The organism is Kocuria sp. CPCC 205297, assembly GCF_040981035.1.
In the GTDB taxonomy this organism is placed as follows: domain Bacteria; phylum Actinomycetota; class Actinomycetes; order Actinomycetales; family Micrococcaceae; genus Kocuria; species Kocuria marina.
This window is the reverse complement of the sequence record NZ_JAVKPY010000004.1, coordinates 113,913-170,776: the sequence shown is the minus strand read 5'-3', so window position 1 is coordinate 170,776 and position 56,864 is coordinate 113,913. Positions and strand designations below refer to the sequence as shown.

The 56,864-nt window shown below is 69.2% G+C and carries 54 protein-coding genes (2 of these 54 cut by a window edge); 29 read left to right on the top strand and 25 right to left on the bottom strand.

What is annotated here, in order from left to right:
* On the top strand, window positions 1-379 hold the end of the coding sequence (locus tag RF650_RS05100) for a thiazole synthase (protein WP_368814256.1). 563 nt of this gene lie to the left of the window's left edge; 379 of the gene's 942 nt are visible here — the last part of the coding sequence; its start codon lies beyond the left edge, outside the window; the stop codon is at window positions 377-379.
* Window positions 376-1,566, top strand: a complete 1,191-nt coding sequence (gene moeB, locus RF650_RS05095; protein WP_144997301.1) for a molybdopterin-synthase adenylyltransferase MoeB — start codon at window positions 376-378, stop codon at window positions 1,564-1,566. Before RF650_RS05100 ends, moeB begins: the two co-directional genes overlap by 4 nt.
* A 232-nt stretch (window positions 1,567-1,798) precedes the next feature.
* On the opposite strand, the gene RF650_RS05090 is transcribed toward moeB, so the two are convergent.
* From RF650_RS05090 to RF650_RS05080, 3 genes are read right to left on the bottom strand one after another with little or no spacing between them, the layout of a single operon-like run.
* The gene (locus tag RF650_RS05090; RefSeq protein ID WP_368814255.1) at window positions 1,799-2,443 is read right to left on the bottom strand and encodes a lactate utilization protein C; all 645 of its coding nucleotides are present in this window, start codon (window positions 2,441-2,443) and stop codon (window positions 1,799-1,801) included.
* The gene (locus tag RF650_RS05085; RefSeq protein ID WP_368814254.1) at window positions 2,440-4,428 is read right to left on the bottom strand and encodes a LutB/LldF family L-lactate oxidation iron-sulfur protein; all 1,989 of its coding nucleotides are present in this window, start codon (window positions 4,426-4,428) and stop codon (window positions 2,440-2,442) included. The genes RF650_RS05090 and RF650_RS05085 overlap by 4 nt, the downstream gene beginning before the upstream one ends.
* On the bottom strand, window positions 4,425-5,267 hold the full coding sequence (locus RF650_RS05080; protein ID WP_239319266.1) for a (Fe-S)-binding protein: 843 nt from the start codon (window positions 5,265-5,267) through the stop codon (window positions 4,425-4,427). The genes RF650_RS05085 and RF650_RS05080 overlap by 4 nt, the downstream gene beginning before the upstream one ends.
* Window positions 5,268-5,575: 308 nt before the next feature.
* On the opposite strand from RF650_RS05080, the gene RF650_RS05075 reads away from it, so the two are divergent.
* Both RF650_RS05075 and RF650_RS05070 read left to right on the top strand, forming a co-directional pair.
* Window positions 5,576-7,246 (top strand): L-lactate permease, encoded by a 1,671-nt coding sequence (locus RF650_RS05075; RefSeq protein ID WP_368814252.1) that lies wholly within the window; start codon window positions 5,576-5,578, stop codon window positions 7,244-7,246.
* A 174-nt stretch (window positions 7,247-7,420) separates the two neighbouring features.
* Window positions 7,421-8,209, top strand: a complete 789-nt coding sequence (locus tag RF650_RS05070; protein ID WP_368814251.1) for a FadR/GntR family transcriptional regulator — start codon at window positions 7,421-7,423, stop codon at window positions 8,207-8,209.
* A gap of 483 nt (window positions 8,210-8,692) precedes the next feature.
* Here RF650_RS05070 and RF650_RS05065 read toward each other — a convergent pair whose 3' ends face one another.
* Window positions 8,693-9,439, bottom strand: a complete 747-nt coding sequence (locus tag RF650_RS05065; RefSeq protein WP_035964139.1) for a response regulator transcription factor — start codon at window positions 9,437-9,439, stop codon at window positions 8,693-8,695.
* A gap of 22 nt (window positions 9,440-9,461) precedes the next feature.
* On the opposite strand from RF650_RS05065, the gene RF650_RS05060 reads away from it, so the two are divergent.
* From RF650_RS05060 to RF650_RS05050, 3 genes are read left to right on the top strand one after another with little or no spacing between them, the layout of a single operon-like run.
* Entirely contained in the window at window positions 9,462-9,656 is a 195-nt protein-coding gene (locus tag RF650_RS05060; RefSeq protein ID WP_064846363.1) for a hypothetical protein, read from the top strand.
* A gap of 50 nt (window positions 9,657-9,706) precedes the next feature.
* Window positions 9,707-10,837: a sensor histidine kinase gene (locus RF650_RS05055; RefSeq protein WP_368814250.1), complete on the top strand. Its 1,131-nt coding sequence runs from the start codon at window positions 9,707-9,709 to the stop codon at window positions 10,835-10,837.
* Window positions 10,834-11,172 (top strand): MGMT family protein, encoded by a 339-nt coding sequence (locus tag RF650_RS05050; protein ID WP_368814248.1) that lies wholly within the window; start codon window positions 10,834-10,836, stop codon window positions 11,170-11,172. The genes RF650_RS05055 and RF650_RS05050 overlap by 4 nt, the downstream gene beginning before the upstream one ends.
* A gap of 96 nt (window positions 11,173-11,268) precedes the next feature.
* Here the strand turns inward: RF650_RS05050 and RF650_RS05045 are convergent, their stop codons facing one another.
* Together RF650_RS05045 and purD are read right to left on the bottom strand one after the other, a co-directional pair.
* Window positions 11,269-12,240, bottom strand: a complete 972-nt coding sequence (locus RF650_RS05045) for a phosphoribosylaminoimidazolesuccinocarboxamide synthase (RefSeq protein ID WP_085106185.1) — start codon at window positions 12,238-12,240, stop codon at window positions 11,269-11,271.
* Window positions 12,237-13,604 (bottom strand): phosphoribosylamine--glycine ligase, encoded by a 1,368-nt coding sequence (purD, locus tag RF650_RS05040; protein ID WP_368814247.1) that lies wholly within the window; start codon window positions 13,602-13,604, stop codon window positions 12,237-12,239. Before purD ends, RF650_RS05045 begins: the two co-directional genes overlap by 4 nt.
* Before the next feature lie 71 nt (window positions 13,605-13,675).
* On the opposite strand from purD, the gene RF650_RS05035 reads away from it, so the two are divergent.
* From RF650_RS05035 to purM, 5 genes are all read left to right on the top strand, one after another.
* Entirely contained in the window at window positions 13,676-14,677 is a 1,002-nt protein-coding gene (locus RF650_RS05035) for an asparaginase (protein ID WP_368814246.1), read from the top strand.
* A 48-nt stretch (window positions 14,678-14,725) separates the two neighbouring features.
* Entirely contained in the window at window positions 14,726-15,091 is a 366-nt protein-coding gene (locus tag RF650_RS05030) for a sterol carrier family protein (RefSeq protein WP_064846357.1), read from the top strand.
* A gap of 71 nt (window positions 15,092-15,162) precedes the next feature.
* Window positions 15,163-15,504, top strand: coding sequence for a hypothetical protein (locus RF650_RS05025; RefSeq protein ID WP_318541161.1), 342 nt, complete (start codon window positions 15,163-15,165; stop codon window positions 15,502-15,504).
* Between the two features lie 12 nt (window positions 15,505-15,516).
* Window positions 15,517-17,058, top strand: coding sequence for an amidophosphoribosyltransferase (purF, locus tag RF650_RS05020; protein ID WP_239319289.1), 1,542 nt, complete (start codon window positions 15,517-15,519; stop codon window positions 17,056-17,058).
* Window positions 17,055-18,215: a phosphoribosylformylglycinamidine cyclo-ligase gene (gene purM / locus RF650_RS05015; RefSeq protein ID WP_368814245.1), complete on the top strand. Its 1,161-nt coding sequence runs from the start codon at window positions 17,055-17,057 to the stop codon at window positions 18,213-18,215. The genes purF and purM overlap by 4 nt, the downstream gene beginning before the upstream one ends.
* Window positions 18,216-18,335: 120 nt before the next feature.
* On the opposite strand, the gene RF650_RS05010 is transcribed toward purM, so the two are convergent.
* On the bottom strand, window positions 18,336-18,536 hold the full coding sequence (locus tag RF650_RS05010) for a DUF3073 domain-containing protein (protein WP_064846353.1): 201 nt from the start codon (window positions 18,534-18,536) through the stop codon (window positions 18,336-18,338).
* A 267-nt stretch (window positions 18,537-18,803) separates the two neighbouring features.
* Here RF650_RS05010 and RF650_RS05005 point away from each other — a divergent pair, with 267 nt between their 5' ends.
* Window positions 18,804-20,708, top strand: coding sequence for a BCCT family transporter (locus RF650_RS05005; protein WP_368814244.1), 1,905 nt, complete (start codon window positions 18,804-18,806; stop codon window positions 20,706-20,708).
* 50 nt (window positions 20,709-20,758) lie between these two features.
* Here RF650_RS05005 and clpB read toward each other — a convergent pair whose 3' ends face one another.
* Complete coding sequence (clpB, locus tag RF650_RS05000) at window positions 20,759-23,449, bottom strand: ATP-dependent chaperone ClpB (protein ID WP_368814243.1); 2,691 nt, start codon at window positions 23,447-23,449, stop codon at window positions 20,759-20,761.
* A gap of 236 nt (window positions 23,450-23,685) precedes the next feature.
* Between clpB and RF650_RS04995 the strand changes: the two genes are divergently transcribed.
* From RF650_RS04995 to RF650_RS04980, 4 genes are all read left to right on the top strand, one after another.
* Window positions 23,686-24,480, top strand: coding sequence for a hypothetical protein (locus RF650_RS04995; RefSeq protein ID WP_064846350.1), 795 nt, complete (start codon window positions 23,686-23,688; stop codon window positions 24,478-24,480).
* Entirely contained in the window at window positions 24,477-24,947 is a 471-nt protein-coding gene (locus RF650_RS04990; RefSeq protein WP_085106178.1) for a phage holin family protein, read from the top strand. The genes RF650_RS04995 and RF650_RS04990 overlap by 4 nt, the downstream gene beginning before the upstream one ends.
* Window positions 24,944-25,567, top strand: coding sequence for a DUF3618 domain-containing protein (locus tag RF650_RS04985; protein ID WP_131332329.1), 624 nt, complete (start codon window positions 24,944-24,946; stop codon window positions 25,565-25,567). Before RF650_RS04990 ends, RF650_RS04985 begins: the two co-directional genes overlap by 4 nt.
* Window positions 25,568-25,717: 150 nt before the next feature.
* On the top strand, window positions 25,718-25,951 hold the full coding sequence (locus RF650_RS04980; RefSeq protein ID WP_131332328.1) for a hypothetical protein: 234 nt from the start codon (window positions 25,718-25,720) through the stop codon (window positions 25,949-25,951).
* An 18-nt stretch (window positions 25,952-25,969) separates the two neighbouring features.
* Here RF650_RS04980 and RF650_RS04975 read toward each other — a convergent pair whose 3' ends face one another.
* Genes RF650_RS04975 through RF650_RS04965 form a run of 3 tightly spaced genes read right to left on the bottom strand, consistent with a single transcriptional unit; the run spans window position 25,970 to window position 27,737 of the window.
* Window positions 25,970-26,566, bottom strand: a complete 597-nt coding sequence (locus tag RF650_RS04975) for a DNA-3-methyladenine glycosylase I (protein ID WP_368814242.1) — start codon at window positions 26,564-26,566, stop codon at window positions 25,970-25,972.
* Complete coding sequence (locus RF650_RS04970) at window positions 26,563-27,114, bottom strand: GNAT family N-acetyltransferase (protein ID WP_276401452.1); 552 nt, start codon at window positions 27,112-27,114, stop codon at window positions 26,563-26,565. Before RF650_RS04970 ends, RF650_RS04975 begins: the two co-directional genes overlap by 4 nt.
* Complete coding sequence (locus RF650_RS04965) at window positions 27,111-27,737, bottom strand: hypothetical protein (RefSeq protein WP_312918312.1); 627 nt, start codon at window positions 27,735-27,737, stop codon at window positions 27,111-27,113. The genes RF650_RS04970 and RF650_RS04965 overlap by 4 nt, the downstream gene beginning before the upstream one ends.
* Window positions 27,738-27,789: 52 nt before the next feature.
* Between RF650_RS04965 and RF650_RS04960 the strand changes: the two genes are divergently transcribed.
* Window positions 27,790-28,461, top strand: a complete 672-nt coding sequence (locus tag RF650_RS04960; protein ID WP_368814240.1) for an HAD family hydrolase — start codon at window positions 27,790-27,792, stop codon at window positions 28,459-28,461.
* A gap of 94 nt (window positions 28,462-28,555) precedes the next feature.
* A complete protein-coding gene (locus RF650_RS04955; RefSeq protein WP_064846343.1) occupies window positions 28,556-29,206 on the top strand; it encodes an HAD family phosphatase in 651 nt (216 codons plus the stop codon).
* 169 nt (window positions 29,207-29,375) lie between these two features.
* Here the strand turns inward: RF650_RS04955 and RF650_RS04950 are convergent, their stop codons facing one another.
* From RF650_RS04950 to RF650_RS04940, 3 genes are all read right to left on the bottom strand, one after another.
* Window positions 29,376-30,962, bottom strand: coding sequence for a DEAD/DEAH box helicase (locus RF650_RS04950; RefSeq protein ID WP_368814239.1), 1,587 nt, complete (start codon window positions 30,960-30,962; stop codon window positions 29,376-29,378).
* A 171-nt stretch (window positions 30,963-31,133) separates the two neighbouring features.
* The gene (locus tag RF650_RS04945) at window positions 31,134-31,886 is read right to left on the bottom strand and encodes an SDR family NAD(P)-dependent oxidoreductase (RefSeq protein WP_368814238.1); all 753 of its coding nucleotides are present in this window, start codon (window positions 31,884-31,886) and stop codon (window positions 31,134-31,136) included.
* A gap of 94 nt (window positions 31,887-31,980) precedes the next feature.
* Window positions 31,981-32,757: a type 1 glutamine amidotransferase domain-containing protein gene (locus RF650_RS04940; protein WP_144997267.1), complete on the bottom strand. Its 777-nt coding sequence runs from the start codon at window positions 32,755-32,757 to the stop codon at window positions 31,981-31,983.
* 206 nt (window positions 32,758-32,963) lie between these two features.
* Between RF650_RS04940 and RF650_RS04935 the strand changes: the two genes are divergently transcribed.
* Together RF650_RS04935 and RF650_RS04930 are read left to right on the top strand one after the other, a co-directional pair.
* A complete protein-coding gene (locus tag RF650_RS04935) occupies window positions 32,964-33,359 on the top strand; it encodes a hypothetical protein (protein WP_085106171.1) in 396 nt (131 codons plus the stop codon).
* A 151-nt stretch (window positions 33,360-33,510) separates the two neighbouring features.
* Entirely contained in the window at window positions 33,511-35,085 is a 1,575-nt protein-coding gene (locus RF650_RS04930; RefSeq protein WP_312918318.1) for a sodium:alanine symporter family protein, read from the top strand.
* Window positions 35,086-35,249: 164 nt separating this feature from the next.
* Here RF650_RS04930 and RF650_RS04925 read toward each other — a convergent pair whose 3' ends face one another.
* The 4 genes from RF650_RS04925 to RF650_RS04910 form a co-directional block, all read right to left on the bottom strand.
* Entirely contained in the window at window positions 35,250-36,125 is an 876-nt protein-coding gene (locus RF650_RS04925; protein WP_368814237.1) for a D-hexose-6-phosphate mutarotase, read from the bottom strand.
* A 49-nt stretch (window positions 36,126-36,174) separates the two neighbouring features.
* On the bottom strand, window positions 36,175-37,635 hold the full coding sequence (locus RF650_RS04920; RefSeq protein ID WP_131332318.1) for an amino acid permease: 1,461 nt from the start codon (window positions 37,633-37,635) through the stop codon (window positions 36,175-36,177).
* Window positions 37,636-37,817: 182 nt separating this feature from the next.
* Window positions 37,818-39,293, bottom strand: coding sequence for a sodium:alanine symporter family protein (locus tag RF650_RS04915; RefSeq protein ID WP_131332317.1), 1,476 nt, complete (start codon window positions 39,291-39,293; stop codon window positions 37,818-37,820).
* Window positions 39,294-39,457: 164 nt separating this feature from the next.
* Complete coding sequence (locus RF650_RS04910) at window positions 39,458-40,705, bottom strand: multidrug effflux MFS transporter (RefSeq protein ID WP_368814236.1); 1,248 nt, start codon at window positions 40,703-40,705, stop codon at window positions 39,458-39,460.
* A 116-nt stretch (window positions 40,706-40,821) separates the two neighbouring features.
* Between RF650_RS04910 and trmB the strand changes: the two genes are divergently transcribed.
* From trmB to catC, 3 genes are all read left to right on the top strand, one after another.
* On the top strand, window positions 40,822-41,814 hold the full coding sequence (trmB, locus tag RF650_RS04905; protein ID WP_368814235.1) for a tRNA (guanosine(46)-N7)-methyltransferase TrmB: 993 nt from the start codon (window positions 40,822-40,824) through the stop codon (window positions 41,812-41,814).
* Window positions 41,815-42,004: 190 nt separating this feature from the next.
* Window positions 42,005-43,897, top strand: a complete 1,893-nt coding sequence (locus RF650_RS04900) for a BCCT family transporter (RefSeq protein WP_368814310.1) — start codon at window positions 42,005-42,007, stop codon at window positions 43,895-43,897.
* Window positions 43,898-43,903: 6 nt separating this feature from the next.
* Window positions 43,904-44,215, top strand: coding sequence for a muconolactone Delta-isomerase (gene catC / locus RF650_RS04895; protein WP_368814233.1), 312 nt, complete (start codon window positions 43,904-43,906; stop codon window positions 44,213-44,215).
* Window positions 44,216-44,297: 82 nt separating this feature from the next.
* Here the strand turns inward: catC and RF650_RS04890 are convergent, their stop codons facing one another.
* From RF650_RS04890 to dnaK, 4 genes are all read right to left on the bottom strand, one after another.
* On the bottom strand, window positions 44,298-44,852 hold the full coding sequence (locus tag RF650_RS04890; RefSeq protein WP_368814232.1) for a helix-turn-helix transcriptional regulator: 555 nt from the start codon (window positions 44,850-44,852) through the stop codon (window positions 44,298-44,300).
* Window position 44,853: 1 nt separating this feature from the next.
* Window positions 44,854-45,894, bottom strand: a complete 1,041-nt coding sequence (locus RF650_RS04885; RefSeq protein ID WP_368814231.1) for a DnaJ C-terminal domain-containing protein — start codon at window positions 45,892-45,894, stop codon at window positions 44,854-44,856.
* Between the two features lie 82 nt (window positions 45,895-45,976).
* Complete coding sequence (locus tag RF650_RS04880; RefSeq protein ID WP_312918326.1) at window positions 45,977-46,627, bottom strand: nucleotide exchange factor GrpE; 651 nt, start codon at window positions 46,625-46,627, stop codon at window positions 45,977-45,979.
* Window positions 46,624-48,501 carry a molecular chaperone DnaK gene (gene dnaK, locus RF650_RS04875; RefSeq protein ID WP_085106162.1) on the bottom strand — a complete coding sequence of 626 codons (1,878 nt, stop codon included), beginning with the start codon at window positions 48,499-48,501 and terminating at the stop codon, window positions 46,624-46,626. Before dnaK ends, RF650_RS04880 begins: the two co-directional genes overlap by 4 nt.
* A gap of 342 nt (window positions 48,502-48,843) precedes the next feature.
* Between dnaK and RF650_RS04870 the strand changes: the two genes are divergently transcribed.
* Genes RF650_RS04870 through RF650_RS04850 form a run of 5 tightly spaced genes read left to right on the top strand, consistent with a single transcriptional unit; the run spans window position 48,844 to window position 53,960 of the window.
* Window positions 48,844-50,832, top strand: coding sequence for a BCCT family transporter (locus RF650_RS04870; protein WP_368814230.1), 1,989 nt, complete (start codon window positions 48,844-48,846; stop codon window positions 50,830-50,832).
* Between the two features lie 51 nt (window positions 50,833-50,883).
* Window positions 50,884-51,855, top strand: a complete 972-nt coding sequence (locus tag RF650_RS04865; protein WP_368814228.1) for a TetR/AcrR family transcriptional regulator — start codon at window positions 50,884-50,886, stop codon at window positions 51,853-51,855.
* Window positions 51,856-51,895: 40 nt separating this feature from the next.
* Window positions 51,896-52,387 (top strand): low molecular weight protein-tyrosine-phosphatase, encoded by a 492-nt coding sequence (locus RF650_RS04860; protein WP_368814227.1) that lies wholly within the window; start codon window positions 51,896-51,898, stop codon window positions 52,385-52,387.
* Window positions 52,384-53,010 carry a hypothetical protein gene (locus RF650_RS04855; RefSeq protein ID WP_368814226.1) on the top strand — a complete coding sequence of 209 codons (627 nt, stop codon included), beginning with the start codon at window positions 52,384-52,386 and terminating at the stop codon, window positions 53,008-53,010. The genes RF650_RS04860 and RF650_RS04855 overlap by 4 nt, the downstream gene beginning before the upstream one ends.
* Window positions 53,007-53,960, top strand: a complete 954-nt coding sequence (locus tag RF650_RS04850; RefSeq protein WP_368814225.1) for an aminotransferase class IV — start codon at window positions 53,007-53,009, stop codon at window positions 53,958-53,960. Before RF650_RS04855 ends, RF650_RS04850 begins: the two co-directional genes overlap by 4 nt.
* Before the next feature lie 84 nt (window positions 53,961-54,044).
* Here RF650_RS04850 and RF650_RS04845 read toward each other — a convergent pair whose 3' ends face one another.
* The 3 genes in view from RF650_RS04845 to RF650_RS04835 are tightly spaced (each overlapping or abutting the next) and all read right to left on the bottom strand, a layout consistent with a single transcriptional unit that may run on beyond the window.
* Window positions 54,045-54,848: an energy-coupling factor transporter transmembrane protein EcfT gene (locus RF650_RS04845; protein ID WP_368814224.1), complete on the bottom strand. Its 804-nt coding sequence runs from the start codon at window positions 54,846-54,848 to the stop codon at window positions 54,045-54,047.
* Entirely contained in the window at window positions 54,845-56,611 is a 1,767-nt protein-coding gene (locus RF650_RS04840; protein ID WP_368814223.1) for an ABC transporter ATP-binding protein, read from the bottom strand. Before RF650_RS04840 ends, RF650_RS04845 begins: the two co-directional genes overlap by 4 nt.
* Window positions 56,608-56,864: the 3' end of an ECF transporter S component gene (locus tag RF650_RS04835; protein WP_098053699.1), read on the bottom strand. It continues 367 nt past the right edge of the window; the window shows 257 of its 624 coding nt (coding positions 368-624); its start codon lies beyond the right edge, outside the window; its stop codon occupies window positions 56,608-56,610. The genes RF650_RS04840 and RF650_RS04835 overlap by 4 nt, the downstream gene beginning before the upstream one ends.

The following is a 56,864-nucleotide window of genomic DNA, read 5'->3' as shown; positions in this document are numbered from 1 at the left end:
TGCTCCCATCGGCACGGGTCTGGGGATCCTCAACCCGCACAACATCGAACTCATCGCGTCCCGCGCGTCCGTGCCCGTGGTGCTGGATGCCGGGATCGGCACGGCGTCCGAGGCGGCCCTGGCCATGGAACTCGGGTGCGACGCCGTCCTGCTCGCGTCCGCCGTGACCCGCGCGCAGGATCCCGTGGCCATGGCGAGTGCCATGAAGCACGCCGTGCTCGCGGGGCACCTGGCCCGCGGCGCGGGGCGGATCGCGCGGCGCACGCACGCCGTGGCGTCCTCGCCCATGGCCGGGCGCATCGACACCGCCGACGCGCCCCGCGGGGACTGGCCCGCGCCTTCATCCACCACCCCACAGCTGGAATCGCAGGTTTCATGAGCACCCCGCTACCACCCCTCGTGGCCCCCGCCTCCGATCTGAGTCGCGAGGAACTCGAACGCTATTCACGCCACCTCACGTTGCCGCAACTGGGCGAGGAGGGGCAGCGTCGGCTCAAGAACGCACGCGTCCTGGTGATCGGCGCGGGCGGGCTCGGCGCTCCCGCGCTGCAGTACCTCGCGGCCGCCGGGGTGGGGACCATCGGCGTGGTCGACGACGACGTCGTATCCGTGTCCAACCTGCAACGCCAGGTGGTCCATGGGATGGCCGACATCGGCCGGCCCAAGGTCGATTCCGCCGCGGATGCCGTGGCCCGGCTCAACCCCCTGGTCACCGTGCACCGCCATCCCGAGCGGCTGAGCACCGACAACGCCCTGGAGATCTTCTCCGGCTACGACCTGATCATGGACGGCGCGGACAACTTCGGCACACGCTTCCTGGTCTCGGACGCCGCCGAACTCACCGGCATCCCCGTGGTGTGGGGCTCCATCCTGCGTTTCGACGGCCAGGTCTCCGTGTTCTGGTCCGGTCACGGCCCCGTGTACCGCGACCTGTTCCCGGAAGCGCCCGCGCCGGGCCAGGTCCCCTCGTGCGCCGAGGGCGGTGTGCTGGGCATGCTCCCGGCCACGATCGGCTCGGTCATGGTCACCGAGGCGCTCAAACTCATCACGGGCATCGGCCGTCCCCTGCTCGGCAGGGTCCTCATCCACGACGCCCTGGCCCAGACGTGGCGCGAGCTCACGGTCCTGCCGGACCCGCACCGCCCACCCGTCACGGATCTCTCGCGGGTGGCGCTCGCGTGCGGTCTGCCCTCCGACGACGACGCCGCTCCCGCCCCCCACGAGACCGTCACCGCCCCGGAGCTGGCCGAGCTACTGACCGCCCGGTCCCTCGGGGAGACGTCCTTCACGCTCGTGGACGTGCGCGAGGACTGGGAGCGCAAACTCGTGGCCATCCCCGGATCCGTGCACGTGCCGCTGCAGGACGTCCTGGACCGGGGTGTCACGGCTCTTCCGGATGAGGCGGAGGGCACCGTGATCCTGCACTGCAAGGCCGGTGCCCGTTCCGCCCAGGCCCTCGCGGCACTGCGCAGGGACTACGCCCTGCGGGAGGACACCGTGAAGCACCTGGACGGCGGGGTGCTCGCGTGGATCGACCGGGTGGACCCGGCGCTGCCGCGCTACTGACTCGTTCGATCACAGCTCCTCCTCAAGGAGCGGTTTCCGCGCGTGTGTCACCATGAGGTCCAGCGGTTCGTGGTGGATAGCCGTTGGACTGACTGATCGCTTGTAGCGCGCGGCAGCTCCTCGTGAGCGATCGCTGCTGGTGAGCAACGTGTGAACGCGAAGGTCCCCGTCACCGCGGTAACGCGGGCGACGGGGACCTTTCTCGAAGTATGCGGGACAGGGCCGCGCGGCCTCAACCCAGCAGGATCACGTCCAGCGTGCGCGGACCGTGGACACCCTCCACGCGTTCGAGCTCGATGTCCGAGGTGGCCGAGGGCCCCGAGATCATGGTGGTGGGCGCAGTGGGCTCCACGCGGGCCATGGCCTCCGGGATGAGCTCCACCACGGAGTCCAGCGGCACGATGCAGATGTGGTGGTCCGGCACCAGGGTGATGGCGCGCCGACCCTCGTCCGGGCGCCCGGACAGGAAGATGGTGCCCGTCTGCGCGCACGAGACCGTGGAGGAGGTCACCACGGCGTCCACCTGGTTGAGGTCCCGCACGGTCAGCGCGGAGGCCTTGCGACCGTCATTGGGGTCCACGATGGCCCGGCGCGCGGCGGTCTCCTCAGGCAACCACGAGGTGTCGAGGCCCTCGGGGATCACGTAGCGCGCGGAGGTCCCAAGCTGGGTGGCGACGCGCTGCGCCACGGTCTGCGCGGTCTCCCTGTAGACGTTGGCCTTGTAATCCAGCAACCGGTCCTCGAGCATGTCGATGATCTCGTCCCGCCCGAGGCCCGAGGTGTGCCGGTAGTCGCGGGGCACGTGGGGTGCCCGCGGGTGGTCCGCGAGCGCACCGTTGAGCCGCTCGAGGATTTCGGTCTTGGCGTCGGCGCTCATGCCGGCTCTCCGTCCTGGTTCCCGCGGCCTGCGTGGCCGTTGCGGGGTGCGATGTTGTCCTCGTGGGGGTCGCCCGTGGCAGCACTGTACGCCCCGGCCACGGCATCCGCGCCGGCACCCGGGGTGGCGGCGTCCTGGCCGGTGCCGGCCGCGGTCTCCTCGGTCCGGGCTGCCTTGGACTCGCCGTGCGGGCCCTGGGGGGTTGCCACCTCGACGGACGACGCCGGGTGGTCCTCCGCGAGCCCCGCACCGGTGCGCTCGGTTCCCGGCGCTGCAGTGACGCCGTCGCGCTCGAGTCGTTCCCCGGTCTCCCCCTCGTGCTTCTTCCACCAGTTGCGGAAGGACTCCTTGGGGGGCTCGGGGATGTCGCGCTCGGCGGTCCAGCCGCCCACCATGCCGGGCAGCCAACCGATGGCGCGATCGCGGCCGGCGATTACACGGCCCATGGGTAGCCCGCGCTCCGCCAAGGACATCCGCTGACCAGAGGACATCACGAAGGAAGCGCCCTTCATCATGGCGTCCATCTGCGTGGGCACACCGCGGGAAGGCACGGCTCCTCGGATGCGGCGTCCTGCGCGACGCGCCCGAGAACCGAGCTCCTGGAGGGTGCCCTTCTGGGGGGCAGTGTCCTGCCCACCCCGGCCCTCGTCCGCGGTCAGGGACTTCTCCTCGCGCCAGTTGTCGTCCCCGCCCACCGCGGGGTCCTTGGAGACCGGTGCAGGGTGGGCGTGGTCCGGGCGTTTCCCGTGCTGGGCGCGGATGTCCTCGTCCCGCAGATGCACGAGGATCTCGGGGATGTTGATCTTCACGGGACACACCTGGTAGCACGCCCCGCACAGGGAGGACGCGTACGGCAGGGAGGCATTCTTCTCGGACGTGATGCCCGTGAGCTGCGGCGAGAGGATCGCCCCGATGGGACCGGGGTAGGTGGAGCCGTAGGAGTGCCCGCCCGCGTGCTCATACACGGGGCACACGTTCAGGCACGCGGAACACCGGATGCAGTGCAGTGCGGAGCGACCCTGCGGGTCCGCGAGCACCGCGGAGCGCCCGTTGTCCAGGAGCACCACGTGGAAGTTCTTGGGGCCGTCCCCGGGCGTCACGCCGGTCCACAGGGAGGTGTACGGGTTCATGCGTTCGCCAGTGGAGGAGCGCGGCAAGAGCTGGAAGAACACCTCGAGGTCCTGGTAGGTGGGCAACAGTTTCTCGATGCCCATCACGGTGATCAGGGTCTCGGGCAGGGTCAGGCACATGCGCCCGTTGCCCTCGGACTCCACCACGGACAGGGTGCCAGTCTCCGCGATGCCGAAGTTCGCGCCGCTGATGGCCACCTTGGAGGTGAGGAACTTCTCCCGCAGGTGCTGCCGCGCGGCCTCCGCGAGCACTCGGGGCTCGCTCGTGAGCTCCTCGGTGACGCCGGGCATCTCGCGGCTGAAGATCTCGCGGATCTCCTCGCGGTTCTTGTGGATCGCGGGCACCAGGATGTGGGAGGGCTTGTCCCGCCCCAGCTGCACGATGAGCTCGGCGAGGTCCGTCTCCGTGGCGGTGATCCCGTGCTCGGAGAGGTGCTCGTCCAGCCCGATCTCCTGGGTGGCCATGGACTTCACCTTGATCACGTCCGTGGTGTCCTGCTCCTGGACCAGACGGGTCACGATGGCGTTCGCCTCGTCCGCGTCCCGGGCCCAGTGGACGACGCCGCCGCGCGCCGTCACGTTCGCCTCGAACAGCTCGAGCAGCTCGGGCAGCTCCGCCATCACGGTCTCCTTGATGGCGGAGCCGGCGTCGCGCAGCTCGCTCCAGTCCGGGACTTCCCCCACCACGCCGGCGCGCTTGGCGCGGATGGTGTGGGTGGCGTGCCGGATGTTGGCGCGCATCTGCTTGTTCTGCAGCTCCTTCTTGGCGGCCTTGGGGAAGGCGACCTGCGCGTGCAGGTTGCCCTGCCCGTGCACGGGACGCACGGCGGGCATGCCGAGGGACGTGACGCTCATCGAGTTGCTCCTGCAGTGGTGGCCGGGCTCGCCGTGCGACGGCCGGGTTGGGAGATGGACAGTTCAACGGGGCCCTCTACCTGCAGCGGGTTGGCCCGGGTTGAGGCGAGGATTTCCGCGAAGTGGACGGTCTGGACGTCCACGTTCCGCTTGGACGCGGCTCCGCCCAGGTGCAGCAGGCACGAGGCATCCCCGCCGGTGCACAGCGAGGCGCCCGAGCTGCGGATGTTGTTGAGCTTGGCGTCCGCCATGGCACCGGAGACGTCCGGATTCTTGAAGGAGAACGTGCCGCCGAAGCCGCAGCACTCCTCGGCGTCGGGTAGCTCATGGAACTCGATGTCCGCTACGGAGCGCACGAGGTCCTTCTGGCGATCCCCGAGTCCCAGCAGGCGCATGCCGTGGCACGAGGGGTGGTAGGTCACCGGGTGCGGAAACCAGGAGCCGAGCTGCTCGGCGGCGTCCGTCACACCCAGCACGTCCACGAGCAGCTCGGAGAGCTCGTAGGTGTTCTTGGCCACCATGGCGGCATCCTCGGCCAGGGCGTCCTCGCCGCACTGGCGCGCAACCATCGGCTGCTGGTGCCCCAGGGAGGCCACACAGGAGCCGGAGGGGGCCACGGCGACGTCGTAGTCCACGCTGGTGAACGCGCGCACGTGGTTGCGGATCACCGGCACAGCGTCCTGGAAGTACCCGCTGTTGACGTGCATCTGGGAACAGCAGCCCTGCCCCTGGGGAAACACGACCTCGTGTCCCAGCCGCTCGAGGATCCGCACGGTGGCCAGCGCCACCTTGGGATACATGGCATCCACAATGCATGTGGCGAAGAGCGCGATTTTCATGTGTGTGGTCTCCTAACCGTCTGCCCTGGTCCATACTCTGCGGTCATACCAGGCTACGCCCGTGAGCCCGGTCACAACAACGTACGGCGTGGCATGGGACAGGCATGAAAGGCCGCGCGCGGGCTCCCCACGGCGGGGCGCGAGGTGTTCACCATGTGACCTGCATCATGTACGCTGTGCGGTAGGACCAATGTGGTCTGACCACTCATCGTACGACTTGCCCGGACGTGGTGCACACCGCCCCGCCGAGACCACACTCTCGATCCGGGAACCACGGTTCCGATCCGGCCCCACCCCTTGGAGAACGCGTGAATACCTTTACCGCCGCGACCGACGCCGTGGGAGGCAGCGTCGGGCTGTCCGCCCTGGTCGGCTGCCTGCCCCTGCTGACCTTCTTCGTGATGCTGCTGGCCTTCAAGGCCAGCGCCTACGTAGCGGGTCTCACGTCCCTCGCCGTGGCCCTGCTGGTGGCCACCCTGGGCTTCGGCATGCCAGCGCACCTCGCCGCACTGACCGCCACCCAGGGCGCCGTCTACGGACTGTTCCCGATCGTGTGGATCGTGGTCATGGCCCTGTGGTTCTACCAGGTGACCGTGCTCTCCGGGCGTTTCGAGGACCTGCGCACCATCTTCGACACCATCGGGGGCGGTGACCTGCGCATCCAGGCCATGCTCATCGCGTTCTGCTTCGGCGGTCTGCTCGAGGCTCTCGCAGGCTTCGGCGCCCCCGTGGCGATCACCGCCACGATGATCCTGGCCCTTGGGCTCAAGCCTCTCAAGACGGCCACGCTGGTGCTGATCGCCAACACCGCCCCCGTGGCTTTCGGCGCGATCGCGATCCCCATCACCACCGCGGGCACACTCACGGACCTCGACCCGGCCCACATCGGTGCCGTGGTGGGTCACCAGGCCCCGTTCTTCGCGTTCGTGGTCCCCTTCTTCCTGCTGCTGATCGTCGACGGCGCCCGCGGTCTCAAGCAGGCCTGGCCCGCCGCCCTCGTGGTGGGCGGCAGCTTCGCGATCGCCCAGTGGTGGTGCGCCACGCACTTCTCGTACGAGCTCACCGACGTGGTGGCGTCCCTCGCCGGGCTCGCCGGTGTGGTGATCCTCATGCGCTTCTGGCGTCCCAAGGGCGCCGAGGCCGTGCGCGCGGACCTGGGCGTCTCCCGCCCGGAGGATGCTGCGGTGCTCACGGCCGGGCGCGTGTGGATGGCAGTGCTGCCCTACCTGCTGGTGGTGGCCGTCTTCGGCGTCGCCAAGCTCTGGACCGCCGGGGTCAATGTGCCCAAGGCGCTGGCGTCCACGGACGTCAAGATCCCGTGGCCCGGCCTGAACGGGCACCTGCTCAATGCCAAGGGCGAAGCCATCTCGGGCACGGTCTACTCTTTCCAGTGGCTCTCCAGCCCCGGCACGCTGCTGCTCATCACCGGCCTGCTGGTGGCCGTGATCTACGCCCTGTTCAACCACCACGGGATGTTCCGACTCTCGATCGCGGATGCCCTTGCCGAAATCGGACGCAGCTTCTGGAAGATGCGTTTCTCCGCCCTGACCATCATGTCCGTGCTGGCACTGGCCTACGTGATGAACTTCTCCGGCCAGACCCTGGCGATCGGCACGTTCGTGGCCGGTCTTGGCGCGGCGTTCGCGTTCTTCTCCCCCGTGCTGGGCTGGGTGGGCACCGCGGTCACCGGTTCGGACACGTCCGCCAACGCACTGTTCGCCAACCTGCAGAAGACCGCGGCCCTGGGGTCTGGGCTGGACCCGTACCTGATGACCGCCGCGAACACGTCCGGCGGTGTGGTGGGCAAGATGATCTCGCCGCAGTCACTGGCCATCGCCTCCTCAGCGGTGGGCATGCAGGGCAAGGAGTCTCAGATCTTCCGCTCCGTGGTCCCGTGGTCCCTGGGCATGCTGCTGGTGCTGTGCTTCCTGGTGTTCCTGCAGTCCAACGTGCTCGCATGGATGCTGCCCGCCGCCTGAGCACTCCTGAGATACCAGACCGTCCGGGCGCCGCGGAGCTGCGGGCACCCCGGGGACGCCGAGCACCATGGGGCTCAGCACGCCATGGCACCCGCAACCCTGTGGGCACAGTGAGGAGCCCGGTCCGGCGGCACCTCGCCGCAACGGACCACGGACCCGCCCCGAGAGGAATCAATGAGCACCACCCCCGCCTACACCTTCGTGCTGGACTGGCTCGAACACCAGTTGCGCACGGGCGGGCTGCACGTGGGCGACAAGCTCCCCGCCGAACGCGCGCTCGCCGAGGACTTCGGCATCTCCCGGGCGTCGGTACGGGAGGCCGTGCGGATCCTCGCGGCCATGGGGCTCGTACGGACGGCCACGGGCTCGGGCCCGCAGTCCGGGGCCTCCGTTATCTCGGACCCCTCCGCGGCGCTCGGCTGGGCCCTGCGGATGCACATTGCCACCCGTTCCTTGCCGGTCGCGGACGTGGTGGGCACACGCGTGCTGCTGGAGAGCCACGCGAGTCTTGAGGCGGCGTCGTCGACCGATCCGCACCGGGACGAGATCCTTGCGCAGGCCGGCGAACTGCTCGACCGCATGGACGACCCCGAGGTGAGCGACGCCGAGTTCCACGCGCTGGACGCGCAGTTCCACGTGCGCCTCGCATCCCTGAGCGGGAATGTGGTGCTCGAGACGATCATGGCGTCCCTGCGCGAGGCCACGATCGGGTACGTCCAGGAGACGGTCGCGAAGGTCACGGGCTGGCCGGAGATCCGCGCGCACCTGCAGCAACAGCACCGCGCGATCCTGAGCGCGACCACCGAACGCGACGGCGCCCTGACCGCGCGCCTGCTGCGCGAGCACATCATGTGGTTCTACGGCTTCGTGCCGGACGCGACCGGCACGGCCGACCAGGACCGAGCCAACCACGACCGCGCCGCGCACGACCTCGCCGAACAGGACCGGGCCCGGCAGGACTGAGCTGAGCGGGACTGAGCCGGGTAGAAACCGAGCCGAACGGGGCTGAACGGCCCGGCAGCGAACGGTCCCGAGACCGGCCACGTCCGGCCCGGGCGTCGGATCGATGAAGGGGCGCCGTTGACCCGCCCGTCGGAAACTCCCCGGCACTCCCCTGACAAAGGAAAAACCCCGGCGCCTCCTGGCCTGGAGGCGCCGGGGTCAGGCTTGCATCCGCCCTGGCCCGCTGACGCGACGGAGGACCTCGGAACTGCACGCGAGGTGATCCAGGCCTCGCGGAGCTCTGTCACAAGGGGGAACGAGGACCCCCGTCGCGAGTTCAGCGGTCCGCTCCTACTCGGGGCCGTACGCCGTACACTCGCTCGACCCCCGTGGAGCGGTGGACATCTCCTCCGATGTCCACCACTAACTGTGCCGTACCGGGGACCCGCGCCACCATGGCCATTCGGCCAGTCTTCGAGCGTGAACCTGAAGGTAACCTGGGAATCAGGTCAGGCGGGGGTACCGCTCGTCGTCCAGCTCGGGATGCACGAGGCCCCACTGGATGCCCGAGATCAGCACCTGGACCCGATCCCGCACCGCGAGTTTCTCGCACAGATGGGACACGTAGGCCTTCACACTGCCGTGCGAGACGGACATGCGCTCGGCGATCTCATTGTTGTTGAGCCCCTTGGCGATCCACTCGAGCGTTTCGAGTTCGCGCGGCGAGAGCTTGGGCGCGTCCGGGTGGGGTCCCCGGGGTGCGGGTTCGACGGCGCCGGCCGCCGCAGCGCGCAGGTGACCGCGGCGCACGGAGGGCACCGGGACGTCCCCCAACACGTTGTTGGCCAGCGAGCTGGCCACGGACGGGGACAGCGCGAGTTCGTCCTCGCGGATCAGGCTTACGGCGGAGACGATCTCGTCGTGCCGGGCGTCCTTGACGAGGTACCCGGAGGCCCCCGCGCGCAGAGCGGGGACCACGTACTCGAGGGTCGAGAACGTGGTCAGCGCGAGCACCTTGGTCTCCGGGCAGCGCTGCACGATCTCCCCGGTGGCCTCGATCCCGTCCATCCCCGGCATACGGATGTCCATGAGCACCACGTCAGGGCGCAGTTCCAGGCACGTGGCCACGGCCTCCGCGCCGTCCGAGGCCTCCCCCGCGACCTCGAAACCCGGCTCCGCGCGGAACAGGTTTGCGAGGGCGTCACGCATGAGCGGATGATCGTCCACCAAGAGAAGCCTGCACAAATCCATGGCCTGATCATAAACTGAGCGCATGACTGAGCACTCGTCCCCCGTGACCACCACCACTTCGACCCGCACACGCTGGGTGCGCACCGCCACCGCGGCCCTGCTGAGCGGAGCCCTCATCCTCAGCGCGGCGCCGGCGCACGCCGCGTCCCCCACGGTCCCGCGCGGCCCCACGAACGTGATCTGCCACTACTGGCCCGTTCTCTGCCCCAACCGGTGATCCCGGGGGGTACTGCTATCGGGGTGGACCCCGCCCCTCGATCCGGCGGTATGCCGAGCTGGCTGCGTGTCGTCGTGGTGCTCTTCGCCGCGGTGGCACTGCTCGACGACCTGCGGTCCATGCCGTGGTCGTTCATGCCCCCGGCACCCGCCGTGCTCTCGAGCAGTTTCCTGGTCCTGAGCTACGGGGCCGTGGCGCTGCTCGCATGGTCGCCCCTCGCGAGCGCCGTGGCCATCACGCTGTCGTACGTGTTGGCCACGGTCTTGCACGACTACGCCCTGGCCCTGTTGTGCGGGTGCGTCGTGATGGTCGCGGTGCTCGCGATGCTCTCCCGCGGGACTGCGGTGGCCCACCTGGCGGTCACCGCCACGTGGATGGTCGTGTCCGCGGGGGTGCTGCGCAATTCCGATTTCGTGTGGACCGTGGGTATCCCCCTGGGTGTGTCCGCGCTGATCGGTGCGGCCGTGCGGTTCTTCATGACCCAGTACCGGCTCAACACCCGCCGCCTCGCGGTTCTAGAGGTCACCCACCAGCGGCTGCGGGAGCAGGAACGGCTCGCCCTGGCCCGGGACCTGCACGACGTGGTCGCGCACGAACTGACCCTCGTGACCATGCAGGCTGCGGGGTCCCACCGGCAGCAGGACCCCGGGGAACTGCACCGCACGATCGACATGATGGACTCCGCCGCCCGCTCCGGGCTGCATGAGCTGCGCACGCTGCTGCATATCCTGCGGGACTCCCCCAGCGCCCCGGACGAGCGGGACAGCAGTTCCGGGCTCACCACGGGGTCCCTGTACGGCGTGGCCCGGGCACTCGCGGCGAGCCTCGAACGCGCCGCACTCGTGCCGGAGCTCGAACTGGGTGACGGCCTGGACGAGATCCCCACGTCCATCCGCGGCACCGCGGCCCGGGTGCTGCAGGAGGCCTCGACCAACATGATCAAGTACGCGCCCACGGGTTCCCGGTGCGCCCTGCGGGTGTTCGTCCGGGACGGCGCCGTGCACGTCCACGCCGAGAACCAGATCCGCCGGGGTGCCAGCACCGACTCCGGGCGCAGGGAACTGACCTCCGCGTTCGGGCTGCGCGGCATCCAGGAACGGGTCGCCCTGCTCAACGGTCAGGTGCAGTACGGTCCGCGCAATGCCGTGTGGCACCTGGACGTGCGGATCCCGGTCGCGTGAGTGACACCCCGGACGCCCCGAGGACCGGGACGGACGCGGTCGAGGCCGTGCGCAGCGTCGTCGTCGCGATCCCACCGGGCGCGGTGCTCAGCTACGGGGACGTGGCGGAACTCGCGTGGTTGAGCACCCCGCGGCTCGCGGCGCGGATCATGGCCATGGGCCTGGCCGGGACGGACGTCCCGTGGTGGCGTGTGGTGCGCGCGGACGGCACGCTGCCCGACCACCTGCAGATCACTGCGCGGGAACACTACGAACGCGAAGGCACGCCCCTGCGCGAGACCGACGCCCATTGGGTCCGCGTGGATATGCGCACCGGGCGCTGGGACGGCCGGTGAGCACCGGCGCGTGAGCGCGCCGAGGCATCAGTCTCGACGAAGTAGGACCCGCGCTGCCGCCGGCCTAGCGCCGGGCAGGATCCGTACTGGGCCGGATCAGTACTCGGGCGGGCCGGCGACCTCGAAGAACGGGCCGCGGGCGTCGAACACCCGGCCGGTGAGCCGCTCGTACGCCTCCACGTAGCGCTCGCGCGTCTTGGCCACGACCTCCTCGGGCAGCTCGGGCACGGGGCCCTGGCCGTCCCACCCGGAGGCGTCCGAGCGCAACCAGTCCCGCACGTACTGTTTGTCGAAGGACGGTTGCGGGCGGCCCGGCTTGTAGGTCTCCAGGTCCCAGAACCGTGAGGAATCAGGGGTGAGCACCTCGTCCCCCAGGGTGATGGCCCCGCGGTAGGAGTCCAGGCCGAACTCCACCTTGGTGTCCGCCACGATGATCCCCCGCTCCCGGGCGATCCGCTCGGCGCTCGAGTAGATCTTCAGGGACAGCTCCCGCAACCGGTCCGCCACGGAATTGCCCACCACGTTCGCCATTTCCTGATAGGTGATGGGCTCGTCGTGCTCCCCCAGTTCGGCCTTGCCCGTGGGTGTGAAGATGGGCTGCTCCAGCCGGTCGCCGTCCTCGAGGCCCTCCGGCAGCTCGATCCCGCACACCGACCCGGTGGCGCGGTAGTCCTTGAGCCCGGAGCCGGTGAGATACCCGCGCACGATGTTCTCCACGGGAAACATGGACAGGTTCTTGCACACGACCGCGCGCCCGCGCACGGACTCGTGAACGTCCGTGGTCAGGATGTGGTTCGCGATCCCGTCCAACTGCTGGAACCACCACAGGGACAACTGGGTGAGGATGACGCCCTTGTCCGGGATGGTGGTGGGCAGCACCTGGTCGAACGCGGAGATCCGGTCGCTCGCGACCACGAGCACGGCACCGGCGCGGTACTCGGCGTCGTCGTGGATCGCCACACCCGTGGCGCTGAGGCGGGACTCGTCCGGGACGTAGAGTTCCCGGACCTTGCCGGAGTAGACGTGCTTCCAGCCCGGGATCTCGAGGGGTGTGCCGTGCTCGCTCATGCCTGCTCCTCTGCTGTGGTCGCGGTGGGCGCCCCGGTGCGACCCGGCGTCCCGCCCGGGGCGTCCGTGGTGCCGGGACCCGGTTGGCCCCCGGGGACCGTGATCCGTCCCTCGGACGCGACCAGCGCGATGTCGGTGCGGTAGTGCGATCCGGGAAGGGTGATGCGCTCCATCCCACGATAGCCACGCTCGCGTGCTTCCCGCAGGTCCGCCCCGCGGGAGACGACGGCGAGCACGCGCCCGCCCGCCGAGACGATCTCCCCGGCGCCGTTGCGGTCTGTGCCGGCGTGGATGACCCACGTGTCCGGGTCCTGGGCGGCCTCGGCCAGCCCCGTGATCACGTCCCCCTTGCGCGGGGTGCCCGGGTAGTTGTGAGCCGCGAGCACGATGGTCACGGACGCGCCGGGGGCCCACTGGAGCTCCCCGCGCTCGGACAACCGGCCCTGCGCGGCGTCGAGCAGCAGTTCGCCCAGCGGGGTTTCGAGCACCGCCAGGACGGACTGGGTCTCGGGATCGCCGAAGCGCGCGTTGAACTCGATGACCTGGATGCCGCGCTCGGTCACGGCGAGACCGCAGTAGAGCACCCCCACGAAGGGGGTGCCGCGGCGTCGCAGTTCGTCGATCACGGGGCGGGCCACGCGGCGCACGACCTCGTCCGTGAACCCCTCGGGCAGCCACTCGAGCGGCGTGTAGGCGCCCATGCCACCCGTGTTGGGGCCCTGGTCACCGTCGCGAACGCGCTTGAAGTCCTGGGCCGGTTGCAGTGGGACCACGTTCTCGCCGTCGCTGAGCACGAACAGGGACACTTCCGGGCCGTCCAGGAACTCCTCGACGACCACGGCACCCCCCGCGTCCAGGCATTCGCGCGCGTGGGCCTCGGCACGGTCCCGGTCCGGCGTGACCACCACGCCCTTGCCCGCAGCCAACCCGTCATCCTTAACCACGTAGGGCGCACCAAAACGCTCGAAGGCCGCCCGCACGTCCGCGAGATCCGTCGTGGCCACCGATCGCGCAGTGGGGACACCCGCCGCCGCCATGATCTCCTTGGCGAACGCCTTGGAGCCCTCGATCCGCGCGGCCTGTGCGGACGGACCGAACACGGGGATGCCCGCACGAGTGAGGGCGTCTGCGACACCGGCGACGAGCGGTGCCTCCGGTCCCACGACCACGAGGTCCGCGCCCAACTCCCGAGCCAGCGCGACCACGGCCTCCGGGTCCTGCGCGTTGAGGGGATGCACCGGGACGTCCTGGGCGATCCCCTGGTTACCAGGTGCGCTGTGCACCTCGCTGACGTGCGGGTCCCGTAACAGGGACGTAATCATCGCGTGTTCGCGGCCCCCTGGGCCCACCACCAAAACCTTCACGCGCTCAGCGTATCGGCCACAGCCCCCGCCCGGGCAACGATTGCGCGGGCCACGCTGCCATACTGGAAGGTATGCAGACCTTCAGCTCGGACCAGGCCGTGGAACTCGCCGTGGTGCAACGCAGCGGCTTCGTGGAGTCCCGGCACAGCGGATCCGCCGTGGTGCTGGCACCTGACGGATCCGTGGCGTTCTCCGTGGGCGCTCCGGACGAGGCGATCTTCCCGCGCTCGGCCCTCAAGCCGTTCCAGGCGATCGCCGCGATGAAGGCCGGGGCCCCGCTGCGCGGCGAGCAGGTGGCGATCGCGGCGGCGTCGCACACCGCCACGTTCGACCACCTGGACGCGGTCAACTCGATCCTCAAGGCGGCCGAGCTGGACCCCGAGGCGCTGCAGTGCCCGCCGGACTGGCCCCAGGACGAGGACACGCGCGCGTGGTTGATCCGCACCGAACGCGGCCGCAACCGCATGTGCATGAACTGTTCGGGCAAGCACGCGGCGTTCCTGCTCGCGTGCGTGACCAACGGGTGGCCCATCGACTCCTACCTGAATCCCGAGCACCCGCTGCAGCAGCTCGTGATCGAGACCATCGAGGAGTTCTCCGGCGAGCGCGCCCAGCACGTGGGCGTGGACGGCTGCGGTGCACCGCTCACGGCGATCACCCTCACCGGCCTCGCCCGCATGTACTCCACGCTGGGGCGCGCCGCACGCAACGTGGAGGCTGACGCCCGCGCCGCGACCGTGGCCACGTCCATGCTCGACTACCCCGAGTACGTCCAGGGCCCGGGGCGTTCGAACACCGTGATCATGGAGGAGCTGGACGTGATCACCAAGCTCGGCGCGGAGGGCGTGCTGGGGCTGGGCACCCGTTCCGGGTGGTCCGTGGCCATCAAGATGCTGGACGGTTCCTCGCGCGCCAACTCACTCGTGGGCCTCACGCTGCTCGCGCACGCGGGTGCCGTTTCCCGGGCCGACGCCGATCGCGTCCTCGAACGTGTCACGCACCCGATCACCGGGGCTGGGCGGCCCGTGGGTGCCATCGAGCTCGCCGAGCCGCTGCGGGAACTCCTGGGCTGACCGGCCCCCCGATCCTCAATCCGAGATCCACGATCCCAGAGGTGGGCCATGACGATCCGACGCAAGGTCGACCCGGCGGACGGCAGCCTCGCGCTCGCGCGCTGGCGCCGATCCCCTGACGAGGCCGACCGCCGCACCACGGCCACCGCGGTGCGCTACTGCCTCGAGGAACTCGCGAGTCGCGCGGAGGGCAATTCCGTGGAGGTGCGCGTGCCGCCCTTCGGCGTGACCCAGTGCGTCCCCGGTCCGCGCCACACGCGCGGCACCCCACCCAACGTGGTGGAGACCGACGCCACCACGTGGCTCGCGCTCGCGACCGGACGCGCACGGTGGACCGACAGCGTCCGCGAGGGCAGCGTCGCGGCGTCCGGGACGCGCACCGACCTCAGCGCGTGGCTCCCGCTGTTCGGCTGAGGCACCACCCACGCCCCACCGACGACATCGCGTGGCCCGCGCACGCCCGGATGCGCGATAACCTGGAAACCATGAGTTCCGCCGATCCCGAGACGCCCGCGCCCGCCCCGCAGCCCGGTTCCGCCACCGAACGGATGACGGTGCGCCGCGCCCCCAACATGATCGCGTTCCTCATCACGGGCGCGGCCGTCGGGGCCATCGCGGGACTGCTCGTGGGTGCGCTGGGCCCCGGATCGCTCGCCTACACCCGCGGGGCCATCATCGGGTTCTTCCTCATGACGTTCCTGATCGTGGGTGCGACCGTAGGCGCCGTGGTGGCACTCGTCCTGGACCGGATCTCCCTCAAACGCTCCCGGCACGTGACCGCGGAGGTCCAGAATCTTCACGGGGCGGACGAGCGCCCCGGCACATGAGACACTGTCTGCGTGGTTCGAGCTGACGGAAAACTCTCTCACGACCTCTTGCCCGGAGAAAAAGGCCCCCAGGACGCGTGCGGCGTGTTCGGCGTGTGGGCCCCGGGCGAGGACGTCGCCAAATTGACGTACTACGGCCTGTACGCGCTGCAGCACCGCGGGCAGGAGTCCGCGGGCATCGCGACGTCCGACGGGGAACGGATCTCGGTCTACAAGGACATGGGGCTCGTGTCCCAGGTCTTCGACGAGACCACGCTCAACACTCTCAAGGGGTACCTGGCCGTGGGACATGCGCGCTACTCCACCACGGGTGCGTCCCACTGGGCCAATGCCCAGCCCACCCTGGGTGCCACCCCGCACGGCACGCTCGCGCTCGCGCACAACGGCAACCTGACCAATTCCGCCGAGCTCTACGACCTGCTGCTCGACAAGTCCGGGTTCCCGTCCCGCGGTGAGATCGCCCGGGGCAACACCACGGACACCGCGTTGATCACCGCGCTGCTCGCGGAGCACCCCCTGAACTCGCTCGAGGAGGCGGCCATGATGCTGCTGCCCCGGCTGGTGGGGTCCTTCTGTCTCACGTTCATGGACGAGGCCACACTCTACGCCGCGCGCGATCCCCTGGGCGTGCGTCCCCTCGTGCTGGGCCGACTGGAACGCGGCTGGGTCGTGGCCTCCGAGACCGCTGCGCTGGACATCGTAGGCGCCTCCTTCGTGCGCGAGGTGGAACCCGGTGAGTTCATCGCGATCGACGAGAACGGCCTGCGTTCGCGCCGTTTCGCGGAGGCGAAGCCCGCGGGGTGCGTGTTCGAGTACGTGTACCTGGCCCGCCCCGACACCACGATCGCCGGGCGCTCCGTGTACGAGTCCCGCGTGGAGATGGGCCGACAACTCGCGCGCGAGCACGCCGTGAACGCGGACCTCGTGATGCCCACCCCCGAGTCCGGGACCCCCGCCGCGATCGGATACGCGGAGGCCTCGGGCATCCCGTTCGGACACGGGCTCGTGAAGAACTCCTACGTGGGCCGCACGTTCATCGAGCCCTCGGACACCATCCGTCAGCTCGGGATCCGGCTCAAGCTCAACCCCCTGCGTTCGATCGTGGCGGGCAAGCGCCTGGTGGTCGTGGACGACTCGATCGTGCGCGGCAACACCCAGCGGGCCCTCGTGCGCATGCTGCGTGAAGCGGGGGCGGCGGAGATCCACGTGCGGATCTCCTCCCCGCCCATCAAGTGGCCGTGCTTCTACGGCATCGACTTCGCGTCCCCCGCGGAGCTGATCGCCAACGGGCTCGCCGTGGAGGACGTCCGCGCCTCCCTGGGCGCCGATTCCCTGGGGTACATCTCCGAGGAGGGGATGATCGAGGCCACCGCCCGCCCCCGTCCCACCCTGTGCACCGCGTGCTTCTCGGGTGATTACCCCACGGCCCTGCCCAAGGCGGACCGGCTCGGCAAGTCCGTGCTGGAATCCCCCGGGGCCCACGCGGAACCCTCCGAGGACCTCGTGGACCCAGCACCGCGCACCGACACCGCCCACGAGGAGACCACCGCATGAGCCAGTCCCGAGCCCACGGCACGGAAGCCGTCACCTACGCGAGCGCGGGGGTGGACGTCGAGGCCGGGGACCGCGCCGTCGAACTCATGAAGTCCGCCGTGAAGGCGACCCACACGTCCGGCGTGGTGGGCGGCGTGGGCGGCTTCGCCGGGCTCTTCGACGTCTCCGAGCTCACCGGCTACCGCAAGCCCTACCTGGCCACGTCCACGGACGGCGTGGGCACCAAGGTCGCGATCGCCCAGTCCCTGGACGTCCACGACACCATCGGGTGGGACCTCGTGGGCATGGTCGTGGACGACATCGTGGTCGTGGGCGCCAAGCCGCTGTTCATGACCGACTACATCGCGACCGGCAAGGTGGTCCCGGAACGCATCGCGGACATCGTGCGGGGCATCGCCGCGGCGTGCGAGGCCGCGGGCACCGCCCTCGTGGGCGGAGAGACCGCCGAGCACCCCGGGCTGCTGGGCGTGGACGAGTACGACGTCGCCGGTGCGGCCACCGGCGTGATCGAGGCGGACGAACTGCTCGGCCCGCAGCGCGTGCGTGACGGGGACGTCGTGATCGGCATGGCGTCCTCCGGGCTGCACTCCAACGGGTACTCCTTGGTGCGCCGGGTCATCAACGTGGCCGGTTGGCAGCTGGACCGCCAGGTCAGCGAACTGGGCCGGACCCTGGGCGAGGAACTGCTCGAACCCACGCGCGTCTACGCGGCGGACGTCCTGGACCTCGCGGGGGCGTTCCCCGTGAACGGTCCGGACGGCACCACGGGCCACGGCGTGCGCGGCTTCTCCCACGTGACCGGCGGTGGTCTCGCGGCCAACCTGGCGCGTGTTCTGCCCGCGGACCTGCAGGCCACGGTGGAGCGCTCCACGTGGTCCCTGCCGCCCGTGTTCCAGCTCGTGGCGCAGCTCGGTCAGGTGCCCCTGGCGGACCTCGAGCGCACGCTCAACCTGGGCGTGGGCATGGTCGCGATCGTGGACCCCGCCGTGGCCGACGCCGCCGTGGCCCATCTCACCGAACGCGGGCTGCCGTCCTGGATCATGGGCCGCGTGGGTCCCGTGGACCCGGATGCCTCCCGCCACGGCAGTGACTGGGTGCAAGGCGCCAAGGGCGTGGCCGGCGGCGGCGTGCTCATGACAGGTGACTACGCCCTCTGAACGCGCACCGAGCGCCCGCGACGCGACGGGCACGCAAGGAACCGCCCACACGCTCGTGTGGGCGGTTCCTTGCTCTGCTGGTCACGATGACGACGCCGCCGCGGTGGCGCGGCGAGCGGATCAGTCGTAGTCCGAGTACTTCTCCGCGTAGGTCGAGTAGTCGTCCTCATCCTCGGGACGTTCCTCGTGATCCATGGCTCGGGAGGACGGTTTGCTGCTGCGCAACTCCCGCTGCAACGCCGAATAGTCGGTCTGCGGGCTGAAGTACTTCATCTCCCGCGCCTGTCGTGTCGCCTTCGCCTTTTGACGGCCGCGCCCCATGGCGTGACCCCCTCTGCGTCTCGTGTCCGATCGGCGGTACCGTGTTGAGCACACAGTACGGCCCCGGAGTGTCTTGTCAGTTTTTCGTGTGTCCAGGGTACATGTTTTGTACGCTTCTCGCGCACCCGCACCCCGTGCGTCCACCCCGGGCGAATCCCGGGCCCTCACGGCGTCGTTCGAGGAAACTCGCGGGGCGAATTCGGCCGGTACAGTGAAACGGCCCCGGCGGCGCAGTCCGCACATTCCCCGCACCAGAGCAGGTTCGCCATGAGCTCATCCCCGCGGAGGGTCCCGCCCTCCGAGAGTCCGTATCCCCATGACACCCACCCGGGCCTGGTCCCCGGGGTCTCGGTGGAGGAACAGCGGGTGCGCTACCACACGGACAAGATCACGTTCGGGGTCGCCGGAGCACTGATCGTGGGATTCATGGTGTGGGGTGCGGTCTCCACCGAATCGCTCACCACGGTGTCCAAGGGTGCACTGGACGCGGTGGTGACCTACGGCGGATGGGTCTTCACCCTGTTGGCCGCCGTGATGCTGTTGTTCCTGCTCTTCGTGGGGTTCTCACGCTACGGCCGGATCCCTCTGGGCAAGGACGGCGAGGAACCGGCCTACTCCATGGGGTCGTGGATCGCCATGCTCTTCGCGGCGGGGATGGGCGTGGGGCTCATCTTCTTCGGTGTCTACGAACCCGTCACGTACTACATGACCCCTCCCCCGGGACGCGCCGCGGCGGAGAGCTACCACGCGATGCATTCCGCACTCGCACAGACCATCTTCCACTGGGGACTGCAGGCGTGGGCCATCTACGCGCTCGTGGGGGCGGCCGTGGGCTACGCGGGCTATCGCCGTGGGCGGCCCCTGCTGATGTCCGCGATCTTCGGCCAGCGCGCGCACCTGAGCGTGGGCGGGCGGCTCATCGACATGTTCGCGATCGTGGGCATCCTCTTCGCGACCTCCGCCTCCCTGGGATTGGGCACGCTGCAGATCGGCCGCGGTCTGCAGATCATCACCGGTCTCGGTGAGGTGGGCAACGCGGTGCTGATCGCGATCATCGCGGTGCTCACGTGCGTGTTCCTGATCTCCGCGGTCTCCGGCGTGGCCAAGGGGATCCGCAGGCTCTCGAACTTCAACATGGTGCTCGCGGCCGTGGTCGCGTTCTTCCTGTTCGTGGCGGGCCCCACCGTGTTTCTGCTGAACTTCATCCCCTCGGTCGTGGGCACATACTTCGGTGAGATGTTCCAGATGCTGTCCCTCTCCGCGTCCTGGGGCACGGAGGCCGAGGAATTCATGCGCTCGTGGACCCTGTTCTACTGGGCGTGGTGGGTCTCGTGGGCGCCGTTCGTGGGCGTGTTCGTGGCCCGCATCTCCCGCGGGCGCACCCTGCGCCAGTATGTGAGCGTGGTACTGCTGGCACCCACCGTGATCTGTGTGCTCGCGTTCTCGGTCTTCGGCGGCACCGCCATCTGGTTGCAGCGCGACGGCGTGGACATCGCGGGTGCCGCGTCCCCCGAGGACATGCTCTTCCGCGTCCTGGACGCCCTGCCGTTCGCGCAGATCACGCCCATTGCGATCATCGTGCTGCTGGCCGTCTTCTTCATTACGTCCGCGGACTCCGCGACGCTCGTGATGGCGTCCATGTCCCAGCAGGGCAAGCCCGAACCGGACCGGAAGATCATCATCTTCTGGGGTGTGGCCCTGGCCGGGGTGTCCTCCGTGATGCTCGCGGTGGGCGGGGCGAACGCCCTGCAGGGTCTGCAGGACCTCGTGACCGTGGCGGCGCTGCCGTTCGCGGTGATCCTGCTGGCCCTGATCCCGGCGTTCCTGCGGGACCTCTCCACCGATCCCATGAGTCTGCGCCACCACTACGCGCGCACGGCGCTCGACAACGCGGTACGCCAGGGCATGGACGAGCACGGGGACGATTTCGCCCTGGAGGTCCGCCACCAGGAGGGCCCCGCCGCGGCCGGTCACGACGTGGACTCCACGGGGGAGCGCATGAGTTCGTGGTACCAGCGCACCGACGAGAACGGTCAGCCCGTGGAGTACGACTACCGTCAGGACACCTACGTGGACGCGCGGCCGGCCGTGGCCGATCAGCCGGCCGCGGGCGAGAGACCCACCGTGGATGAGCGGTCGCCCCGGAACGGACGACCGCCCGAGCAGCACTAGGCTCTTCGGGCGGTCTCGGTCACCGCGAACGCATCCGCGGTGGCCGGGTGTCACTCGTCGACGATCTCCGCGTCCACGACGTCGTCGCCGCTGTCCCGCGCCGCGGCGTCGTGGGCGTGCGCGGCGTCGTCGTCCTGCGGGTCGTCGCCGTGCGAAGCGGTGACAGTCAGGCCGTCCTGGGCGACGTCCGGGTTGACGTCCACGAGCACGGTGTCCCCGTCCGTGATGGCGCCGGAGAGCAGCCCGCGCGCCAAGCGGTCACCGATCTCGCGCTGCACGAGCCGGCGCAGCGGGCGGGCACCGTAGGCGGGGTCGTAGCCCGTGATGCCCAGCCACTCGCTAGCCCCGGGCGTGACCTCCAGGGACAGGCGCCGCTGCTCGAGACGGTGCGCGAGCTGGGCCACCTGGATGTCCACGATCTTGGCCAGGTCCTCGGTGCTCAGCGGGTCGAACATGATGATGTCGTCCAACCGGTTGAGGAACTCCGGCTTGAACGAGGCGTTGACCACGCCCATCACGGCGTTCTTCTTGGCCTCCTCGTCCATGGTGGGATCCACCAGGAACTGGCTGCCCATGTTCGAGGTCAGGATCAGAATCACGTTGCGGAAGTCCACCGTGCGGCCCTGCCCGTCGGTCAGGCGGCCGTCATCCAGGACCTGCAGCAGGATGTCGAAGACCTCGGGATGGGCCTTCTCGACCTCGTCGAGCAGCACCACCGAGTACGGACGACGCCGCACGGCCTCGGTCAGCTGCCCGCCCTCGTCGTAGCCCACGTACCCCGGAGGGGCACCGACCAGGCGTGAGACGGAGTGCTTCTCCGAGTACTCGGACATGTCGATGCGGATCAGGGCGCGCTCGTCGTCGAACTGGAAGTCCGCGAGGGACTTGGCCAGCTCGGTCTTGCCCACGCCCGTGGGGCCCAGGAACAGGAACGAGCCGATGGGGCGGTCCGGGTCCGAGATCCCCGCGCGGGAACGCCGTACGGCGTCCGCGACCGCACTCACGGCCGGCTTCTGCCCGATCAGGCGCTTGCCCAGCAGCTGCTCCATGTGCAGCAGTTTGTCGGACTCGCCCTGCAGCATCTTGCCCGCGGGGATACCGGTCCACGCGGAGATCACCTCGGCGATGTCGTCCGCGGTAACCTCCTCCGAGACCATGGTGTCATGCCGGGCCCCGGCCTCCTCCTGCGCCTGTGCGGCGTCCAGGTCCTTCTGCAGAGCCGGGATCTCGCCGTACAGCAAGCGGGAGGCCTCCCCCAGGTCACCGTTGCGCTGGGCGCGTTCGGCCTGCGAGCGCAGGTCGTCGATCTGCGCCTTGAGGTCACCCACGCGGTTGAGTCCGGCCTTCTCGGCCTCCCACCGCGCGTTGAGGGCATCCAGCTCGGCCTCCTTGTCCGCCTTGTCCTGGCGCAGAGCGGCCAGACGTTCGACGGACGCGGGGTCTGTCTCCCCGTCCAGGGCCAGTTCCTCCATGGTCAAGCGGTCCACGGAGCGGCGCAGCTCGTCGATCTCCTCCGGGGCGGAATCGATCTCCATGCGCAACCGGGACGCGGCCTCGTCAATCAGGTCGATGGCCTTGTCCGGGAGCTGACGGCTGGGGATGTAACGCTGGGACAGTTGAGCGGCGGCAACGAGGGCCGAGTCCGCGATCTGCACCTTGTGGTGCGCCTCGTAACGCTCCTTCAACCCGCGCAGGATCGCCACGGTGTCCTCGACCGAGGGCTCCCCCACGTAGACCTGCTGGAACCGACGCTCCAGGGCGGCGTCCTTCTCGATGTTCTCGCGGTACTCGTCCAGCGTGGTGGCACCGATCAGGCGCAGCTCACCGCGGGCCAGCATGGGCTTGAGCATGTTGCCCGCGTCCATGGACCCCTCGGACGCACCCGCGCCCACGACCGTGTGGATCTCGTCGATGAACGTGACGATCTGACCCTCGGACTTCTTGATCTCGTCCAGGACGGCCTTGAGGCGTTCCTCGAACTCCCCGCGGTACTTGGCGCCGGCCACCATGGACCCCAGGTCCAGGGAGATCAAGGTCTTGCCGCGCAGCGACTCGGGTACGTCCCCGGCCACCATGCGCTGGGCGAGGCCCTCGACCACGGCGGTCTTACCCACACCGGGCTCACCGATCAGCACGGGGTTGTTCTTGGTCCGGCGCGAGAGCACCTGGACCACGCGGCGGATCTCCGAGTCACGCCCGATCACGGGATCGAGCTTCCCCTCGCGGGCGATTGCCGTGAGGTCCGTGCCGAACTTCTCGAGGGATTGGAAGGTCCCCTCCGGGTCCGGGCTGGTGACCCGGCGGTCACCGCGCACCTGCGGGATGGCCTGTGCGAGCGCCTCCGTGGTCACGCCCGCAGACTGCAGCGCCTCGGCGGTCTTGTCGCGTCCCGCGGCCAGACCGTAGAGCAGGTGCTCGGTGGAGACGTACTCGTCCTTGAGTTCACGCGCGTAGTTCTCCGCAGCCTGCAGTGCCTGCAGCGCGGTGCGGCTCAGCTGGGGCTGGGCCGTAGAGGTCCCGGATGCGCTGGGCATCTCGTGGATGATGTTGCTCGCCTTGATGGACACGGCGTCCGCGTTGGCACCGGTGGCCTGTAGGACGGCGACGGCCACGCCGTCGCGCTGGTCCATGAGCGCCTTGAGGACGTGGGCGGGCTCGATGTTGGGGTTGCCCGCGGTCGCGGCGTTCGACGCTGCAGCGCTCAGGGCTTCTTGGGACTTGGTCGTGAACTTGGTGTCCACGGCGGCTCCTTCCGACAGTAGTGATGACGTTGACTTCAGTTAACTTGAGTCTACTACGCTCAACCTAATACGGGAAGCCCGATATTCCGCTCAGCGCGAAATGATTTGTCAATTCATTTTCCACTCCGCATTTTCGGCCCACTCGGGTGGAAATAGATTATCGAATGCTCTATACCAATCCCCCGATAATATGTAGCCTTATTAAATCCACCACATGCTGTAGGAAAGGTGCCACTATGAGCAACAACAACGATCAGCGTCGAGCTGGTCAACAGACCCACTCCCAGGGTTCCACCGAGGTCCCGTCCAAGAAGGACGTCGCCGCGGAATCCGGCAAGGTCGAGGCGCAGCAGCTCAAGAACGAGGCGGCTGGATCCGGCCGCCGCGTGAAAGAGACCGCCAAGGAGCAGGCCGTCGCCGCCAAGGACGAGGCCATGGGCCAGGCGCACGACCTGTGGGGCCGCCTCAAGGAAGACCTACAGGGCTACGTGGGCCCGCAGCAGGAGCGCCTCGCATCGACCGTCCGCTCCGTGAGCGACGAGGTGGACGCCATCTCCCAGGGCAAGAAGCCGGAAACCGAGTACGTCAGTGGCCTGCTCGGCAACGCCTCGGGCACCGTGAACTCCCTCGCGTCCTCGCTGGAGAACAAGGACCCGCAGCAGCTACTCGGTGACGTACGCCGCTTCGCCGCCCGCCGTCCCGGGACCTTCCTGGCCATCGCGGCCGGCATCGGTCTGCTCGCCGGGCGCGCCACGCGCAGCGCCAAGGACAGCGACGAGATCGGCAACGACCACCACGACACCGTCGCCCGCACCCAGGCACCCGCGTACGGCACCCCCAGCACGGGTGACACGTACGCGTACCGCAACGACACCCGTGGCGAGGGCACCCGCACCTACACCGACCGGGTTCCCGGCACGGTCTACCCGGATCAGCGCGACGCGCAGGTTCCCGGCACCACGTACCCCGGTCAGGGCGACACCCAGGTCCCCGGCACCACCTACCCCGGACAAGGCAGTGAGCGTCGATGAGTCACCCCATTCCCCCGTCGGAACCCGAAGAGCGGGCGGAGCACGAGTCGCTCGGTGAGATGTTCAAGTCTCTGAGCACCAACCTGACCACCCTGATCCAGCAGGAGATCGCGCTGGCCAAGGCCGAGGCGAACGTGGCGATCCAGAAGGCCACGGACTCCGTAAAGGTCACCGGTAAGGGCGCGGGACTGTTGGGAGGCGCCGGTGTGGCCGGCCACTTCGTGCTCCTGTTCCTATCCCTGGCCCTCATGTGGGCCCTGGGCAACCTGGTGGGTCTTGGCTGGTCGGCCGTGATCGTGGCGGTCATCTGGGCGATCATCGCCGCGATCCTCGCCGCGGTGGGCAAGAAGAACCTGGACCGCGGCAAGCGCAAGATGGCCCAGGCAACCAAGGACCCGCTGCCCCGAACCCGCGAAACCGTCAGCGAAATTCCGGATACCGTGAAGCCTTCCAAGGAGACCCGATGAGCCAGCAGAACCCCGATCAGATCCGCGCCGACATCGAAGCCACCCGTGCACGCCTGAATGCGGACGTGGACGCCGTGGCGGAGAAGGTCACCCCGGAAAAGGTGGTCGACCGTCAGAAGAGCAAGGCCCGCCACAAGATCCAGGACGTCCGCGAGTCCATCATGGGCTCCGCCGAGGACGCCCGGGACACAGGCCGCGACCTTCGTGACGAGGCCTCCCACCGCATGGACCAGGCCGGCGAGGCCATCAGCAGCGCCCCGGCGACCGCCCGGGCCAAGACCCGTGGCAACCCCATGGCCGCGGGTCTGATCGCCCTCGGTGCCGGTTGGTTGATCGGTTCCCTGCTGCCCTCGAGCCAGAAGGAGCAGGAGCTCGTGGCCGAGGCCGCCGACCGCGTCCAGCCGCACCTGCAGAGCGCCATGGATTCCACCAAGGAAGCCGCGCAGGAGATCGCGGACGACCTGAAAAAACCGGCCAAGGAGGCTGCGGAGTCGGTCAAGCAGACCGCGCAGTCCGGCGCCCAGGAGGTCAAGGAGCAGGGTCAGCAGGAAGCCGGCCAGCTCAAGGGCTCCGCGCAGGAGCACGCCAAAAACGTCAAGGACGACACGCAGCGGGCCTGATCCGCTCGTGATCGTACCCGAGGGCCCCTGACCGGGAACGGTCAGGGGCCCTCGGGCCTTTCTCACCCCTGCGTCGGGCATAATGGAGGTGGGACGCGCGTGCGCTCCCCAGAGTTCTCTCCCCACCCGCAGTCTCCGAAGGAACCCGCCGTGGACACCGATTCACCGTCCGATGAGACCACCCCGCGCAAGCCGAGTCGGCTGCAGCGTTTCAACAAGGTGGTGATGCGCTTCGTGGGACCGGCCAACCGCAGCTCCATGAACCTGCGGGGCAACACCGAGATGACCCCCGAGGCCCAGGACTGGTACCGCGACCTCCAGGACGACTACGAGATGGTCAGGGATTCAGACGGCCGCAGCTATCTGCGCCGTCGTGATCGCTAGCGCCCGCGGCACCCGGTCTCACGCCCAGACCCCGGAGGTCCCGCGGCGGTGACTGCCCACCAAGTGGGTGTCCACCATCCCGATCGCTTCCATGAGTGCGTACATGGTCGTGGGACCCACGAACACGAACCCGCGCCGTTTCAGTTCGCGGGACAGGGCCCTGCTCTCATCCGAGGTGGTCGGGACGTCCGCGAAGCGATCGGGATGCGGGGTGCTGCTCGGCATGAAGGACCACACGAGGTCCGCCAGACCGCCGTCCTCGCGCAGAGCCACGGTGGCTCGCGCGTTCGTCACGGTCGCCTCGATCTTGCGCCGGTTGCGGATGATCCGCGCGTCCCCCAGGAGCCGCTCGACGTCCCGTTCGTCCATGGCCGCCACGGCCTCCGGGTCGAAGCCGTGAAAGACCTCCCGGAACGCCGGCCGTTTCGCGAGCACCGTGCGCCATGACAGCCCGGATTGGAACGCCTCGAGCGTCACGCGCTCGAACAGCCCGTTCTCGTCCCGCACCGGCACGCCCCACTCGTGGTCGTAGTACTCCCTAAGCAGCGGGTCCGAGGCCGCCCATCTGGGCCGGGCGAGACCGTCCGCACCGATCACGAGATCGGGATCACTCATGCTGCCTCCCCTTCGTGCGCGGTGGGTGCCCGGAGCTCGAAGAGTGCGCACTCGGCGTCGTAGTACGCTCGGCTGAGACCGCGGTGGGTCATGCCCAGGCGATGACACACGGCCTGCGACGCCCGGTTGGCTGGGTGCGTCACGGCGACCACCCGGTCCTGACCGTGCTCGAAGGCGTGGGCCAGCACGGCACGGGCCGCCTCCGTGGCGTATCCGCGTCCCCACGCGCGCGGGTGCAGGTGCCACCCGACCTCCACGTCGGTCGCGGTGTTCGTGCCGGAATCGGGGATGGGCTTGAGCAGCAGGGTCCCCGCGAGGGCGTCGACCGGGTCGACGATGGCCCACACACCGAGCACCGGCTCGTGCGCGTAGCCCTGGTCCCAGCCCCGGATCTTCTCCCGGGCCTGCCCGTCCGAGCTCACGCGCTGCGTGCCGTCCCCGATGTAGCGCTGCACCTCGGCGCGCGCATACAGGTCACGCACGAACGCGGCGTCGTCCGCGCGGTAGGCACGCAGCATGAGTCGCGGCGTGCGCAGCGGCACCGTCACAGTCGTTCCCGGGACGACGACGTCGCGCTCGCCGGCGCGGGCCCGGCACCGGCGGCGTCGGAGGCAGCGTCGAGACCGCGGGGGTGCGCCTCAAGGCGGTCCAGGCGCTCGTCCTCCGTGAGGGGCTCACCGCGCAGCCGGCGCGCCGTGACGCGCAGATCCGTGAGCGCGAGCAGCACCAGGGCGACCGCGAGCGCCACGGACAGCACGCCGAAGATGTTGACAAACCCGTAACTCAACTCCACGTACTCGGCGCCGACCGCATGGGTGAACAGGGACTGCATACCGTGGGCGGTGGAATCCGGGAGGAAGAACCCGAAGCACAGCGTGATCACCCATGAGGCCACCGCGGTGAGCATGCCCCGCCGGCTCATGGCGTGGGACGGGTAGCTGAGTGCGTCCCGACGGAACAGCGCCGCCGCGATGACGTGTAACAGCAGGATGGGCAGCCCGATCGCCGCCGCGTAGACCGGGGTGAGGGAGCCGAGCAGACCCGCGACGCCCCGGCCGAAGCCGACCCACAGGGCCAACGCCGCGGCCACCGCGATCATGATTACCGGGAAGGCGCCGGACAGCGCGGATCCCGGTCTGTGATGGGCGGACGCGGGATCGGAAGCACTCATACGTCCATCGTAGGGCGCGGTCCGTGTCGGGGCGGGCACGTACCGTGGAGTCATGAGCACCCACGACTTCCCGCAGGCCGTCCTCTTCGACCATGACGGCACCCTGGTGGACACCGAACCGCTGTGGGAACTGGGCAAACAGCGGATCGTGGCCGCGCACGGGGGTGAGTGGACCGAGCGGGACACCCAGGACACCCTGGGCAGGCCGCTCGCGACCACCGTGGAGCGGTTGAGCGCGCTGGGCGTACCGGGGTCGCTGGACGAGGTCTACCGCGAGTTCTACGGGGTGCTGCAAGCGGTGTTGGAGGAGAACCCGCCCACGTTCATTCCCGGGGTCGTACCTCTCCTGGAGGACCTGGAGCGTGCCGGGATCCCCGCGGCGATCGTCACGAACGCGACCTCCGAGGTGGCCCGCTACACCGCGTCCCGGGCCCCGGACAACCTGTTCCGGGTGATCATCGGGGACCAGGAGGTGGCCCAGGGTGTCAGGCCCAAACCGGATCCGGACGCGTACCTCGAGGCCGCCAGGCGTCTGGGCGTGGCGCCCGGGGCGTGCGTGGTCGTGGAGGATTCGCCCTCCGGCGCGGCGTCCGGCGTGGCCGCGGGGATCACCACGGTCGTGGTCCCGGGGGTGCAGCAGGTCCTGCCCGGACCCGGCATCGTGCACGTGGCCGATCACGCGGCGCTCACCCTGGACTTCCTGCGCGGTCTGGCTCCTGCATAGCGCGGCGGCATCCCGACGACGCCGCCTCCGGCCCCGGGGTTCGCCGGTAAACTGGGGTCCTATATCCCACCCCCGATGCTTCCGAAAGGTGGCCATGACCTACCCCCTGGCTGTGCTCTTCGACCACGACGGCACCCTCGTGGACACGGAGCCCCAATGGGCGGCCGCCAAGCGCAAGGTCGCGCAGCGGTACGACCAGAGCTGGACCGTGGAGGACGATCACGCGACCCTCGGGGGGACCGTGCCGGATGCGGCCCGCAAGTTCGTGGAACGCGGGGCCACCGATTCCGTCGAGGACATCACGCAGCAACTCGCCGAGCACGTGATCGACAGCATGGACGACCGTGTACCCTTCCTGCCCGGCATGCGCTCGCTGTTGAGCGAACTGAGCGAGGCCGGTATCCCGGCGGCGATCGTCACGAACGCGCTGAGCTCGGTCGCGGGGACCACCGCCGCTGGTGCCCCGGACGTGCTCACCCGGATCGTCTCCCAGGACGACGTGACCCGTCCCAAGCCGGATCCCGAACCGTACCTCACGGGTGCCGAACTGCTCGGGGTCGCCCCGCGGAATTGCGTGGCCATCGAGGACTCGGAACCGGGGGTGCGCAGTGCGGTTGCCGCGGGCATGACCGTGGTGGTCGTCCCGGGTGACAAGCCCGTCCCTGACGGCCCGCACCGGGTGTTCGTCAACGCGCACGAGGACGTCACCCTGGACTTCCTGCGCTCGCTCACTCCTCCGGAGTAGGCCCGCGGGCATGATGCCGGAACCGCCCCGGCCCGAACCAGCAATAGAGAACTCCCGGTCCGATGACTCATCGGACCGGGAGTTCTCCACTGGGAAGCGCAGTTCCGCGAGCACCGTTCCACCCCGGGGTCGAGGTGGGACAGCGCTCGCGGCGACCCTCGCCGAGCGATCAGCGAGTGGGCTGACCCGCCCGGTTGTTCTCACGACGCCGCTGCGCCGCCGCCGTGGCGCGGTCCGGAACCCGGTCCGCCCCGTGACCGCGCTGGGCGGAACCGCCGCGGGCGGAGCGGGACGCGCCGGTGCGTGCGCTACCGGAGGCCGCGCCATCGACGCTGCCACCGCGGCGTCGTTCGCTGGAGCGAGCCTGCGAACGCCCGTTCGAGGGACCGCGCCCGGCACCGGCGTCGCCGGAACGAGTACCGTTGCCGCGTCCGGCGGCCTGAGCGGAACCGCGACCGCGGCCCCGGCCCGAACCGCCACGGCCACCGCGGCGGGCCCTGGAGGCACCCCCGCCGGAACGGGAAGCGGAAGGCGAGCCACCGGTCGCGCCGGCCGGGGTGGCACCCGGCGCAACGCGCTCGGCGCGCTCGCCCACGAGGTCCTTCACGACCTCGGAACCGGGTGCGACCTGGTCCACGCGGGGCGTGACACCGGCCTTCTTCATGAGCTTGTTGACGTCCGAGCGCTCCTCGGTGGTCGCGATCGTGATCACGGACCCGGAGGCGCCGGCCCGCGCCGTGCGGCCGGAACGGTGCAGGTAGGACTTGTGCTCGGCGGGCGGGTCGATGTGCACGACGAGTTCGACGTCGTCCACGTGGACACCGCGCGCGGCCACGTCCGTGGCCACGAGGACCCGCACGTCACCCGCGGAGAACGCGGCGAGATTGCGGTCCCGCGCGCCCTGGGACAGGTTACCCTGCAGGTCCACCGCGGGGATCCCGGCCTGACTGAGCTTCTTGGCCATCTTCTTGGCGCGGTACTTGGTGCGGGTGAACATCATCCGCCGACCGGTGCCCGACGCGAGGGTCTCGATCAGTGCTTGCTTGTGATCGCTGTCGGTGACCAGGACGTGGTGGTCCATGGTGGTCACCGCGGCCTGGGCGTTGTCCGCCGAGTGCAGCACCGGGTCCTTGAGGAACTTCTTGACCAGGATGTCCACGCCGTTGTCCAGGGTCGCGGAGAACAGCAACCGCTGGGAGCCCTTGGGGGTGCGGGACAGGATCCGGGTGACCACGGGCAGGAAGCCCATGTCGGCCATGTGGTCGGCCTCGTCCAGGACGGTCACGCGGACGTCGTCGAGCGTGAGCAGACCTTGCTTGATGAGGTCCTCGAGCCGGCCCGGGCAGGCCACCACGATGTCCACACCGCCCGCGAGCGCCTTCTCCTGGTGCTTCTGGGAGACACCGCCGAAGATCACGGTGGTGTTCAGCCCCGCGGCCTTGGCCAGGGGCGCCACGGTGCGATCGATCTGGGTCGCGAGCTCACGCGTGGGAGCCAGCACCAGGCCGGTGGGGCGGTTCGCCCGGCGGGCCACGCGGGACGAGCCGGGGGCGAGTCCCGCGAGCCGGGACACGAGCGGCAGCGCGAACGCGACCGTCTTGCCCGAGCCGGTGCGGCCGCGGCCGAGCACGTCACGCCCGGACAGCGAATCGGGGAGAGTTTTCTCTTGGATGGGGAAAGCTTCCGTGATGCCCACGCGGGCGAGGTCAGCGGAAAGCGCCTCGGATACACCGAGGTCTTCGAAGGAATGAGACAAAGAACGTCTTTCAGGTTGGTCCGCGCGAAACGATTCCGCGCGCACGCGCCATGTTGGGGCGCGAACTGCGCGCCTCGGACCGGCGCGCCTCTACCCCGCAATGTGTACGGGGGAACCTGATCATTCTACACGCGTGCCGGAACACCCGTGACCCGCGGGTGTCGCCGCTACTCAGACCGCCGTGTACCCGCCGTCCACCAGGAAGTAGCCCCCGGTGATGAAGGACGCGCCGTCCGAGAGCAGGAACGTGGTCAGCTGAGCCACTTCCTGCGAGGTGCCCAGCCGCCCCATGGGGTGCTTGTCGATCAGTTCCGACAGCGTCTGCGGGGGCAGGTTCTTGAGCAGCGGGGTGTCGATGTAGGCAGGACCCACCGCGTTCACGCGTACGCCGCGTCGGGCGTAGTCCACGCCCGTCTGCTTGGTGAGACCCACGAGACCGTGCTTGGCCGCGGTGTACGCGCTGTTGCCCACGGCGGTGGCCACGGTGGAATGGATGGAGCCGATGTTCACGATGGCCCCTCCCCCGTGCTGTTCGATCACGGGCAGCTGGGCGTGCATCCCGTAGGCCACGCCGATGAGATCGATCGCGAGCGTGCGCTCCCACGCCTCGATATCGGTCTCCCCGAGGGCCTCCATCTGCCCGCCCACGCCGGCATTGTTCACGGCGTAGTGCAGTCCGCCGTAGGTCTGCACCGCGAAGTCGACGGCGGCCACGGCGTCCTCGCGCTTGGAGACGTCCTGGTGGATCCCGGCGGCGTCCCCGCCGTCCGCCATGATGGCCTGGACCACGTCGTCGATCCCGGTGGAATCGATGTCCGTGACCACCACCTTGGCGCCCTGCCGGGCCAGGTGTTTGGCAATGGCCTCACCGATACCGGAGGCGGCGCCGGTGACCAGCGCGACACGGGACGTGAACTCTGGCATGACAACTCCTGGCGTCGAATCCATGGGGACCGCTTCCAGTCTCACCCGTGTCGCCGCCGACCACCAGGGCGTGCGGCAATGAGTCAGGACGCCGTCACTCGTCATCCTCCGCGGCCTTCTCCGCGTCCCGCTCCGCACGCAGCTTCTGGGCGGCCTCTTCCTCCTCCGCCTTCTGTTCGCGCACGACCTCGGTGAGCAGCTTGGTCATCTCCTTGGCCACACCCGCGGCGGACTGGGGGTTCTGCCCCGTGACGAGGCGCTCGTCCACCTGGACGTTCTCCTCCCAGTTGTCGGCGAGCTTGACCGTGGCGCCCTGTTCCTCGAGCTTGTCCTGGAGCAGGTACGGCACCACGTCCTGCTTGCCCACGGCTTTCTCTTCCGCATTGGTGAACGCGGCCACCTTGCGCCCGGACAGCAACGCCACGCCCGTGCCGAGCTCCACGTCCACGAGGCCCGAGGGGCCGTGGCACACCGCGCCCACCACGCCACCGGAGTCGTAGACGGACGCGATGAGCTTCTGCAGGTCCGCGTCCCCGGTGAAGTCCCACATGGTGCCGTGCCCGCCCACGAGGTAGACGGCGTCGTACTGGGAGGGGTCCACCACGGAGACCCGCGGCGTGTTGTAGAGGGACGCCTTGACGGTCTCATCCTGCGTGAACTCCACCTGGACGGGGTCGTCCTCCTGGACCTCGTCACGCGGGGGCTGACCCCCGGCGATCGAGGCGAAGTCCACGAAATAGCCTGCGTCCCGGAAGACCTTCCACGGGTGGGACGCCTCGGCCACGTTGTAACCGGTGGCCTCCCCCGTGTCTCCCAGGGTGTCCTGGCTGGTCAGCACCAGGAGGATCTTCTTCATGGTCTCGATGTCCATGGTTCTCCTTTCCGAGGGCGCGCGGTGCGCGCGACGTGGCACCACAGTAGACATCGCACCGTGGGCGGCGTCCGTGCGTTCACTGTCGGCATGTTGCACCCACCCCGCCGCCGTGAAAAGGCCCGCTGTTAGGATGAACAGCGATCCCCGGTGGGTACCCAGGGCCCTGCTCCGCCCCACCGCACTTCCCGACGAAAGGCTCAGTCATGCGCATTTCCAACGCCATCCTGCGCGGTGTCCCCGGCGCGTTCCTGCTCCAGTCCGGCTACGGCAAGCTCGGCATGGACGCCGAGTCCGCCGAGGGCCTCAAGCAGTTCGCCTCCACCGGTGTCCCCCAGTTCGCGGACTGGGACTCCCAGACCTTCACCAAGTTCATCGCCGGCACCGAACTGGCCCTGGGCACCGCCCTGCTGACCCCGTTCGTGTCCAAGCGCCTGGCCGGCGCGGGCCTGCTCGCCTTCAGCGCCGGGCTGCTGAGCATGTACTTCCGCAACTCGGACATGACCCAGGAGGACGGCATCCGCCCGTCCGAGCAGGGCCTGACGCTGTCCAAGGACGCGTTCCTGGCCGCCATCGGCGCGGCCCTCGTGCTGCAGAAGTAGCGCAAGCACCACGCTTTCCCGACGACGCCGCAGTGGTCCGCCACTGCGGCGTCGTCGTCTTCCCTGCCGGGACCGCGCCCCCGGGACGCGCGCCGAGCTGCTACGTTAGTCAGCAATTCGCACCGTTGCTCACGGAAAGCTCCGTACCCCCATGGAAACCCTCCAACACAATCTGGACTTCGTTCGTGACCTGATCTGGGGACCGTGGCTCCTGATCCCCCTGCTGCTGGGAACGGGGATCTTCCTCACGTTCCGCTTGCGCGGCATCCAGTTCCGACTCTTCACCAAGGCCATGAGCCTGGGATTCGGGCGCCGTTCCCGGGCCACCGGGGAGAAGGGCGACATCTCCTCCTTCGCAGCGATGTCCACGGCGCTGGCCGCCACGGTGGGGACGGGCAACATCGTGGGTGTGGCAGCGGCCATGTCCATCGGCGGCCCCGGCGCCCTGTTCTGGATGTGGATCACCGCGCTGTTCGGCATGGCGTCCAAGTACGCGGAGTGCTTCCTGGGCGTGCGCTTCCGCACCCGGGACACCGCCGGTCAGCTCACCGGCGGACCGCAGGTGTACCTGGCCCGCGGCATCCCCAACAAGTTCGGCCGCTTCCTGTCCGTGATGTTCGCGGTGTGCTGTGTAGTGGCCACGTTCGGGATCGGCAACATGACCCAGGGCAACGCGATCGCGTCCAACCTGGAACACACCTTCAACGTCTCCCCCGTGATCACCGCCGTGGTCCTGGCCGTGGGCACCGGGCTCGCCCTGCTGGGCGGGATCCAGTCGATCGCCAAGGTCACCACATACATGGTCCCGCTCATGATCGTGCTCTACATCGGTTCGGGGCTGTACATCATCGGCGTGAACTTCCAGGGGATCCCCGAGGCGCTGCGCCTCATCTTCACCGGCGCGTTCACCCCCATGGGTGCCACCGGCGGTTTCGTGGGCTCCACGGTGCTCATGGCCATCCAGATGGGTGCCGCCCGCTCCCTGTTCTCCAACGAGTCCGGCATGGGCACCGCCTCGATCGCCGCGTCCGTGGCGCAGACGAGCCACCCCGTGCGTCAGGGTCTCGTGTCCATGACCCAGACCTTCGTGGACACCCTGGTGGTCATCTCCATCACCGGTTTCGTGATCCTCACGACCGGAGTGTGGAACGGCGCGGACACCGCGACCATGACCTCCGTGGCGTTCTCCACGGGCCTGCCCGGTTCGTGGGGCGGGATCGTGGTCACCATCTGCCTGGTGCTGCTGGGTTACTCCACCGTCCTGGGGTGGGCGTATTACGGCGAGCGCAACGTGGAACGCCTCGCGGGGGCCCGAGCGGCCATCGTGTACCGCGTGATCTTCTCCCTCGCGGCCGGCCTGGGCGCCCTCGCCCCGCTCACGCTCGTGTGGTCCTTCTCGGACATCATGAACGGGCTCATGGCCATCCCCAACCTGATCGGGCTGATCATCCTCTCCGGCCTGGTGGTCCGGGAGACCAACCTGTATCTGAAGAACGATCCCAAGTTCAACGCCACGACCGATCAGATCGACGCGTTCATGGGCACCCACCCCGGTGCCCTGGACGCCCAGATCCACCACACGGTGGACCTCTCCTCGGCCAACCCGGCGCTGTCGGAGACGGGTACGCTGCCCGTGGCCCCGCCCGCCGAGTCCCCGCGCGCCGGGGCCGCTACCGGTGCGGCACCGGGGGGCGACGCCGCGGCGTCGTCAGCCGAGCGCGACTGACGGTCCCGCACCCCGGGGCTTTCGCCCCGGGGCATTCCCACACCGGGGCGTTCCCCGCGGGGTGCGGGCCGGGCCGAGCGGCGGTCTCCCCGGCGCTCTCGCCGGGCGCCAGCGACGTCGCGTGGCGAGAGCGCGCTCAGGTGTCGTGGGCGACGGGTGCCCGCTCAGGCGTCGTGGGCGGCGGGATCCTGTGCCGTGAGCTCCTGCACCTCGATGCTCTGCACGAGGGTGTGTGACTCGCCGGCGGCGAGCCGGACCGGGGAGCCCATCACGTTGCCCGCTTCCACGCACAGCATCTGCTGCCACTCGTCGTCCGCGAAGTCCGCCATGGCCACGGACTTGTCCGCCCAGGGGTTCCACACCACGGTGCTGTCCGAGCCCTCCTTGGTGATCACGAGGGTGCGACCGAGCTCGGGGTCGGAAACCCGCACCTCGCCGCGATGGGCAAATACGGCGTCGGTCTCGCCCGTGATCGTGAGTTCCCCGCTCTGGCGCCGCTGCTCCTTGGCCACCTTGTCGTAGTAGGAGACACCGTCGAGGCCGGTCACGCTCACGCGCCGGGAATCGCCCACGTGGAGGTAGCTGTGCAACGCCTCCTCGAAGTCGAAGGTCCCGGTGCCGGTGTTCGTCACGGTGAACGCCATACGCAAGCGGGCGCCCACGGTGACCCGGAACCGGGCCTCGAACTCGTGGGGGAACGTCTTGCGCAGGTGCTCGGCCACGTCCGCGGGCGTGAGGGTGAACTCGGCGTAGGCGTGACCCTCGGTGTCCTCCCCCTGCTCGGCGAGCTGCCACTCGGTGATCCGCGCGAACCCGTGCGCGGGGTCCATGTCCCCCGTGCGCCCGGGGCCGAACCACGGGAAGCAGATGGGGACACCGCCGCGGACCGCTCTGCCCGTCTCGTTGTAGGAGCGGGAGGAGACCCACAGCACGGGCTCGTGATCCTCCGGTGCCCACGACACCACGTGCGCGCCGTAGCTCAGGACGGATCCCGAGCCGTCGGCGCAGGACAGGGACAGGGGTTCCGGCAGTCGAGTCATGTCCCCAGCTTAAGCATGGGGTGCGTGCTGAACAGGGGCCAGGCGTGTTCTATCGGGACGGGTGTTCGTGCTCCACGGGGCGGGCCATCTCCTGCTTGAACCACTCGAAGGTCTGCCGGTGGGACTCCGTGCGGCGTACGAAGGCCCACGAGATTCCCAGCACCACGAGCCACGCGGCCACCGCGACCAGCCCCGTGGCGGTCTGGGGATCCGTGCTCAGCGCCCACGCCACGAACACGAAGAACGCGAGCACCACAGCGCACATCACCACGCCGCCGGGCATCTTGTACTCGGAGGTGGCGTGGCGCTCGGGGAACTTCATGCGGTAGCGGATGTAGGAGATCAGGATCATGGACCACACGAACACGAACAAGAGGGACGCCACGGACGTGATCAGCGTGAACGCCTCGATGATCGAGTCCCCCGCGTAGAGCACGGGGATGGTCAGCAGCAGGATGCCCGCCGTGAGGTACAGGGCCCGCACGGGTACGCCCACACGGTTGAGCCCCTTGAAGATCCCGGGCGCGCTGCCCTCCGCGGAGAGACCGAACATCATCCGGGACGTGGAGAACACCCCGGAGTTGGACGAGGACATCGCGGAGGTCAGCACCACGAAGTTCACCACGGACGCGGCGCCCGCGAGCCCGGCCAGCGCGAACATGGCCACGAACGGGGACTGCTCGGGGTTGATCGAGCGCCACGGGGTGACCACCAGGATGGCCAGGAGGGATCCCACGTAGAAGATGAGGATGCGCACCGGGACGGAGTTGATCGCCCGGGGAAGGGTCGTGCGGGGATCACGGGCCTCGGCCGCGGTGGTGCCCACGAGCTCGATGCCCACGAACGCGAAGACCGCGATCTGGAACCCCGCGACCACGCCCATGGCGCCGTTCGGGAACCACCCGCCGTCGTTCCACAGGTTCGCGAGCTGGGCGGTGTACCCGTCCGGGGATGCGAAGTGGGTCAGCGCCATGATCGCACCCACCACGATCAGGGCCAGGATGGCCACGATCTTGATGAGCGCGAACCAGAACTCCATCTCCCCGAAGTTCTTCACGCTCACGGCGTTGAGCAGGAACACGATGAGGACCACGAGGACGGTGGGCAGCCACAGCGGGACGGCCGCCCACCAGAACTGGACGTAGCCCGTGATGGCCACGAGCTCGGCGATCGCCGTGACGATCCAGCAGAACCAGTAGGACCAACCCACGAAGAACCCCGCCCACGGGCCGATCAGATCGGCGGCGAAGTCCGCGAAGGTCTTGTAGCGCAGATTGGACAGCAACAGCTCGCCCATGGCGCGCATCATGAAGAAGAGGAAGAAACCGATCACCACGTAGATGAACACCACGGCCGGGCCCGCCAGGGAGATGGTGCGCCCCGATCCCATGAACAACCCGGTGCCGATCGCACCGCCGATCGCGATCAGTTGGATGTGTCGATTGCTCAGGCCCCTGCTGGGCTCGGAGTGCGTGTGCGGTGGCGACACCGCGGTGGAGCTGTTCGTCATGGAGTCAGAGGGTACTCCCGGGCGGGCGCCCAACTGTAGCGGGGCCTGCGCCCGGGTGTCGGGAACAGCTGAGGCCCGAAACGGCATGTGATCCGCGGATCACCTGCCGTTTCGGGCCTTCGCTGTTCAGCGCCGTCGGGACCGAGGGCCCCGACAAGCTCGATGAGCGGGCGGAGCGGCGGTCAGCGCACGCGCTGCGCCCGGTCCGGGCGTCCGGAGTCGGTGGAGACGTAGCTGTCGATGGCCCCGGGGCGGCCCTCCATGAACCCGTCGATCTGCAGCTTGTCCGCGCGCAACTGCGGGTCGTTGCGCAGGTAGTGCTTGGTCTCGCGGGCGATCAGCCCGGAGAGGATGAGCAGACCCAGCAGGTTGGGCAGCGCCATGAGCCCGTTCATGAGGTCCGCGAAGGACCACACGATGGCCAACGGCACGCTGCAGCCCACGAACACGATCAGCGAGAAGAACACGCGGTACGGCATCACGGACCTGCGGCCGAACAGGCGCTCCATGCAGCGCTCGCCGTAGTAGGCCCAGCCCAGGATCGTGGAGTACGCGAAGAGGATCAGGCCCAGGGTCACGATCAGGTGGCCCCAACCGCCGGGCAGACCATGGCTGAAGGCGTCCCCGGTCATGGTGGCCGCGAAGTCCTTGCCCTGGTCCCACACGCCGGTGGTCACGATCACGAGGCCCGTGCAGGTCACCACGATGATGGTGTCGATGAACGTCTGGGTCATGGACACCAGGCCCTGACGGACGGGGTGAGTGGTCTGCGCGGCCGCTGCGGCGATGGCCGCGGACCCCATGCCGGACTCGTTGGAGAAGATGCCGCGGGCCACACCCATCTGCACCACCAGGATGATCGCGGATCCGGCGAAGCCGCCCACCGCGGAGTGCCCCGTGAAGGCCGTGCTGAAGATGCTCCCGAACGCCGCGGGAACGGACTCGATGTTGACCGCCAGGATGTAGAGCGCGCCCAGGACGTAGAAGACAATCATAATAGGCACGAGCGCGGCGGTGACCTTGCCGATGGACTTGATCCCGCCCACGAGTACGAGCAGCGTCAGCGCCGCGAGCACGAGGCCCGTGACCCACACGGGCACGCCGAAGGAGGACTCCACGTTCGCGGAGATGGAGTTGCCCTGGGTCATGTTGCCGATCCCGAAGGACGCGAGCACCGCGGCGATCGCGAAGAACAGGGAGAGGAACTTGCCGAAACCGTTGGGGATCCCGCGGAACAGGTAGTACTGCGGACCGCCGGAGATCTCGCCCTTGGCGTCCCGGGTGCGGAACCGCACGCCCAGGAAGGCCTCCGAGTACTTGGACGCCATGCCCAGCACGCCCGTGACCCACATCCAGAACAGGGCGCCGGGGCCGCCGATCGAGATGGCCGTGGCCACGCCCACGATGTTGCCGGTACCCACGGTCGCGGCGAGCGCCGTGGTCAATGCCTGGAACTGGGAGACGTCACCGCCGGGGGCGTCCTTGTCCTTGCGTTCGAACAACGCGAGGCGCAGTGCGGGGATCAACTTGGTGATCTGCAGTCCGGACAGCCGGATGGTCAGGTAGATGCCCGTTCCGAGCAGCAGCGGGATCAGGAGGAACGGCCCCCACACGAACCCGCCGATCGTGTCGAGAATGGATTGGAGCGAATCGAGCATGAAGGTGTCCCTCGTTCAACTGGGGCAGGATGCCACGGACGGTGTGTGAACAATGTCACTGTCCCGGACAGTGAACCACATCCCGCGCGGTTCCGGGCCCCTCGGCGTGCGGAGCGGGGGCCATGTCGCACAGCTCGCGGGACGACGCCGCCGGGTCCGGGCATTCACCCGACGGGCGTCCCCTGCCGGCGCGCCGTGAGGACCAGCCCCACGGAGATCACGGCGCATGCCGCCATGCTCAGCACCATGGGCACCGCGGTGTACTCCCCGCCGAGGCCCGTGAGGGGCGTGACGAGCCCGGCCAGGATGAACTGGGCCATGCCCACCACGGCAGAACCTGTGCCGGAGAGGTGCAGCCGTTGGGCCTGGCGCTGGGCCATGGCCACGGCGTTGCCCAGGACGAGTCCCATGCAGGACTGGGCCAGGAACAACAGCACCAGGGTGATCGCTCCGACCACGCCCAGCACCACCAGGACCATGTTGAGCACGGAGAAGGTTGCGAGTCCCGTGACCCCCACGAGCAACAGGGAGGAGGGGTCCCGACTGCCCACGAGCTTGGTGTTGACCACTCCCATGGTGATCGAACCGCACGCGTTGATCGCGAAGATCACGGAGTAGACCAGGGCGCTGAAGCCCAGCACGTTCTGGATCACGAACGAGGACGCGGAGATGTAGGAGAACAGCGCACCGAACGCGAAGGCGAAGCTCAGGGCGTAGAGCGTGAAGTGTCGATCACTGATCATCTGCCGGGCGTTGCGCAGGATGCGCCCCAGCCCGCCCCGCGAGCGTTGCCCCGGCGGGAGGGTCTCCGGCACGATGAACACGGAGCCCGCGAGCATCACGGCCCCGAAGATCGCGAGCACCCAGAACACCACGCGCCAGTCGGCCACGGTCGCGATCACACCGCCCGCGAGCGGTGCGACCACGGGTGCCAGGGACGTGATGAGTGCGAGCACCGAGTACAGCTGGGCCGCGCGGTGGCCGTGGGCGATGTCCGAGACCACGGCCCGGGCGATCACCACGCCCGCCGCCCCGGCGAGACCCTGCACGAACCGCAGGGCGAGCACCCAGTGGATGTCCGGGGCCACGATGATTCCCACGGACGCGAGCAGGAAGATCAGGTTCCCCGTGACCATGAGTCTGTGCCGCCCCAGCACGTCCGAGAGCGGGCCCAGCAGGAATTGCCCCAGCGCCATGCCCACCATGTACGCGGTGAGGGTCAGCTGGATCATGCTGGCCGGGGAGCCGAACCACTCGCCCATCTCCGGCATGGACGCGAGGTACATGTCCGTGGCCAGCGGGCTCACGGCGGAGAGGATGCCCAGGGCGCCCACGAGCACGATCCAGTCCAGGCGCGGGCTCAATCCCAGCCTGCTGCGACCGGGCTCGGGGAACGCGGGGTTCTGGGTCATGCGGGCTCTCCTGGCACGCGCCTGGGCGCTGAGGGGTCGGCGGGCTGTTCAAATAGTAGGTGCCGCGGGTCACCCGATCCCCTCCTGTAACGCCCCCGCGCCTAGGATGATCCACGATGGAATCCAGCGATCGCACCCCTGACACGTCCGCGCACGACGCGGCCCTCCCGGACTCCGCGGGCAGCGCCCCGGAGTCGTCCCCGGCCCCCGAACACCGCACCGAACAGCCCGCCGAGGCCCGTGCGGCCGGTGCCGCGCCGTCGTCATCCGAGCACACCGACGCCGATGCCACCCCGACGAACGACGGCGCACCGACTGACGCCGGCGCTCCGACGGGTCCCGCCGCGGCGACCGGCGGTGCCCCCGCGGGCGTGGCGTTCCCGCGGCAGCCGTACTCGTTTGTGCGCCGCGGTGACCGGTTGTCCCCCAAGCGCCAGAAGGCGTGGGACGAGCATGCGGACGAGTGGGTCCTGGACATCCCCCGCGTCATGACCGACACCTCCGTGGATCCGGCCTACCGACTGGACCGGGAGGCCGTGTTCGGCCGTGTGGCACCGGTCGTCGTGGAGGTGGGCTCGGGCCTGGGCGAGGCCATCGTGGCCCATGCGGCGGCCCACCCGGAGCTGGACCACCTGGCCGTGGAGGTCTACAAGCCCGGTGTGGCGGATCTACTCATGAAGGCCGCCCAGGCCGGCGTGACCAATGTGCGCGTGGCGCAGGCCAACGCCCCCGAGGTGCTCGAGCACATGCTGGAACCCGGTTCCGTGCACGAACTGTGGGTCTTCTTCCCGGACCCGTGGCACAAGACCCGCCACCACAAGCGGCGCCTGGTCTCCCCCGGTTTCGCCGAACTGGCCGCCCGCGTCCTGGAACCGGGTGGACTGTGGCGGTTGGCCACGGACTGGCAGGAGTACGCGGTGGTGATGCGCGAGGTCCTGGACGGCGCGGACGCGGACTTCGAGAACGTGCATCCGGGTCCGCTCGCGGACGACGAGCACCCGGACGCCGGGTGGGCCCCGCGCTGGGAGGGCCGGATCCTCACGAGTTTCGAACGCAAGGCCACGGAAGCCGGGCGGATCCCGCGGGACCTGACCTACCGCCGTCGTTAGCCGGACCCGGGGCGAACCGGTCCGGGGGCCTACTGTGGGAAGGTCACTGACCGACCGACCCGAAGGAGTCCCGGTGTCCTCCAGTACACGACCGCCCCACCCGTCGGACGCGGAGCCCGAGCCCTCGTCACGCGAGGGCGCCCGCAAACCGGCGAACCGCAAGGACGCCACGCGCTCGTTCCTCGACGAGATCAACTACCCCCACAACATCCACCCGGCCGTGGTACCGGGCGTGTCTGTGGAGGACCAAAAGGTGCGCTACGGAATCGACAAGATCGTGGTGGGCGTGGCCGGCGGGTTGATCGTCGCGTTCATCGGGTGGGGTGTCGTGGACACCGCGTCACTCACGGCCGTGTCCGGTGCGGCGCTGAACTGGACGATGCTCAACATGGGGTGGGCGTTCAACGTCCTGGCGATCGGGCTGTTGCTCTACCTGCTGTACATCGCGGTGTCCCGCTACGGGCGGATCCCGCTGGGCCTGGACGGGGACCGGCCCGAGTACTCCACGGCGTCGTGGGCGGCCATGCTGTTCGCGGCGGGGATCGGGATCGGGATCATCTTCTTCGGCCCTTTCGAGCCCATGACCTACTTCCTGTCCCCGCGCCCGGGTTCCGCGGACCCCGGCACGGTGGACGCCATGAAGAAGGCCTCCGCGCAGGCCGCGCTGCACTGGGGGCTCAACGCGTGGGCCATCTACGGTCTCGTGGGCGTGGCGGTGGCCTACACGTCCTACCGGCGCGGACGCGTTCCACTCATGAGTTCCGTGTTCGCACCGTTCTTCCACAACGGCAACACCGACAACCTGGCCGGCCGGATCATCGACATCCTGGCGATCCTGGCCACCCTGTTCGGCACCGCGGCGTCCCTGGGCATCGGTGCCCTGCAGATCGGGCGCGGTGTGGAGATCTTCACGGGTCTGGGCCCCTCGGGCAACGCCGCGGCGGTCGTCATCATCGCGGTGCTCACCGCGGGGTTCATCGCCTCGGCGGTCTCGGGCGTGGCCCGCGGGATCCGATGGTTGTCCAACATCAACATGGTCCTCGCCGTGGGTCTGGCACTGTTCTTCTTCGTCCTGGGACCCACCGCGTTCCTGCTCAACTTCGTGCCCTCCGTGATCGTCACGTACTTCGCCGAGCTGCCCACCATGCTGTCCGCGTCCATGTCGGACGGCCCCGAGATGCAGGCGTTCCTGTCCTCGTGGACCACGTTCTACTGGGCCTGGTGGGTCTCCTGGGCACCCTTCGTGGGGGTCTTCGTGGCCAAGATCTCCCGGGGCCGCACCATCCGCCAGTTCATCCTGGGGGTGCTGTTCATCCCCTCGTCCATCGTGGTGATGGCCTTCACGGTGCTCGGCGGGACCGCCATCCACCAGCAGATGCAGGACCACGCGATCGCCCCGGACGGCACCGCGCAGACCCTGCCGGCCCCGGAAGAGATCTTCTTCACCGTCCTGGACGGCATGCCCGCGGCGGGCATCATGGCGGGAATCGTGGTGCTCATGCTGGCCATCTTCTTCATCACCACCGCGGACTCTGCCTCCGTGGTGACGTCCCAGATGTCCCAGCGGGGCAACCCGAACCCCAAGCGGCGGATCACCGTGTTCTGGGGACTGTGCATGGCCGGGATCGCCGTGGTGATGTTGTTGATCGGGGGACAGAACGCGCTCACGGGTCTGCAGAACCTGATCACCGTCACGGCCCTGCCGTTCACCCTGATCATGTTCGCCATGGCCGTGGCCTTCCACAAGGACCTGCGCCGGGACCCCATGGTCATCCGCGAGCAGTACTCGCGCTGGGCGGTGGACAAGTCCGTACGCCACGGCATCGACGAGCACGGGGACGACTTCACGTTCTCGGTGGAACGCGCCCCGGACAGCAAGTGGGCGGCGGGCGCGGACTTCGACTCGAGCGCCCCGGAGGTCACCGAGTGGTACCGGCGCACGGACGAGGACGGCAACCCCGTGGCCTACGACTACGAGACGGGCGAGTTCACCGGTTCGCACGACGTCGTACACCCCGGCGAGCGCGCGGCAGCGCCTAGGGTGGAACCCGACGCACCCTCCACGGACCCCGAGAGAAAGTAGCCCCGCATGTTGTTCCTGGCCCGCATGGACGTGGTCTTCCCGGAATCGATGACCGACGAGACCAAGGCTGATTTCCAGCACCGCGAGAAGGCCTACTCGGGTGAACTCCAGCGCACGGGTGTCTTGAAGGGCATCTGGCGCGTGGTGGGCGAGTACGCCAACTACTCGATCTACGACGTCGAGGACAACGACGAGCTGCAGACCGTCCTGTCCGGGTTCCCCATGTTCGCGTACATGAACGTCAAGGTGACCCCGTTGGCCAAGCACCCCAACGCCACCACGGACGACTTCTTCGACGGCAACACGATCCAGGAGTAGTCCTTCGCGGTACCCCCGGATGACGAGATCCCTGCGGCCCTTCCCGAGAGGAGCCGCGGGGATCTCGCCATTCGCGGGTCGTCTACTTCTGCGAGCCGCGCCGCTTCGTGGTCGACGACGACGTCGCATCCCGCCGCGCGGACGCCGCGTCCCGGCCCGGGGCCGTGTCCCGGCCCAGTATGGCGTCCCGGCCGGTGGCCGCAGCCTCGGGCTTGGCCGGGCGGTAGAGCATGAGCGCCTGGGACACCTTGCGGGGTGAGCGCCGGGTGCCACGGGCCATGCGCACCACATCCCCGGCGGAACCGGCGGTGAAAATCATGTCCCGCTCCTGCCGCGCCCGGCGCTCCCGTTCGAGTTCCTCGGACAGTTCCGTGACCCGGGTCTGCAGCGCCTGCACCTGGTTCTCGAGCTGGATGATGCGCTTGATCCCTTCGAGGGACACGCCCTCCTGGGAGAGCTCCTGGATCTGACGCAGTTTCTGCACGTCCAGCTGGGAGTACCGGCGGGCCCGCCCGGAGGCCCGGGACGGGGTCACGAGACCCATGCGGTCGTACTGGCGCAGGGTCTGGGGGTGCATGTCCGCGAGCTCCGCGGCCACCGAGATCACGAACACTGGCTGGGTGAAGTCGATGGCCATGTCAGAGCGCCGCCTCCTCGCTCAGGTTCGCGCGGGGGTCGAAGTCCTCGGTGGCCCGCGCGAACTCCTGCAGGGCTTCCCGTGCGGCATCGTCCAGGTCTTCCGGGAACTGGATCTGCACCGTCACGATCATGTTGCCCGTGGTGGACCCGGACGTGAAGCCCTTGCCCTTGACACGCATCCGGTGCCCGGACGACGTCCCCGCGGGGACCCGCACGGTCACATGGCCCTCGTCCAGCGTGGGTACCTGCACGGTGGTCCCGAGTCCGGCCTCCGCAGCGGTCACCGGGATGTCCACGTGCACGTCCTGGCCCTCGCGGGTGAAGAACGGGTGCTCCTTGACCTTGACGGTCACGAACAGGTCCCCGTGGCCACCGGGCCCCGAGTGTCCCTTGCCCGCGATCTTCAACCGCTGTCCATCCTTGACGCCCTTGGGCACGCGCACCGTGGTGGACTGGCCGTTGCCCCGGCGCAGTTTCACCGTGGTGCCGTTGTACGCGGAACGTAGCGGGATCGTGGTCGTGGTGTGGATGTCCTCACCCTTGGCGGGCGGTGCCTGGTAGCCACCGAATCCGCCCTGACCCCCGCCGAATCCACCCTGGCCGCCACCGAAGCCCCCTCCGAACCGCGAATTGCCGCCCTGGCCGCCGAACTGCGCGAACAGGTCCTCGAACCCGCCACCCCCGGAGGTGGAGTAGCTCCTGCGGCCACCGCCGCCGTTGAACAGACCCCCGAAGAGGTCCTCGAACCCGGCGCCGCCAGTGTTGCTCGCGCCACCGGGGCCACCGGCGGTGAACCGCGCCCCGGAACCCATGGCCCGGATCGCATCGTACTGTTTGCGTTCCTCGGGGTCCGACAGCACCGAATTGGCCTCGGTGATGTCCTTGAACTTCTTCTCCGCGGCCGCATCCCCCGGGTTCTGGTCCGGGTGGTACTTGCGGGCCAGCTTGCGGTAAGCCTTCTTGATGTCCGCCTGGGATGCGTCCTTGGAGACGCCCAGGACAGTGTAGAAATCTTTGTCGATCCAGTCCTGACTGGCCATGACGCCTCCTTCCTCCTGGTACTTCCCTGTGTGACTCGGGGCGGGTCCCGTCATGCGGACCCGCCCCGAGGAATTTCTTGCGTTACGGCTTCGTGGCCACGGCCACCTGGGCCGCCCGGACCACTCGAGCGCCCACCCGGAAGCCCGAGCGCAGCACCATGGACACGTGGTCCGGTTCCACCTCGTCGGTGGGTTGCTGCAGCACGGCCTCGTGGACGGTGGGGTCGAAGACCTCCCCCACCTCCCCGATCCGGGTGAGGCCCTTCTTGCCCAGGGCGTCCTCGAGCTTGGTCGCGATCGCGGCGAACGGGCCGTCCTCGAGGTCCCCGGCCTTGCGAGCGGCGTCGATGTCGTCCAGGACCGGCAGCAGCGCGGTGATCATCTCGCCGGAGACGAAGTCCCGCAGCTGATCCTTCTCCCGCGCGGTGCGGTTCTTGAAGTTCACGAACTCCGCCTGCAGCCGACGCAGGTCCTCGAGGCGCTCGTCCGCGAGCTTCTGCGCGGCGGACTCGCCCGCCGGGGCGGCGTCGTCCTGCGACGACGCCGCGTCCGCGGCCTGCGTGTCCCCGGCCTGGGCGTCCTGGGACTGAGGGGTGTCCAGGATGTCGTCCACGGTCAGCCCCTCACCGCCCTCGGAACGCTCGGTGCCGGTGGAGTCCTGAGCTGAATGATCCGGGTCCTCCGGCACGGACTCGCCGTGACCCTTGGTGTTCTCGGAATCGCTCATGCTCACTTCCTCCCGTTCTTACCGTCTTCGTCGTCCACGACCTCGGCGTCGACGATGTCGTCGTCGTCCTTGGCCTGCGCACCCTGAGCGCCCTCGGCGCCCGGCTGGGCACCGGCGGCACCCTCGCTCTGGGCCTGGGCGTACAGCGCCTCACCGATCTTGGTCTGGGAGGCTTGCAACTTCTCGAACGCGGTCTTCACGGCGTCGTCGTCGTCGCCCTCGAGGGCGGACTTCACGGCGTCGACGTCGGCCTGGACCTCGGTCTTGACGTCCTCGGGGATCTTGCCCTCGTCGTCGTTGAGCAGCTTCTCCACGGAGTACGCCTGCTGTTCCGCGTTGTTGCGACGGTCGGCGGCCTCACGGCGCTGCTTGTCCGCGTCGGCGTTCGCCTCGGCGTCCTTGACCATGCGGTCGATGTCCTCCTTGGACAGCGAGGTACCGCCCGTGATGGTCATGGACTGTTCCTTGCCCGTGCCCTTGTCCTTGGCGGACACGTGCACGATGCCGTTCGCGTCGATGTCGAACGTGACCTCGATCTGCGGCATGCCGCGCGGGGCCGGGGCGATGCCCGTGAGCTCGAACGTGCCCAGGTTCTTGTTGTCCCGGGTGAACTCGCGCTCGCCCTGGAAGACCTGGATGGACACGGACGGCTGGTTGTCCTCCGCGGTGGTGAAGGTCTCGGACCGCTTGGTGGGGATGGCCGTGTTGCGCTCGATGAGCTTGGTCATCACGCCGCCCTTGGTCTCGATGCCCAGCGACAGCGGGGTCACGTCGATCAGCAGCACGTCCTTGCGGTCGCCCTTGAGCACACCGGCCTGGATCGCGGCGCCGATGGCCACGACCTCGTCCGGGTTCACGCCCTTGTTGGGGGCCTTACCCGCGAGCTCGGTGACCTTCTCGACCACGGCGGGCATACGGGTGGAACCACCCACGAGCACCACGTGATCGATGTCGGAGACGTTGATCCCGGCCTCGGAGATGACGTCCTTGAACGGCTTCTCGGTGCGGGCCAGCAGGTCCTTGGTGAGGTCCTCGAACTTGGCACGGGAGAGCTTCTCGTCCAGGTGCACGGGGCCCTCGGGGGTCACGGACAGGTACTGCAGGGAGATGGTCGTGGACGTCGCGGAGGACAGTTCCTTCTTGGCCTGCTCGGCCGCCTCCTTCAAGCGCTGCAGGGCAATCTTGTCCTTGGACAGGTCCGCACCGGTCTTGGACTTCACCTGCTCCAGCAGCCAGTCCACGATGCGCTGGTCCCAGTCGTCGCCACCGAGGCGGTTGTCACCGGCGGTGGCGCGAACCTGGATGGTGGAGAAGTCGTCCTCGTCCTTGCCGACCTCCAGCAGGGAGACGTCGAACGTGCCGCCACCGAGGTCGAAGACCAGGATGAGCTCGTCCTCCTTGCCCTTCTCCAGACCGTATGCCAGGGCCGCGGCGGTGGGCTCGTTGACGATGCGCAGCACGTTCATGCCGGCGATCTCACCGGCCTCCTTGGTGGCCTGGCGCTCGGCGTCGTTGAAGTACGCGGGAACAGTGATCACGGCATCCGTGACCGTGTCGCCCAGGTAGGACTCGGCGTCCGCCTTGAGCTTCATGAGCGTACGGGCGGAGATCTCCTGCGGAGTGTACTTCTTGCCATCGATCTCGGTGGTCCAGTCCGTGCCCATGTGGCGCTTCACGGAGGCCACGGTGCGGTCCACGTTGGTCACGGCCTGGCGCTTGGCCACGTCGCCCACGAGGGTCTCGCCGTCCTTGGAGAAGGCGACAACGGACGGGGTGGTGCGGTTGCCCTCGGCGTTCGCAATGACGACGGGCTCGCCGCCTTCCAGTACGGATACCACGGAGTTAGTGGTACCGAGGTCGATTCCTACTGCACGAGACATGTTCTATCCCTTCGTTGTTCCGATGCGGTCCGGGACGGGCACCGACGCGACCCGTCCGTGAACCTTCAAGACTTGAGCTTTCGGGACTCAAGTTTACACCTTGAGCTACTCTTGTCAACCTAAGTTGAGTCGCAACGGCTCAAGTATCTACACACCGCGTCTCGCCCGAGCTGCCGGGAATTCCACAGCAATTCGGGGGTGGACACTTAGCCGCGTTACACTGATGGGTTTGTACGCCCAGGGCGAAACGTGCCGGGCCCGCACTGCCCCCGACCCCTCCAGGAGCGCCACCGCACCACACGAGCTCACCGATCACCCACCGCCGAAGTCAGGAGAACTGTCTTGAGCACGCCACCGCATTCCACGGACCGAGAACCATCGACCACCCCGCCCCACGACCACGCCACCCAGGGATCGACCGCCCGCAGCCGCCCCCGGAAGATCATCGACGAGCTCACCTACCCCCACGGCATCCACCCGGCACTGGTGCCGGGCGTCGGCGTGGAGGACCGCAAGGTCAAGTTCGGCACCGACAAGGTGGTCTTCGCCATCACCGCGGTCCTCGTGGTGGGCTTCATCGCATGGGGTGTCCTCAGCACGGACAGCCTCTCCACGGTCTCCGCCACCGCGCTCGCGTGGGTCACGGACAACACCGGCTGGTTCTTCATCCTGTTGTCCACCGCGGCGGTGCTGTTCATGCTGTTCATCGGTTTCACGCGCACCGGGCGGATCAAGCTCGGCCGTGACGACGAGGAACCCGAGTACTCGTTCTTCTCGTGGCTCGCGATGCTCTTCGCCGCGGGCATGGGCATCGGCCTGATGTTCTACGGGGCGTTCGAGCCCATGTCCTACTTCGAGGGCGGCATCCCCGGCTTCTCGCACGTCTCCGAGCCGGGCCAGGACTCCATGGTGGTCTACTCCCTGGTGCAGTCCGCGTTCCACTGGGCCCTGAACCCGTGGGCGATCTACGCCGTCGTCGGTGTCTCCGTGGCCTACGGCGCCTACCGCCGCGGCCGCGCACCCCTGATCTCGCGGGTGTTCACCTCGTTGCTCGGCCACAAGCGCGTGGACGGCACCATGGGCAAGCTCATCGACGTCTTCGCGATCTTCGCAACCCTCTTCGGCACCGCCGCCTCGCTTGGCGTGGGCGCCATGCAGATCGGTTCGGGCATCACGATCTTGGGCGGGGTCGGCCCGCTGGGCAACAACGCCCTAATCGGGATCATCGCCGCGCTGTCCGTGTGCTTCGTCATATCGGCCGTGTCCGGGGTCTCCCGGGGTATCCGTTACCTCTCGAACATCAACCTGACGCTGGCCTTCGTGCTCGCGCTGTTCGTGTTCTTCGTGGGCCCCACCGTCTTCCTGCTCACGCTGATCCCCTCCACGTTCTCCACCTATATCTCCGAGTACCTCTTCATGACCGGACAGTCGGCCGCGTGGGGTCCTGACAGCGCCGAGTTCTCCAACACCTGGACCGTGTACTACTGGGCGTGGTGGCTTTCCTGGTCCCCGTTCGTGGGCATGTTCATCGCCAAGATCTCGCGCGGGCGTTCCATCCGCCAGTTCGTGACCGTGGTCCTCGTGGTCCCGGCCTCCGTGTGCATCCTGTGGTTCATCGTCTTCGGCGGCGCCGCAATGTACTTCTCCAAGAACGGCGCGGACCTCTCCGTGGCGGACGGCGCCGAGTCCATGCTGTTCGCACTGTTCGACCAGCTTCCGCTGACCGGTGTCACCTCGGTGCTGGGCATGATCGTGATCGGCATCTTCTTCGTGACCAGCGCGGACTCCGCGTCCGTGGTCATGGGCACCATGACCCAGCGCGGGCGGCCCAGCCCCAGCAAGTGGATCGTGATCTTCTGGGGTGCGTGCCTCGCGGGCATCGCGATTGTGATGCTCCTCGTGGGTGGCGACGACGCCCTGGCCGGCATGCAGAACCTCGTGATCGTCTCCGCGCTGCCGTTCGCGGTGATCGTGGCCATGATGATGGTCGCCCTCTACCGGGACCTGCGCAACGACCCGGCCACCCTGCGCACCCGCTTCGCGGTGTCCGCCGTGGAGAAGGCCGTGTCCGCGGGTCTCGCCGAGCACGGCGACAACTTCGCCCTGCAGGTGGAGCACGCCGAGGGTCATCGCGCCGCGGGCAACACTTTCAACTCCCACGATCCGGCGATCACCGAGTGGTACCGCCAGACGGACGAGAACGGGGACGAGACCGATTTCACGTACAAGTCGGCGTGGGTCTCCTCGGCCGCCGACGACATCGCGGACGGCACCCCCGAGGGCGAGGCCCCGTGGGAACAGACCACGCCGAAGCACCGCAACGACCAGTGACACCGATGGCCCGCTGAACCGGGCCCCCTCCCGAACGCGGGGTGCACGTCATTGGACGCGCACCCCGCGTTCGCGTACCGGGACACCGTTTGGTCCCGCACGGCCACGCTGCGTACGTTGGTGCGCATGAACGACGGCCCACCACGATCCCCCGATCCGGATCCCGATTCCCGGCCCCGGCCCATGAGCCCATCGGGAGATGGGCCCGGGGGCGCCGCGCGCGAGCACGTGCCCGGCGCCCCCGACACGGGCGGGGCGAGCGGGAAGGGGGCCCAGCGGCGTCGTGCGTCGCTGTCCCTGGAGACGATCGTGGACACCTCGATCGCGGTACTGGACCGCGAGGGGTCGCGGCGCCTGACCCTGCGCGGGCTCGCGACCGATCTCAACAGCGGCGTGGCGAGTCTCTACTGGTACACCACCGGCAAGGACGACCTCATGGCCCTGGTCACGAGCGAGGTCCTGGGCCGCGCGCTGGGCCAGTTCCACGCGCTGTGCGGGGCCGGCGAGCCGGGGCCGGAGGAGTTCGAGGCCTTCCCGGCACCCAGGGCGGATCCCCGTACGAGCGCGGCCACGGCGCAGGCCCTCGAGGAACTGCGGTGCCTGTGCCTGTGCTTGTTCTCCCAGATGTGCGAGCACCCGTGGCTCGCCGGGCAGCTGCCCAGCACCGCCCGCAGCGAGGAGAACGCGTTGCGCACGTGGGAATGCACGGGACAGTTGCTGCAGCGCATGGAGCTCGACGCCGAACAGCGGTTCTACGCATCCCTCGCCGTGGCCAACTACGCGTTCGGAACGGGCGCGGGAATCGCCCACCGTCACAACCGGCCCGCCGCGGAGGAATCCGCCCGGCAGGTGCACGAAAAACTGGAACGGGCGGGCCGTTCGGGGCCGGGGATGCTCCCGGTGGTGCGTACCATGCTGGGCTCGTTCGGTGACCACGACGACCGCTCGGAATACATCGCGGGCCTGGAACTGCTGCTCGCGGGCATCGAACGTCAGACGTGGGGTGGCTCCTCGACACCTTGAGGCCACTCACGGGGAACGGATTTTTCGTACAGTGGAGGTCATGTTCTCCATCGTCACGGTTTGCACCGGCAACATCTGCCGCTCGCCCATGGCCGAGGCCCTGCTGCGATCCGAGCTCACCGACGCCGGTCTCGCGCAGCGCGTCCGCGTCAGCTCGGCGGGCGTGAGTGACGAGGAACACGGCAACCCCGTGGATCCCCGCGCCCGCACCGTCTTGAACAGGAACCACCTGGAACTGCCCGAGCATCAGGCACACAAGATCACGGACGCCGAGCTCGCGGACGCGGACCTGATCCTCGCCATGACCCGGTCCCACAGGGACCAGCTCCAGCGCCGACTGCCCACGGACGACGCCCGGAAGGTCCGGCTCATTCGCAGCTTCGACCCGGCCGTGGCCGACTCACAGGCGGGCCTCGACATCGCCGACCCGTGGTACGGCGGTTCGGACGACTTCGACACCGCGTGGGAACAGATTACGGCCGCCACCCCGGGCGTGGTCTCGTGGGTCGAGGATCGGATCGACGCGCGGTGATCTCCCCGGACGAGGGTTTCCAGGACGACGAGATCGCCCAGTACCCGGAAGGCGTCAACCTCGCACGGTTGCTGCCCCCACCCACGCGCAAGCCGTTCATCGTGGGCATCGACGGCCGTTCCGGAGCGGGCAAGACCACGCTGACCGAGCAACTCTCGCGGGTGCTGGAGCGCTCGCACGACGTCGTGAGCTTCCACCTCGAGGACATCTACCCTGGGTGGAACGGACTGCTCGAGGGCATGGAACGGTATCGCGGTGAGATCCTCGAACCGCTGCGCCGCGAGGAGGACGCCCACTGGACCGCGTGGGACTGGCTGACCAACGAGCCCGGCACCCCGCGTCTGACCCGCACCGCTCAGATCGTGCTCGTGGAGGGCGTCGGGGCGTGCCACCGCGAGGCCCGGGCGTTGTTGGACGTCTCCGTGTGGGTCGAACTTCCCGCCTCACAGCGCAAACAGCGCGCCCTGGACCGGGACGGCGCCACGTACGAAAAGTACTGGGACGTGTGGGCGGAGCAGGAGGAGCAGTACCTCGGTGAGGACCCCGTGTGGGAGTCCGCCGAGATCCTCCACCCCGGACCCTCACCCCAGGAACCGGGCACGGAACAGCGGGGCACCCCGTGATTTCGCCCGGTGCCGGGACACCCGCTCCGTCCCCCGCAGCACCCGGACCCGCCGCGGCCGTGCTGATCTCCCCGATCGGTGCCCCGCCGCGGCTCGTGGACCCGCATGAGGCCCACGTGAGCCTCGAGGACCAGGGACTCACCCGCGGGGACGGCGTCTTCGAGACCCTCCACGTCCTGGACGGCACCGCGTACAAGCTCGACGCCCACCTGGTCAGGCTGGAGCATTCCGCGGCGACCGCCCAATTGCCCGCACCGTCCGCGGATACATGGCGCGAGGCCCTGACGACGGCGCTCGCGGCGGCCGGTCCCGGTGCCCGCGACCCCTCGGCCGATCTCGGGGCGGAGCACACGGTCAAGTTGAGCATCAGCCGCGGTGTCCCCGGTGATCAGCCGTGGGCGTGGCTCACGGTCGCGCCCGTCCCCAAGCGGACGTTCGCCGCCCGGCGCACGGGGGTGTCCGTGGTGTTGCTCGAGCGAGGCCACGACCCCGCGGAGGACACCGGATTGCCGTGGCTGCTCCCCGGGGTCAAGACCCTGTCCTACGCGGTCAACATGGCCGCGGTGCGCTACGCCCACGCCCACGGCGCGCAGGACGCCGTGTTCATGACCTCCACGGACCACAGGATCCTGGAGGGCGCCACGTCCTCGGTGGTGTGCGCACGGCACGACGACGGCGCTGCGCCCACCCTGCTCACGCCCGAACCGTCCCGCGGGGTCCTGCCGGGGACCTCGCAAGCCCGGATCTTCGACGCCGCCCGCGAGCGCGGCTGGGCCGTGGACTACGGACCGCTGTACCCCGAGGACCTCTTCGCAGCGAGCGCCGTGTGGCTCACGTCCTCGGTGCGGCTCGCGGTCCCGGTGACGAGCGTGGACGGGCGGCCCGTGGCCTCGGACCCGCAACTCACCCGCACCCTCACGGATTTCCTGCTGGGCCGCCCGGGGCGCTGAGCGCGTCACGGGTGGTCGCGCCCGTACCGCCCGTCCCATCTCGACATGCCCGGGCGCGAGTGCTCCCCCGTCACCTTCGGCGCATCACTGCCAGATGAAGCGGTGCGCCCCCGTGAGCAGGGACAGCGTCACCGCGGCGACCGCGATGAGCACGGTGGCACACCCCACGACCACGTCCACGCGGCCGAAACGGGGCACGCGCGCCCATGTGCGCGGACCCGCCCCGAAACCGCGCGCCTCCATGGTCATGGCCAGGCGCGTGGCCCGGCGCAAGGACTGCACGAGCAACGTGAACGCGAGACCGGCGAACTCGGTGAGAGCGGCCCACGGGCCCCGCGCTCCCCCCGCACCGCGGGCGCGCCGGGCCGCCGCGAGCACACCCCACTCGGTGACCATGACCTCCACGAGCCGCAGGGCTGCGAGCGCCGCGAGCACGAAGCGTGCCGGCAGCTTGAGGGTTTGGGCGAGACCGTCCGCGAGGTCCGTGGGGTCGGTCGTGAGCAGCACGGTGATCCCGGGCAGCGCGGTCGCGAGACCACGCAGGGCGATCGCCCCACCGGCCGCGAGCGACCCCGTGGTGATCGTGATCCACCCCAGGTGTAGCAGGACGGGACCGCCCTCCGGGGAGAGCACCGCGGTCCCCCACCCGCTGATCAGGGCGGCCACCACGATCGGCCATAGGGTCGTGAGCAGCCGCCACGGACCGATCCCGGCGGCAGCGAGCAGGAGCAGTTGGCCCCCGAGCGCCACGCCGCTCGTCACGGGGTCCGCGCTGACCACGAGCACCGCCGTGATCACGAGAGCCCCGAGCAGTTTCACCACGGCATTCGTCCGGGCGAGCAATCCCGCGCGGGCCACGGCGGGCAGCACGCTCGCGACCGTGCTCATGAGCCGAGCCTCAGCTCGTGCGCACCCAGGGCCGCGACCAGATCCCGGTCGTGGGTCACGACCACCACGGCCGTACCCCCGTCCAGCTCCTCGACCAACAGGTCCACGAGCTCCTTCCAGGTCCGGGCGTCCTGACCGAACGTGGGTTCGTCCAGGATCAGCACGCGCGGGGACGCCGCCAGGACGGTGCCCACGGACAGCCGCCGCTTCTGCCCGCCGGACAGGGTGAACGGGTTGGCCTCGGCGAGCTCCTCGAGGCGCAGCCGTCGCAGCAGCTCGGCCACCCGGGCGTCGTCCGCGTCCGCCATCGCGTCGGTGACGCGCGCATCGCGACGGCCCACGCGGCGTCGTCGTTGCCGGGGACCGAACTCGAGTTCCTCGCGCACGGTGGGGCGCAGGAACTGGTGTTCGGGATGCTGGAACACGGTGCCCACGCGGGAGACCAGTTCCGCGCCGTCCCACAGGGAGGGATCAGCGGGCGCGTCGGTCGCGAGGGCGTCCGTGGCCCACACGGTACCGCGCACGGGCAGCAGCAGTCCGGCGAGGGTCAGCGCGAGGGTGGACTTCCCCGCGCCGTTGACGCCTGTGACGGCCAGCGCCTGCCCCGCGCGGACGTCCACGGTGATGTTCTCGGCCGCCGGCGCCGCCCCCGTGCGCACGTCCGGTTCCGGGTACGCTTCCCCGCGCCGCCACGCGGCGAGCGCCCGACGACGCCGCCGCGCGAGCGCCCGCCGTCCCGGTTGGCTCCGGGACACGGCGAGATCGCGGGCGCTCAACAAGGTGGTGCCCGGTGCGGCGGCGGCGGGCACGGTGGTGAAACCACCCGTATCCTGCGCAGACTCCGCGACATCCGAAGCCCTCATGGGCGACGCGGCCGGCGCATTCTCCGTAGGCACAGCGGGCGGCGTGATGCCGTGTGGCGCCGCGGAGGCAGCCGTCTGCCGTACCGCGGGATCCATACCATTCGAGGCATGCACGGGAGTGCGAGTGCGCGGCACCCAGCCGGGGACCCACGTACCCTGGTGCTGCAGCAGGTCCCGGGCGTCCTGCAGGGTCTGCTGCGCGGGGCCGTCGAAGGCCACCCGACCGTCGTCGCCCAGCACGATCACACGGTCCACAACCGGTTCCCACAGGGCCACCCTGTGCTCCACGACCACAAGGGTGGTCCCGTCCTCGCGCACCGCATCGGCCACGGCGCGGCACAGCTGCTGCGCCCCCTCGTGGTCCACGCTCGCCGTGGGTTCGTCCAGCAACAGCAGCCGCGGGCACATGGCCAGGGTCCCGGCGAGCGCGAGACGTTGTTTCTGCCCCCCGGACAGTGCCGTGGTGGGGTGGTCGAGCGGGAGCTCCAGACCCGTGCGCGCGAGCGCTTCCCGCACGCGCGGCCAGATCCGCTCGCGGGGGACGGCGAGGTTCTCGAGGCCGAACGCGACGTCGTCCCCCACGCGCGAGAGGACCACCTGCGTCTCGGGGTCCTGGTGCATGAAGCCCACCGTGCCGCGGGCGTCGCGCGGGTCGACACCCCCGACGCTCAACCCGCCCGATGCGGAACGGCCGTCAGGGTCCTGGTCCACACCGGCCAGTGCCTGCAGGAGCGTAGACTTGCCCGCCCCGGACGGGCCCAGGAGCAGGACGCGTTCGCCGGGCTCGATGATCAGGTCCAGGTCCACCAGACTGGGCGTCTCGCGGCCGGGGTGATGCCATCCGAACCCCTCCAGGACCACCCGCGCGCCCGTGAGCTGCACGGTCGGTTCCGCGGTCATCGGCGCACGGCGCCGGAGGCCAGTGCTCCGAGGACACCCGTGGCCTGCAGGGCCTTCATCACGGCCCACATGAGCAACCCTGCGATCACGGCCCCGGAGAGCGTGGTCAGCGCCGCGTAGACGACCTGCTGATCCAGGGCCCACTCGAAGTTGTACATGATGTTCTCGCTCACGCCCAGGAACAGCCCGGATACAGCCCCACCGATCGCCGCGGTCACGGGACCGAACCGGCGGTAACGGGTCAGGAGGAACA

Bases quoted from the DNA above. Each gene is read 5' to 3' on its own strand.
- moeB (WP_144997301.1), top strand. From the start codon at position 376: ATGAGCACCCCGCTACCACCCCTCGTGGCCCCCGCCTCCGATCTGAGT.
- RF650_RS05090 (WP_368814255.1), bottom strand. From the start codon at position 2,443: ATGAGCGCCGACGCCAAGACCGAAATCCTCGAGCGGCTCAACGGTGCG.
- RF650_RS05085 (WP_368814254.1), bottom strand. From the start codon at position 4,428: ATGAGCGTCACGTCCCTCGGCATGCCCGCCGTGCGTCCCGTGCACGGG.
- RF650_RS05080 (WP_239319266.1), bottom strand. From the start codon at position 5,267: ATGAAAATCGCGCTCTTCGCCACATGCATTGTGGATGCCATGTATCCC.
- RF650_RS05070 (WP_368814251.1), top strand. From the start codon at position 7,421: ATGAGCACCACCCCCGCCTACACCTTCGTGCTGGACTGGCTCGAACAC.
- RF650_RS05065 (WP_035964139.1), bottom strand. From the start codon at position 9,439: ATGGATTTGTGCAGGCTTCTCTTGGTGGACGATCATCCGCTCATGCGT.
- RF650_RS05060 (WP_064846363.1), top strand. From the start codon at position 9,462: ATGACTGAGCACTCGTCCCCCGTGACCACCACCACTTCGACCCGCACA.
- RF650_RS05055 (WP_368814250.1), top strand. From the start codon at position 9,707: ATGCCGAGCTGGCTGCGTGTCGTCGTGGTGCTCTTCGCCGCGGTGGCA.
- RF650_RS05045 (WP_085106185.1), bottom strand. From the start codon at position 12,240: ATGAGCGAGCACGGCACACCCCTCGAGATCCCGGGCTGGAAGCACGTC.
- RF650_RS05035 (WP_368814246.1), top strand. From the start codon at position 13,676: ATGCAGACCTTCAGCTCGGACCAGGCCGTGGAACTCGCCGTGGTGCAA.
- RF650_RS05030 (WP_064846357.1), top strand. From the start codon at position 14,726: ATGACGATCCGACGCAAGGTCGACCCGGCGGACGGCAGCCTCGCGCTC.
- RF650_RS05025 (WP_318541161.1), top strand. From the start codon at position 15,163: ATGAGTTCCGCCGATCCCGAGACGCCCGCGCCCGCCCCGCAGCCCGGT.
- purM (WP_368814245.1), top strand. From the start codon at position 17,055: ATGAGCCAGTCCCGAGCCCACGGCACGGAAGCCGTCACCTACGCGAGC.
- RF650_RS05010 (WP_064846353.1), bottom strand. From the start codon at position 18,536: ATGGGGCGCGGCCGTCAAAAGGCGAAGGCGACACGACAGGCGCGGGAG.
- RF650_RS05005 (WP_368814244.1), top strand. From the start codon at position 18,804: ATGAGCTCATCCCCGCGGAGGGTCCCGCCCTCCGAGAGTCCGTATCCC.
- RF650_RS04995 (WP_064846350.1), top strand. From the start codon at position 23,686: ATGAGCAACAACAACGATCAGCGTCGAGCTGGTCAACAGACCCACTCC.
- RF650_RS04990 (WP_085106178.1), top strand. From the start codon at position 24,477: ATGAGTCACCCCATTCCCCCGTCGGAACCCGAAGAGCGGGCGGAGCAC.
- RF650_RS04985 (WP_131332329.1), top strand. From the start codon at position 24,944: ATGAGCCAGCAGAACCCCGATCAGATCCGCGCCGACATCGAAGCCACC.
- RF650_RS04975 (WP_368814242.1), bottom strand. From the start codon at position 26,566: ATGAGTGATCCCGATCTCGTGATCGGTGCGGACGGTCTCGCCCGGCCC.
- RF650_RS04965 (WP_312918312.1), bottom strand. From the start codon at position 27,737: ATGAGTGCTTCCGATCCCGCGTCCGCCCATCACAGACCGGGATCCGCG.
- RF650_RS04960 (WP_368814240.1), top strand. From the start codon at position 27,790: ATGAGCACCCACGACTTCCCGCAGGCCGTCCTCTTCGACCATGACGGC.
- RF650_RS04955 (WP_064846343.1), top strand. From the start codon at position 28,556: ATGACCTACCCCCTGGCTGTGCTCTTCGACCACGACGGCACCCTCGTG.
- RF650_RS04945 (WP_368814238.1), bottom strand. From the start codon at position 31,886: ATGCCAGAGTTCACGTCCCGTGTCGCGCTGGTCACCGGCGCCGCCTCC.
- RF650_RS04940 (WP_144997267.1), bottom strand. From the start codon at position 32,757: ATGGACATCGAGACCATGAAGAAGATCCTCCTGGTGCTGACCAGCCAG.
- RF650_RS04935 (WP_085106171.1), top strand. From the start codon at position 32,964: ATGCGCATTTCCAACGCCATCCTGCGCGGTGTCCCCGGCGCGTTCCTG.
- RF650_RS04930 (WP_312918318.1), top strand. From the start codon at position 33,511: ATGGAAACCCTCCAACACAATCTGGACTTCGTTCGTGACCTGATCTGG.
- RF650_RS04925 (WP_368814237.1), bottom strand. From the start codon at position 36,125: ATGACTCGACTGCCGGAACCCCTGTCCCTGTCCTGCGCCGACGGCTCG.
- RF650_RS04920 (WP_131332318.1), bottom strand. From the start codon at position 37,635: ATGACGAACAGCTCCACCGCGGTGTCGCCACCGCACACGCACTCCGAG.
- RF650_RS04915 (WP_131332317.1), bottom strand. From the start codon at position 39,293: ATGCTCGATTCGCTCCAATCCATTCTCGACACGATCGGCGGGTTCGTG.
- RF650_RS04910 (WP_368814236.1), bottom strand. From the start codon at position 40,705: ATGACCCAGAACCCCGCGTTCCCCGAGCCCGGTCGCAGCAGGCTGGGA.
- trmB (WP_368814235.1), top strand. From the start codon at position 40,822: ATGGAATCCAGCGATCGCACCCCTGACACGTCCGCGCACGACGCGGCC.
- catC (WP_368814233.1), top strand. From the start codon at position 43,904: ATGTTGTTCCTGGCCCGCATGGACGTGGTCTTCCCGGAATCGATGACC.
- RF650_RS04890 (WP_368814232.1), bottom strand. From the start codon at position 44,852: ATGGCCATCGACTTCACCCAGCCAGTGTTCGTGATCTCGGTGGCCGCG.
- RF650_RS04885 (WP_368814231.1), bottom strand. From the start codon at position 45,894: ATGGCCAGTCAGGACTGGATCGACAAAGATTTCTACACTGTCCTGGGC.
- dnaK (WP_085106162.1), bottom strand. From the start codon at position 48,501: ATGTCTCGTGCAGTAGGAATCGACCTCGGTACCACTAACTCCGTGGTA.
- RF650_RS04860 (WP_368814227.1), top strand. From the start codon at position 51,896: ATGTTCTCCATCGTCACGGTTTGCACCGGCAACATCTGCCGCTCGCCC.
- RF650_RS04845 (WP_368814224.1), bottom strand. From the start codon at position 54,848: ATGAGCACGGTCGCGAGCGTGCTGCCCGCCGTGGCCCGCGCGGGATTG.
- RF650_RS04840 (WP_368814223.1), bottom strand. From the start codon at position 56,611: ATGACCGCGGAACCGACCGTGCAGCTCACGGGCGCGCGGGTGGTCCTG.